The following is a 57,385-nucleotide window of genomic DNA, read 5'->3' as shown; positions in this document are numbered from 1 at the left end:
GACGAACGCAACACGCCACGGGTGCTGCGCAACGGTATCGAAAGCGGCGCATATGACGAAAAAATGGCCAATATCTGCGCCGCGCTGGGGCAACTCGACATTCCAATGACGATCCGCTGGGCGCAGGAGATGGACGACAAGAGCGGCCAGTTTATCTGGGCCGGGTGGGAGCCGCAGGCCTATATTTCCGCCTATCGCCGGATGAATGATGTCTGCCGCCAAAGTGTTCCGGATGCTAAATACATGTGGTCGCCACTGGGGCTTGAGAACATGGCCGACTACTACCCCGGAGATGACTTTGTCGATGTGGTGGGGCTTTCGGTGTTCAGCTATCAGCCATGGGAAGGGGCAGTGCTGGGCGGTGCGCAGAGCTTTGAGGACATATTTGGACCGCGCTACGAGCGTGCAATTCAATTCGGCAAACCCGTGATGGTGGCCGAACTGGGCTTTGTGGGGGATGCGGAGCATGTCGCCCAATGGAACGCCGATGTCAGAACCAAGGGAGATCTCTACCCGGAGCTGACGGCTGTGGTCTATTTCGACCAGCAGGAGGTCTACCCTTGGCCGGATGGATTTGGCCTGCCGAACTGGCGCCAAACGGCAAACGTTCTGGAGTGATTTCGCAGCCCGCGGGCAAGGCATTTGCTGTGAGACTGCGCGAGGTCTGGTCTTCGCCAAAGATGAAGAATCACAAATACGCAGTTTTTGCGATATATTCGCGCCCGGCCTGGCCGTAGTGGCGGGTTTTTGCCTGCGCTCTACGCTGACGAAGTGTGGTTTGGTCAATCATACAAAGGCCACCGCAAGTATTGCCGGTAACAAACTGGCAGTTCACAAGAAAATAAACCGCCGCCTCTGAAATATGGGCGCGCGTGTTTTGTTTTCGCTTCCCCAAACTCTCTCTCACTTGACGATATGCGGCTCCGGACCTGCCTTGGGGGCCGCTTGACCGTTAATTATATGTTGTCCTAAATGAGGCACAGGTAACGAGACCCGCTTAATCAAGGGTGGGCTCACAACCCGAGGAGAGCAGTTTTGGTAAGACAGGTAGCACGCCAGTGTCGGCGCGGTTTTTTGGCATTTTCAATCGGAACATCGCTTCTTGCGAGTGCAGCGCTGGGCGCACAAGCAACGGGTGTGAGCAGCCCAGAAGAGGTCGTTCTGGCATCTGGCTCAGGCAGCTATGTGTGCACACCTGCCGGGTTTGGAAAGAAATCCCGCTGCTATCGCCGCTGATCTATTCCAGCCCTGCGCACTAGACTTGAAGTCGTCTTATGCGCCGGGCCTGGGGCGCGATAGACGCGCTAATGTTGCGGCAGGCTGTTCATAGCCTCCTGCGCATATTGGGCCGCCATAGTGATCAACGCATTGGCCGCATTGCGCGGACGTGCGCAGAACAAAGGCAGCTTGGTCGGCGTGTTGTCGACCTCTATGATCTCCAGCTGGCGGTTGCTCAGTTCCCGTGCGATTGCGGCACGCGGCACCAGCGCAAGCCCTGCACCTTCGACCGCCATGCGGATCATCATGAACAGGCTGTCGCTTTGCGTAAAGCGACGGTGACGCCCCAGTCCAAAGGCGGGCCGGTGGGTGCTGCCATGGATGGGCGAGTCCCAGCTGTAGCCGATGATCGGAGAGCGCCCGAGGTCATCATCGCTGAGGCAACCCTGAAACAGCCCCGGCGCGGCAATCCAAACCATATCAAAACTTCCAAGCGGTATGTATTTCAGGCTGCTGTCCTGACTCTCGCTTGAGGCAAAGGCGATGTCGAGCTGACCGGACCCCATGTGGCGCAGCAGGGTTGCGCTTTGGTTGACTTCGATCTCGACCCGCAGGTCGGGGAACTTGCGTTCCATGCGCTCCACCAAAGGCATCAGCCATGTGGCCGCAACCGGCCCGTTGGCTCCAAGACGCAGGCGGCTGTCGCGGGCGTCGGCGCTGCGGTGAAACGACAGATCCTCCGTCAGGCGCAGCACCGTGCGAGCATATTCCAGCAGTTCTTCCCCTTGCACTGTCAGTGCGAGAGTTTGATCGCGGCTTAGCAAGGTGACACCCAGTTCTTCCTCCAGTCCGCGGATGCGCGAAGAGACCGTCGGTTGCGAAATATTCAGCACCTTTGCAGCCTTGCGAAAACTGTTGAGGCGGGTGACCCAGTAAAAGGTCCGAAGGCTGTGAATTTGCATGGCATTCTCTAAGTGATAGAATAATTCTATCGCATTGATCCGCCAATTCAAGTGGACCCGTTCATATCAGCTGGTACGTGATAGAGAAAACGAACCGGAGCTGAGATGACCTATATCCTCGACCCTATGCCGCAGGCGATTGCCCCCCAGAGCCTTGCGCGCCTTTGCGCCTTTGAGACGGTGCTGCTGGGGCATTTTCTCTATCGTGGCATGTTGGACCCGGCGATCCGTCCGGTTGCGGCGACGCCTCGGGTGGTGGGGACGGCGGTGACACTGACCTTGCCGGGGTTTGATTCCACCTTGCTGCATCACGCGGCGGGGATGCTGCGCCAAGGCGATGTACTGGTCATCGACCGCTGCGGCGATCATAAGGCCGCATGTCTGGGTGGCGGGGTCGCTATGGCGATCCGCAATTCCGGCGCGGCTGCGGTGGTGATTGATGGCTGCCACACGGATACGGAGGAATTGGCAGCGCTGGGCTTGCCAGTCTTTAGCCGTGGGGCCTCTGCGCAGACCACGCGGCTGACAGGCCAGGGTGGGGCCCTGAACCGCCCTGTGAGTGTTGGCGGCGTGCCAGTGCTGGCGGGCGATGCGATCCTTGCCGACGGGCTGGGTGTGGTGTCGCTCCATGCGGTGGAATTGCCCGAAATTCTTGCACAAGCAGAAGCGTTGCAAGCGCTCACCGACACGACCATTGCAGGCGTTGCACGTGGCGAGCGGATTGGTGATCTGTCCGGCGCAAGCGAAATGGTTGCGCGGCTCACGGCACCGGCGGGCTGAGCGGGATGGGCACCGTCGCAGATCTGGTGGATGCGGTCTATGCAGACCTCGGCCCGCAGGTGCAGGGGCTGGTCTATGATTACTCTCCGGTGCCCTTTTCCCACGAACCGGGCCGATTTGTACTGCCCGAAATTATCGAGGCGCGCGGTGCGGCAGAGGTGTTGGTGGACGACTGGTGTGGCCGGTCGCTGTATCGGGCCGACCCTGTGCAGCGGCGGGCTGCGAAAATCCTCAATCCTTTTGTCTGGAGTTACCACGCCGAGGAATGCTCGGTCATTCGCGAGGATCTGGGCCAGGGTGATGTGCGTGAGGTGCGCGAGCGGCTCTTGGACTGGACGCTGGGGCGCGGCATGACCGTACCCTTGCACCTGCCGGGGCGGGGATTTGCGACGCTGTCGGCCTTTGTCGAGGGGCGGGCAGATATGGATATGCTGGCACGTTTTGCGTTGCAGGCCTTTGAGTTGCAGGATCGGATCTCGGTCGAGCTGCGGCAGGCGCGCGGCCCGCTGACCCTGCGCGAGGCCGAATGTTTGAGCCATACCGCAGCGGGGCTATCTGCCAAACAGATCGCCCATGAACTCAACCGCTCGGAAAGCATGGTGGTCAAACATCTGCAGGCTGCGGCCTCCAAACTCGGCGCGCGCAATCGCAGCCATGCGGTCGCGATTGCCACACGTCAGGGCTGGATCGACTGAACCGCGCGCGCGGCGGCGTCACGCAGCAGGCCGACATCCGATGTGACAGTGACCAAGGCATGTCCTCGGGCAAACATGTCTTGCGCGTGTTCTCCGGGCAGTGCAGCGCCCCCCAGCAGCTTGCCAGAGGCGCGGATCGCCGTTTCCGCATCTCGCAGTGCCTGTGCCAATTCGGGCGAGGCAAGATCGCCAAAGGTGCCATAGTCGCTGGTCAGATCCAGCGGACCCAGAAAGAGCATGTCGATCCCGTCGATTGCTGCAATCTCGGGGATTGCCTCCAGCCCTGCGCGGCTTTCAATCATCACGGCAACAAGGATCGAGTCATTGGCTGTTTGCGCATGGGAACCGTCAGCGCCAAAGCGGGCAGCGCGCGAGACGGTGAACTGTGCGCCGCGACGGCCCAGCGGCGCGTAGCGCGCGGCCTCTGCAATGGCGCGGGCCTCTTTGCCAGAGCGCACATCGGCCACCATGATCCCGTCAAACCCCGCATCGAGCAGCGGCTTGATCGCCCCGGCAGAACCATCTCGGGCGCGGGCCATGACAAAGGCATCCGACATCGCGCGAATGGCGCGCAGTTCGTGCAGGGCAGATTGCATGTCTGCCGCCGCATGCTCGCGGTCGACAATCAAGAGCGGAAAGCCCGCTTGCGCCATCACCTCATCCACATCGGGATTGGCGAGGAACAGAAATGCGCCGGGCAGGCGGGTTCCGTTCAGCAGGGTCTGGCGCAGGGGTTTCATGAGGCTTCTCCGGTTTTGCATGAGGCTAACGCGGACTGGCGCAGGCGGCATCCTGCAAGATTTTGCAGCTTGTTGGCGGGGCAGCGCCTGCGGCAGTTTTGCCCGAATATCGCCTCCGGTCTGAGCATCGGGGCCAATGGAAGGAGCCGCGCCATGCATCAAACCCCGAAGGTCCAAGAAGGTTACTGCGCCTTTGGTGAGCACCAGACCTGGTACCGGGTGACGGGAGATCTGAGCAACGGCGCGCTGCCCTTGGTGGTGGCCCATGGCGGGCCGGGTTGCACCCATGATTACGTCGATGCCTATAAGGCCATTGCTGCCACAGGGCGGGCGGTGATCCATTATGATCAGCTGGGTAACGGGCGCTCGTCCCACTTGCCGGAGGCCCCGGCAGAGTTCTGGACCGTGGATCTGTTTCTTGATGAACTCGACACCTTGCTGGCGCATCTGGGGATTGCTGATGGCTATTGCCTCTTGGGGCAAAGCTGGGGTGGCATGCTGGCAGCAGAACATGCGGTGCGTCGACCTAAGGGTTTGAAAGCTCTGGTGATTGCAAATTCACCGAGTTCTTTTCCCACTTGGGTCGAAGAGGCGCTGCGCCTGCGTCGTGCGTTGCCGGGCGGGGTGCACGAGACCTTGCTCAAGCACGAAGCGAAGGATGACTTCGACCACCCCGAATACCAAGCCGCGAGCGATATCTTTTATCGCAACCATGTCTGCCGCCTTGATCCCTGGCCGCCAGAGGTGGTGGCGACCTTTGATGCGGTGGCCGCTGATCCCACCGTCTATCACACCATGAATGGGCCGACGGAGTTTCACGTCATCGGCACTCTGAAGGATTGGACCATCGAGGACCGCCTGCACCGAATTGAGGTGCCGACGCTGGTGTTAACCGGCCGCTTTGATGAGGCCACGCCGCGCGCTGCTGAGGCCTACTCCACCCGTATCCCCGGAGCGCAATGGCTGATCCTCGGTCAGTCCAGCCATATGCCACATGTGGAGGAGCATGCGCTCTGTATGCAGGTGGTGTCGTCTTTCTTGGACCGGAGCACAAAATGACCCGTTTTGCCGCAATTCAGATGTGTTCGACAGCGGATGTTGCTGCGAACAATGCCGCGATCGAGGCCCTTGTGCGCGAGGCCGCAGGGCAGGGCGCGCGCGTGATCAGCCTGCCGGAGGCCGCCAACATCCTGCTGCGCGACCAGATGGAGTATCCCGCGCGCTGCCTCCCAGAAGTTGAGGACAGCACGCTTGCGCTCTGTCAGGCGCTGGCGCAGGAACTGGGTGTCTGGCTCCACACCGGATCATTGTTGCTGCGCGCCGAAGAAGGCAGCCGCATCTGGAACCGCGGCCATATGATTTCACCCGCAGGGGCGATCACCGCGCGCTATGACAAGCTGCATACATTCGACGTGGCGCTGGGCGGGGCGGGCGATTTCATCGAGAGCCGCGCGGTGGCACCGGGGCAGCGCGGTGCCATCACCTGCGAGGCGGACGGGCTGAAGCTGGGCCTGTCGATCTGTTATGATCTGCGGTTTTCCTATCTCTTTCGAGCACTGGCCAGCGCGGGCGCTTCGGTCCTGATGATCCCTGCCTCCTTTTCACCGATCACCGGCCCCTTGCACTGGGAGCCGCTGCTGAAAGCCCGCGCCATCGAGACCGGGTCTTATGTGGTGGCGGCGGCGCAATCTGGCACCCGTGATGGGCTGCGCACCCATGGTCAGTCGCGGATCATCTCCCCCATGGGCGAGGTGCTGGCCGCCGCAGGGGATGAGCCGGGCGTGATCTGCGCCGAGGTTGATTTGGCCGATGTCACCGAGACCCGCCGCCGCCTGCCAGTGCTTGCACAGACCCGCGAGATCGGCGAGGTGAGCCATGAGGCGTGAAGTGCCCAAATTTTGCGTTGGTTTCTCGGGCCTTGGCACCGGACTTACCCCCTTATTTCGATCACGAGGTCTCGTATGACATCTGATGCTGCATCAAAGGCGCTGGCGACGTGTCAGCTGACCGACAGCCCTTGGCGCTACGCGTTTCAGGTGGCCGAGGCCCCGGATGCGCCGCTGATCATCGCGGCGCATGGAAGTGATCGCGACATCCGGGGCTTGCTCGACGGGTTGGCGCTAGAGGGGCAGGTGTCGGTTCTTGCGCCTTTGTTCCCGGCAGAGATCGACGGCGAAAATACTGGCGATGACTACAAATTCCTGACCGGAAGTGGTGCGGATTATCTGGTTCTGATGGACCGCATTCTTGCGGATGCGCTGACGCGACTGAATGGCAGGCCCCGCCAGATCTGGCTGTTCGGGTTTTCGGGTGGGGCGCAATTCGCGCAACGCTACGCGCTGTTTCGCGCGGCTCAACTGGACGGGCTCATCCTTGCAGCGCCCGGTGGGGTGACGCTCTTGCGCGCGGATGTGGACTGGTGGCCAGGTCTGCGTGGTGCTGCGCGGGCCGTGGGGGCAGAGGTGGATGTCGAGGCGCTCCAAACACTGCGCACGGCAATCCTTGTCGGTGCGGAAGATCGCGCCGCTGGCATGGTCTCGCGCGCGCAGGGCACAAAATTCGGGGCACGTGACGCAGGCCTTGCCGGAGATACCCGTATCGACAAGGCGCGCGCGCTGCGCGACAGCCTGAGCGCCCATGACGCGCCCGTGACTTACACAGAACTTCCCGGTGTGGGGCATAAGCTTGCCCCCTGCACTGAGGCCGCCGCAGTGATCCTGCGCGATTGGCTGACCCAAGAACAAGCAAGCACTCTTCCAACATCCGACAGGAGACACAGATGACAGGTTTCTGGATCACTGGCACGGCAGCCCTGTTTGCTGCAGGTGTGGCGCAGGCGCAGTCCATTCCCGAGGGCTACCCCGCCGATTATGCAGAACTGATCAGCGCAGCCGAGACTGAGGGCTCTCTGCTGATCTATACCAATCTTTCCAACACCAACCTCGGCCCCGTCGTCGAAGCCTTTGCACAGGCCTATCCCAACATCACCGTGGAATCGATCGAGATGGGCCCCTCCGAGGCCTTCTCGCGCTATGAGGCCGAGGTCGGCACCGGTGTTGAAAGCGCCGATCTGATCATCGCCAATTCGATCCCCGACTGGATTCGCGCGGTTGAGGAAGGCGTCATCGCCGATTATGCCTCGCCCGAGCGGGCGAACCTGCCGGAATGGTCCTATCCCGAGCCGGGGCTTTATACATTCTCTGCCGATCCGATGGTGACGATCTATAACAAAATCACCGTGCCCGAAGAGCTGCAGGTCAGCTCTATGGAGGAGTACTTCGCCAATATCACCGCGCATCCTTCGGTTTTTGAGGGCAAAGTAGGCACCTATGATGGGCGCTACGCCTTTGGTGGTTCCATAGGCTATGCCTTCACTCAGCATCACGGCGATGCGGCGTGGAACTGGTTTGCCGCGGCCGGGCCATTGACCCGTCCGGGTGGCGGTGCCGGTGGCATGATCGAGCGCACGTTGACGGGCGAGTTGTCCTCGTCGTTCTTTGTCTCCGGCCCGGTGGTCTTTGGTAAGATGAAAGACGGGCTGGAAGCCGTCCTGGGCTGGACCTTCCCCTCTGATGGCACGCCAGTGTTCCTGCGTGGCATGGGCATCACCGAGAGCGCGCCGAATGCAGCGGCGGCACGGGTGTTCCTTGATTTTGTGCTCTCCGAGCCGGGCCAGCAGGCCGTAAGCGCCGGTAGCCTCACGGCCTATCGTCCGGGTGTCGCACCCGAGGACGAGGATGCCTATGCGCTGGATGACGTGATCAAGGCCATCGGTGGTGCTGAAAACCTCATCCTGATCGATTACGACCCGGACATGGTCGCAGGTTTCAAGGCCTTCAACGCCCGCTGGGGCGAAGCCTTCAACATGTAATCTCTCCGGGGCCGATGGGCATAGATGCAATCGGCCCCGTCTGAAAGGACCTCTCCCCCATGGCATTTCTGTCTCGGACCGGCCCCCACCATGGCACGGCCTCCCCGCCGCCATTTGACCGGGCGCGGCTTATTCAATGGCTGATCTTTCTGGTCACGGCCTCGCTGATGCTGGCCCCTGCGCTGCCTATCCTGTTGCAGGTGGTCGTTGATCGCCCCCTCTATGCGGATGACTGGCAGTTCACCCTTGGCAATATTGCGCAGATCTTTCAGTCAGAGCGCATTGGCCGCATTGCACTGACCACCGGGCTGTTTGCGCTCTTTAGTGTGATCATCGCCGAGGTGCTGGGTATCGCCGCCGCGCTGCTGATCGGACGGACGGACATGCCGGGCCGCAAGGTCATGGGCGATGTCTTGATGTGGCCGCTCTATCTGTCGCACCTTATCTTTGCGCTGGGCTGGGTGATCATCTACGGCCCCTCAGGATTTGTGACGCAGTTGATCGCCCAAAGCACCGGAGAAGCGCCGTGGAACCTCTATTCCATTGCGGGCATGTCGGTGGTGGCCGGGATCAGTCAGGCTCCGCTGGCCTATCTCTATTGTCTTTACGGTGCGGTGCGATCCGTGGATTCCACACTGGAAAGTGCCGCGCGCACCACGGGCGCTGGCCCACTGCAAGTGCTGCGCAAGGTGACGCTGCCGCTGATGATCCCATCGATCATTACCTCCACGGCGCTCAATCTGGTGATTGCGGTGGAAACCCTGTCGATCCCGCTGTTTCTGGCCCGACCGGCGCGGATCGATACCCTGTCGACCTTTCTCTATGCCGAGGGCATCGCGGCCTCCAATCCCAATCACGGGCTGGTTGCGGCCTCATCGCTTCTGTTGATGACGCTGGTTGGCTCCACGCTGATGCTGCAACGCATGCTGCTGCGCCATGGCCACCGCTATGAGACCGTCAAGGGCAAGGGCTCGCGCCCGATGGTGCTGGGACTGGGCAAGTTGCGCTGGCCACTGGCGATCCTGTTCGCAACGGTGCTGATAACCACTGTGGTTGTGCCGATTGCGGGCATCATCTTGCGGGCCTTCACGTCCTTCCTGTCGCCACTGGTGCCGGTGTCTAAGGTGCTGACGCTCAACAATTTTGATAAGCTCTTTGCAGATGAGGCCAACATTCGCGCGATCTGGAACACGGTCGAAATCGCGCTGCTGTCTGCGGGGTTGGGCACGTTGTTGGCGGTGGCGGTTGCGCTGGTGATCCAGCGATCCGATTTTCGCTTTGCTGGCACGCTGGAGGCATTGGCCTATTCGCCGCGTGTGGTGCCGGGCATGATCACCGGTCTTGGCGTGTTCTATGCTGCGGTGATCCTGCCGCCGATGGGCTGGCTTCGCGGTAATATCGGGATCATCGTGGTGGCCTATGTGATGGCAACCCTGCCGCTGGCGATGGGGGTGATCCAGCCTGCGATTGTGCAGATCGGGCGGGATCTCGACCGGGCGGCGCGCACGGTGGGGGCGGATTGGAGCGATGCCATGCGCCTCATTCTGCTGCCGCTGCTGAAACCGGCGCTGTTGGGCAGTTTCATTCTGCTTTTCGTGTTCCACCTCAAATCCTACATCATTGCCATCTTCCTGATGGCACCGGGGCTGGAGGTCATGGGCGTTTCGATGCTGTCGCTCTGGACCAATGGTGACGTGGGCGTGCTTGCGGCCTTTGCCACCTTCCAGATCGTGCTGGTCGCCACGCTGCTGCTCCTCGCCCGCTTCCTCTTCAAGGTTAAGATCTATGACTGAACTTGTTCTCTGTGATGTGTCTCGCCGTTACGGCGCGGCGCTGGCCATCGACTCGCTGAATCTCACGGTGTCTGAAGGCGAATTCCTGACATTGCTTGGTCCCTCGGGCTGCGGCAAATCCACCACGCTGGCCTCCATCGCTGGGCTGGACCAGCCGACCGGCGGGCGGATCACCTTTGGTGATCGGGTGCTGGTGGATGCGGATACAGGCGCCTATCTGCCACCCGAAGCGCGCGGGTTTGGCGTGGTGTTCCAGAGCTACGCGCTCTGGCCGCATATGACGGTGGAAAACAACGTCGCCATGTCGCTCAAATTACGCAAGGTCCCAAGTGCCGAGCGCAAAAAGCGGGTGGCCGAGGCACTGGATCTGGTGGAGCTGGGCGGCCTGGCGAAACGCTACCCGGGCGAGCTTTCTGGGGGCCAGCAGCAACGGGTCGCACTGGCGCGCGCGATTGTCTTCCGCCCGCCGCTCCTTCTGCTGGATGAGCCACTGTCCAACCTTGATGCGCAGTTGCGCCAGCAGGCGCGGGTCTGGCTCAAGGATATTCAGCGCGAGCTGGGTTTGACCACGATCTACGTGACCCATGATCAGGACGAGGCGCTGGCCATGTCGGATCGCATTGTGGTGATGCGCGGTGGCAGGGTGATCCAGCTTGGCACCCCCAAAGATATCTACCGCGACCCGCAGCATCCTTTTGCTGCGAGCTTTATCGGCAATGCGAACCTGCTGGAGGTGTCTGGCGGCGCGGTGGCAGAGCCGGGAGCCTGCACTGTTGCGCTGGCCGATGGGCAGCCGATCCATGGCCGTGCGCCGGTGGGCGGGCTGGTCTCGGGCAAGCAGTTGCTGGCGGTGCGCCCCCATCTGATCCGCCACGAGGCCTGCGCGGATGCGTCGGAAATCACCGTCGAGTTTGGCGCTGAGAGCTATCTTGGCGATCATTTTGAACAGGACGTGCATGTAGCCGGGATCACCCTGCGCCTGAGCGTAGAAGAGCCACAGCCGCGCGGCACCGGGCGCATCTGGATTCGTCAGCAGGACGCGGTGGTGTTTTGTGCGGATAGCTAAGCTGGGTGGTTGAGACCTGAAAGAAATCTGCCCGCGGTGCTTTAAACACGGCGGGCAGTTTCATTTTCAAGCTATTGCTTGGGCGGCGGCGAGGCCAGAACCGGGGCAAGGCTGTCGACAAAAACATCCATGAAATCACGCACAACCCGTGGCACGCTGACGGCACTGGGGAAAAGGATCGACAACCGGTGGTGAATTTTGGGCTCGAACGGCTTGATAATAATGCCAGAATCTCGAAACCCTTCGGCATCAAGCGCGCTCACCACAGACGCGCCGACACCTTCGCGCACCATCAGGCAGGCAGATGTGAACTGCCGCACCTCCACAAGGCTGTTCATCTCGGTCTCATATTCAGCAAAGGCGCGCGAAAGGCGGCGATAAAAGCCACTGTCGCGCCGTGTGTGGATGAGTTTCTCTTCGGCGAGATCACGCGGAGTAATGACGGGCTTGTGCGCAAGCGGATGCCCTTTGGGCAGAATGCAGGCGGAACGCACAAAGAGATCAATGCTCTCGGTTGCCGGATGACCGGCGAAATCATCGGTGATGCCGCAGTCGTACTGCTCGCCAATGATCCATTCCAGAATGCGCTCGGGGCGATCCGGCTCCAGCGCCACGGTGACGCCGGGGCGTTCTTTTAAAAATCGTGCAAGGATCTGTGGCAGGTGCGAAGTGGCAAAGCCGGGCAGGCAGGCAATCCGCATGTGTCCGCCGGTGCGTTCCTTGAGATCGCGGCGCAGATCTTCGAGGTGATCCAGACCCGCTAGGATGCGGCGCACCTCGGTCAACAAGTGCCGAGAATCGCTTGTGGGTTCCAAAATTCCGCGACGGCGCTGGAACAATTCGAGGTCCATCGAGGCGGAAAAATCAGAAATCAACCGGCTGACTGCGGGCTGTGAAATCCCCAGCATCTCTGCCGCTTTGGTGATGCTTCCGGTCTCCGCGACTGCTTTGAAAGCCTGAAGTTGGCGTAATTTGAACTGCACTCTTGCATCCTTATTGCGGTTGATGGTCGAGGGGTGATGAGCTGTTTATAATATTGTGTTATGACATTGTTGTGAAACTTTCACTTGAATTATGTTTCTTCCTGTCAAATGCTGCCCGCGAATGACCTGAGGAGGATAAAACGATGGGTGTTTCAAAAATCGCATTGACCTGCGCCTTGGCAACGGGCCTGACCGCCGGTGCCGCTTGGGCCGAGACTGAAATTCAGTGGTGGCACGCCATGGGCGGTGCCAATGGCGAGCGCGTGGACAAGATCGCAGCCGACTTCAACGCCAGCCAGTCCGACTACAAGATCGTGCCCACCTATAAGGGCAACTACACCGAAACCATGACCGCTGCCGTGGCGGCCTTCCGCGCCGGTGAGCAGCCGCATCTGGTGCAGGTGTTCGAGGTCGGCACCGCCACCATGATGGCCGCCAAGGGTGCGATCTACCCGGTCGAGCAGATGATGGCCGACGCGGGCGAGCCGTTTGACAAATCCGACTATCTGCCGGCGGTGATCTCCTACTACCAGACCCCCGAGGGTGAGCTGTTGTCGATGCCCTTCAACAGCTCTACCCCGGTGATGTGGTACAACGCCGATGCGCTGGAGGCTGCGGGCGTCGACGTTCCCGAAACATGGGATGACGTCAAAACCGCCGCACAGGCGCTGGTCGACAACGGCATGGAATGCGGCCTGTCCTTTGGCTGGCAGTCCTGGGTGATGATCGAGAACTTCTCCGCGTGGCACAACATGGAGATGGGCACCAAGGAAAACGGCTTTGCTGGGTTTGACACTGAATTTGTGTTCAACAACGACAAGGTTGAGGCCCGTCTGGACGACATCGCCTCCATGAGCGAGGGCAACCTGTTCAAATACGGTGGCCGTCGCGGCGACAGCCTGCCGCTGTTCACCAATGGCGAATGCGGCATGTGGATGAACTCTTCGGCTTATTACGGCTCCATGGTGGAACAGGCGAAGTTCAAGTTCGGCCAGACCATGCTGCCGCTCGACACCTCCGTCGCGGATGCGCCGCAGAACTCCATCATCGGTGGTGCGACTCTCTGGGCGCTGGCTGGTCACGAAGCTGAGGAATACAAAGGTCTGGCGAAATTCATGACCTACCTGTCCTCGCCCGAGGTGCAGGCCTGGTGGCATCAGGAGACCGGCTATGTTCCGATCACCACTGCTGCCTATGAGCTGAGCAAGGAACAGGGTTTTTATGACAAAAACCCCGGCACCGACACTGCGATCAAACAGCTGAGCCTCAACACGCCGACGCCGAACTCCCGCGGCATTCGTTTTGGCAACTTCGTGCAGGTGCGCGACGTCATCAACGAAGAGCTCGAAGCGCTCTGGGCTGGTGACAAGACCGCTGCCGAGGCGCTTGATACTGCGGTGGAACGCGGCAACGCACTTCTGCGCAAGTTCGAACGCTCCGTGAAGTAATCGCCCACGACTCTCCCCGGTCTTGCAGTGATGCAGGGCCGGGGAGGGCCGATTTTTATCCTTTTCCAGAAAGGACCCCGAGGCGCCTATGCTGAAACGCGTCCATTTCCCCGCATCCCTGTTGCCCTACCTGCTGGTCGCGCCGCAAATCGCGATCACTTTGGTGTTTTTCATCTGGCCCGCCAGTCAGGCGGTCTATCAGTCGTTCCTGATCGAGGACGCCTTTGGTCTGTCGACCGAATTCGTCTGGTTCGAGAACTTCGAGCTATTGTTCGAGGACGACATCTATCTGGCCACCTTTGGCCGCACGATTTTCTTTTCCGCTGCCGTGGCGATCCTGTCGATGTCGATGGCGCTGATCCTTGCGGGCTTTGCCGACCGGGTCGTGCGCGGGGCGACGGCCTATCGCACACTCCTGATCTGGCCCTACGCGGTGGCGCCGGTTCTGGCGGGTGCGCTGTGGGTATTCATGTTCAACCCGACGCTGGGGATCTTTCCCTATATCCTCGATTTTGTCGGCGTGGACTGGAACCACTACCTGAACGGCAATCAGGCGATGGCGCTGGTGGTCTTTGCCTCCGCATGGAAGCAGATCGCCTATAACTTCCTGTTCTATCTTGCCGCGATGCAGTCGATCCCGCGCTCGGTGATCGAGGCCGCCGCCATTGATGGCGCAGGCCCGATCCGCCGGTTCAAGGATTTCATCTTCCCACTGGTGTCGCCGACCACGTTCTTCCTGCTGGTCATCAACGCGGTCTATGCGTTTTTCGAGACCTTCGGCATCATCCACGCGGTGACGCAGGGCGGGCCTGCAAACTCCACCACCATCCTCGTCTACAAGGTGTTCAACGACGGCTTTGTTGGCCTTGATCTGGGGGGCTCTGCCGCGCAGTCGGTGATCCTGATGGTGCTGGTCATTGCCATGACCGTGGTTCAGTTCCGCTTTGTCGAGAGAAGGGTGCAGTACTGATGGTTGAAAATCGACCCATCCTGAACATCGTCAGCCACATCGTCCTGATCCTCGGCATTGCCATCGTGGCGCTGCCGATCTGGATCACCTTTGTGGCCGCCACCCATGATGCAGTGCGCATGACTCAAGCGCCGATCCCGCTCTTGCCGGGCAGGCATTTCTGGGAGAACTTCCAGCAAACGCTCTGGGGCTCCGGCCTGTCGGGCACCGAGATTGCCCCGGTCTGGCGGATGCTTCTGAACTCTCTGGCGATGGCGATGATGATCTCGCTGGGCAAGATCGCGATATCACTGATCTCGGCCTTTGCCATCGTCTATTTCAAGTTCCCGTTCCGCATGGGGTTCTTCTGGCTGATCTTCATCACCCTGATGCTGCCGGTCGAGGTGCGCATCCTGCCCACGTTTGAGGTGGTCGCGGATCTTGGCATGCTCAACAGCTATTGGGGGCTGTCGGTGCCGCTGATCGCCTCGGCCACCGCGACCTTCATGTTCCGGCAGGTGTTCCTGACCATCCCGGACGAGATGCTCGAAAGCGCAAGGATCGACGGGGCAGGGCCGATGCGGTTCTTCTGGGACATTGTGATCCCGCTCAGCCGCACCAATATCGCGGCGCTGTTTGTGATCCTGTTCATCTACGGCTGGAACCAGTACCTCTGGCCGCTGCTGATCACCACCGACACCGACATGACCACCATTGTCATGAGCATCAAACAGATGCTGGAGGCGGCAGAGCAATCCCCGCAATGGAACATCATCATGATGACGGCCCTTCTGGCGATGATCCCGCCGGTCTTTGTCGTCATCGCAATGCAGAAGCTCTTTGTTCAGGGCCTCACCGAGACAGATAAATAGGCATCCCACATGGCAAGCATTACCCTCAAGGATCTGGTGAAATCCTACGGTGACACCGAGGTCCTGCATCACATCGACGGCGCGATCAACGATGGCGAGTTTGTCGTCATCGTCGGCCCGTCGGGCTGCGGTAAATCCACCCTCCTGCGGATGATCGCGGGGCTGGAGACCGTGACCTCCGGCGACATTCAGATCGGCGACCGGGTGGTCAATAACCTGGAACCCGCCAACCGCGACATCGCGATGGTGTTTCAGAACTACGCGCTTTATCCGCATATGTCGGTGCGTGAAAACATGGGCTACGGCCTGAAGATCCGCGGCAACAGCAAGGTCGACATCAACCGCCGCGTTGAAGAAGCCGCGGCAATCCTCGAAATCGGGCCCTACCTTGATCGCAAGCCCCGGCAACTGTCGGGCGGGCAACGGCAGCGGGTCGCCATGGGGCGCGCCATCGTGCGCGATCCGCAGGTGTTCCTGTTTGACGAACCCTTGTCGAACCTCGACGCCAAGCTGCGGGTGCAGATGCGTCTGGAGATCCGCAAGCTGCAACAGCGCCTTGGCGTGACCTCGATCTACGTGACCCACGATCAGGTGGAGGCGATGACGTTGGGCGACCGGCTGATGGTGCTGAATGGCGGCTATGTCGAGCAGTTCGGCACGCCGATTGAACTTTATGACCGCCCCGCCACGCTCTTTGTTGCGGGCTTCATCGGCTCTCCGTCGATGAATTTCCTGCCTGCCGAGGTCGCCTCGGGCATGGTGACGCTGGCCAATGGCGCGCGCCTTGCGGGTGGGGGCACCGCTTCGGGCGGGGTGACGCTGGGCCTGCGTCCGGAACACCTGATCGCCGATGAGACGGGTCCCATCGAGATCAATGTGCAGCTTTGCGAACAACTGGGTGCGATCACATTGCTGCATGGCCATCTGAGCGGCACTGATGTGGAATGTGTGGCCAGCATGCCCGGTCACGTATCCGCAGCGCCCGGAACGCTGATGCGCTTTGCCATTGCGCCAGAACATCTGCATATGTTCGACACGCAGACCGGTAAACGAGTGGACGCATGAGTCATTTTCCCCAAATCGACGCCTATCGTGGCGAAGCCGGGCTGATCCGAGTGATCGGCCATCGTGGCGCCCGTGGTGTCATGCCTGAAAACACGCTGGAGGGCTTTCGCTTCACCTTCGATATCGGCGTCGACGCGCTGGAGTTCGATGTGGTGCTGTCCTCGGACGGCGTGCCGGTGATCACCCACAATCACGCGCTGTCGCCAGCGGCGGTGCGCGATGCCGGGGGCGCTTGGATCGCACAGGACGACATTCAGGTCGCGGATCTGCCCTTGAGCGAGTTGCGCCGCCTCGATGTGGGCGGGCTCGACAGCCGGTCCACCTATGGGCGGCGGTTCCCTGATCAGGCGTTTTTGAGCGGGGTCCGTATCCCCACGCTTGCTGATCTCTGCGCGCTGGTGAAAGAGCCGCAATATGAACATGTTGCTCTGCTGCTGGAGCTCAAGACCGATCTGAGCGATCCGAATATTGCCGCCATCCGCGTGCAGCAGGTCTCGGCGGTGGTGGAGGTCGTGCGCGCCCATGGGCTGAGCGCGCGCACTGCGCTGCATAGTTTTGACTGGGCGCTTCTGGACGAATGCCGCCGTCAGGCCCCGGAGATGCCAACCTCCTATCTGTCCGAGGCCCCGCGCGGAACAGAAGGCGAGCAACCAGCAGGTGTTACCGATGTGATTGCCCTGCCTGAAGTGGTCGCCAAAGCCGGGGGTCAGATGTGGTGTCCGTGGTTTCAGGACGTCACCCCGGAGCTGCTGGCACAGGCCCGCGCGCTGTCGCTTCCGGTCACTGTCTGGACTGTCAATGAGACCGCCGATATCGAAGCGATGATTGATGCGGGTGTTGATGGGATCGTGACGGATTATCCCGGCCGGGTGCAGCGTCTCTTGCTGGAGCGCGGCCTGCGCTGGAGCGAACGTGTCCCGACACCCGCCATCGCGACATGAGAGATATGAGCACAATGATCGGCACCGACTGGGCGTTTCAACGATATGAGAGCGTGCGCGCGACACTGCCGGATGCACGTTTTGCCGCTGCGTCGCATGAGGGGCGGGATCTGGGCGATACCGTCGATGACTATGATGCCTATATTCTGGATGCCTTTGGCGTGCTGAACCGAGGCGAGACCGCCATCGACGGCGCGGTCGAACGCATGGCAGCACTGCGCGCCCTGGGCAAACGGCTGGTGGTGCTGACCAATGCCGCCAGCTACACGCGCGCAGAGGTGCTGGCCAAATATCACCGGCTTGGCTTTGATTTCACTGCATCCGAGGTGGTTTCCAGCCGCGACGTGGCCTTTGCTGGGCTGCCGAGGCTGCCCGAGGGCACTTGCTGGGCTGCGGCAGCGGCCCCGGAAGATGACTTTAGTGATGCGCCCTCGGGCGTGCAGATTGCACATCTCGCGGATAACCCGGACCTGGCTCGCACCGCCGGGGGCTTTTTGCTGCTGTCATCCGCGCGCTGGGATGCGGTCGACACAAAGGCGCTGACCGACGCGCTGCTGGAAAACCCGCGCCCGCTGGTTGTGGCCAACCCTGATTTGGTGGCCCCCCGCGAAGAGGGCCTGTCGCTGGAGCCGGGCCTCATTGCGCATGACATCACTGAACGCACCGGCGGCAAAGCCATGTTCTTTGGCAAGCCTTTCGGCAATGCCTTTGACACCGCGTTGGCGCGGCTGGCGGGCATTCCTCGCGACCGTATCGCAATGGTGGGGGATACGCTGCACACGGATGTGCTGGGTGGCGCTGCGGCGGGGATCGGATCTATTCTGATCACCGATCACGGGCTGTTCAGCGGTCATGATGTCGCGCCTTACATAGAGAAGAGCGCAATTCGGCCAAGCTGGATCGTCGCAACGACGTAATCTCGTCAAAAAACGTCGGGCGAAAGTTCGACCACACGCGAGGGCGGAACACAGGATTGACGGCATTTTTGATACAGATCGCGGGCGCGGCAGCGCTCTTGCTGTGGGCGGTGCGACTGGTGCGCACCGGTGTGGAGCGGGCGTTTGCCACGCAACTCAGACAAGGCCTGAGGCGGGCGTCGGATAACCGGCTGCTGGCGGCGATCTCGGGGCTGGTTTCGGCCATGCTGCTACAAAGCTCTACTGCCGTTGCGATGCTGGTCTCAAACTTTGCCAGCAAAGGCGCGCTGAGTGCAGCGGTAGGGGTGGCGATGCTGCTCGGTGCGGATCTGGGGTCCGCATTGGTGGCGCAGATCCTGCTGGCCCGTCCCGGTATATTGGTGCCTGCACTGCTGCTGCTGGGGGTCGCCCTGTTCTTGCGCAGCAACCAGCGCAAGCTGCGCCAGACTGGCCGCATCCTGATCGGACTTGCGCTGATCTTTGTCTCGCTTGATATGCTGCGCACGGCCACGGCACCAATTATCCAGAGCGACGGCGCAGTGGCCGTCCTTGGCTATCTCGACAGTGATCTGCTGACCGCCTTCCTGCTGGGTGCAGTCTTTGCGTGGGTGGTGCATTCCAGCGTTGCAGCCATCCTGCTGTTTGTAACCATGGTGGCGCAGGGGGCGCTGCCGCCGATGGCAGCGATGGCAATGGTTCTTGGGGCCAACCTTGGTGGCGCCATGATCGCATTTGTGCTGACTTTGGCGGCCGATGTGCGCGCCCGCCGTATCGTGAGCGCCAATCTCGCGCTGCGCGGTGGTGGCGCCTTGGCTGTGCTGCTTGCGCTCAATTTGGATGCGCTTGATCCCACATGGCTGGGGCAGGGTGCGGCGGTACAGGTGATGGGGCTGCATCTGGCCTTTAACCTTGCGTTGTGCCTGCTGGCGCTGCCGTTTGTCGGCATCATTGCCCGTATGAGCAAAGGCGTGATGCGTGATCCCAACGTTCAGTCGCTGGGGCGCGGGATGAGTGCCTTGGACCCCGCCTCCCTTGAAGACCCGCCGCGCGCACTTGGCTGCGCTGCGCGGGAACTGTTGCGGATGGGGGAGGTCATCGAGAAAATGCTGGTCGCCGCCATGGGCCTTTATGAGGTCTGGGACGACCGGGTCGCCAATGCGATCCGTGACGAGGACAAAGCGCTGCGACAGATGCATCTGGACCTCAAACTCTATTTGGCGGGGATGAACCGTCACAAGCTGGATGACAGTGCCGTCAATGGCGCGATTGAGGCGTCGCTGATGGCGGCCAACCTTGAGGCCGCCGCCGATCAGGTGGCGCGAAAAATGACCGATCTGGCCCGCAAACTGTCGCATGAGGGGATCAGCTTTTCCAAAAGCGGCAAGCAGGAGATCGACGACTTTATGGACCGCATTCAGGCCAATGTACAACTGGCGCTGACGGTGATGATGACGCGCAACCCTGATGATGCACGCGAGCTGGTTGCGGAGAAGGAAAGCATCCGCACCGCAGAGCAGAGACTACAAAGCAAACACCTGACACGCCTGCGCGAAGGCGTGAGCGAAAGCATTGAGACCAGCGCCATTCATCAGGAAACCTTGCGCATTCTGAAACAGGTCAATACCTCCTTTGCGATGGCAGGCTATCCGATCCTCGATGAATCTGGTGATTTGCTCTCAAGCCGTTTGTCCTCACAAGGGTAACAATCGGCAGCCCTTTTGATATCGGGCTGGAACGGGCGCGGACCTGCGTGGTGTGCATTCAATAAGGATTTGAAAATGAGAGATTTCCCCAAGATCTGGTTCTTGCGGCATGGTCAGACCGAATGGAACGCTGAACAGCGCGTGCAGGGGCAACTGGAATCTGATCTGACAGAATTGGGCATCGCGCATGCGCACCGGCAGGCGGATTTGATGGCGCCTATTCTGCGCGATCAGCGGCCGCCCTGTCTTGTTTCGCCGCTGCGCCGCGCCCAGCACACGGCGCGTATCGCACTTGGCGCGCAGAGCTTTGTGACTGAGCCTGCATTGGCAGAAGTCTATGCAGGCCAGTTTCAGGGGCTTACCCTTCAGGAAATCGCCGCGCGCTATCCTGAAATCGATGCCCGCGTTGACACCCACCTCGATCTGTTTTGCGCCGCGCCCGAAGGCGAGGGATTTGCCGCGCTGCACGACCGCATTCTGGGCCTCTTGCAGCGTCTGGAGGCCCCAACCGTATTGGTTGCGCATGGGCTGCTGGGGCAGGTGGTGCGCGGCTTGATATGCGGGCTGGAGCGTGACGAGATGGCGGCCCTGCCCAATGAACAGGGCTGTGTCTATGTGCTTGAAGAGGGGCGCGAAACCGTGTTGCGCTGAAGGCTGTCACATTTTCTCAAAAAACCTTGCGATGCCCTCTTGCACTTTCCCTCAGCATTCTCTAAATCCCCGCTCACCGGGTCGTTAGCTCAGTTGGTAGAGCGCTTCGTTTACACCGAAGATGTCGGGAGTTCGAGCCTCTCACGACCCACCATATCCTCAAAGCTTCAGGTCAACTTTGCGACGTGTGCGCAAAATAATTGAGCCTATAACGCGGCACGCAAGCCTACGCTTGGCGGTGTTGCGAACTCGTGCCTGAGGCCTGACGGCCAGCTTCATCAGGCTGGCAACCATCCCGGTCGTTTGTCAAAGCGGCAGCTTGAACAAGTCCTTGATAGTCAATCAAATTGGATCGCTGTAAGGCAGTTTCGAGCCGAGTTTGACAAATGCTGCGCTTTGCGCGAGGGACTGCTTCCTGATGGCAGGGAAAATCCAACGAACGCGTGTAGACAACGACTTTACGTTTGGCCAATGTCGTCCGAAATGTAGCTACCCGTATCAAGGTCGCCAACCAAGTTGCTTTAAATTAGGGCCACCTCAATATGCGATCTTTGCTATTTATCTTCGTGATGGTTGGTGCGGCGAACGCACAAATAGGAAACTCTCAGGCGACCGAGAATTTGATTTCAATTCTTAGCCGGTCAATGGATCAAGAGACGCCAGCATATTTGCAGATCGGCGACGGGCCTTGCTGGGAGACAGTTATTGAAGTGATTGATGGAGACCTGACTTTTGGCGGCGGACAAGGGCCCGCGCCACGCATTTTTGCGGATCAATCAGGTCCGATGCTCCTGCTAGACGGTGCGTCTGAGCAGGTGGGTGGCGAGAGCTACTTGGTATTGCGAGCCAGCGAAGCAACCACTGATCCGACCGGAGCAATCCTCAGGCCTGTGGCGCTGTGTCGAGATGCTGAAGGCGCGCCACGATGCACTGGAAAGATCGGAGGATTGCGGCAATTCTCGCTTCGCGCATCGTCTGATAACATATGCGAATAACGTCGGAAACTCTATCGATCTCAACTGAATTGATGACCTCAAGATCGGGACGGGTGATCGCAAGACTGTGAAAAAATTCGCAAGCCTTTCTGCGTCTGCCAACGCGGCCATTGGCGCAGTTGCAGCAAAAGCCCGGTTTTCCCGCAGCCCTTCAAACCTGTGATGTTTGTGGCTGCATCGTAAGCGAAGGTTGGCGTGTCGTAATCCTCATGCGGCGTCGGGTCGCCGATTGGCTAGCAACTGTGTTTATGCACCGGGTGTTTGATCCCAGAACATCCTGATCCAGAACCAGCGCCGCTTGCAATCTGTGCGAGATCTGCAATAAGCCCCGCCATCCGGTCGCAGCCTACCCGGACATCAAAACAAGGGCCCCAGAATGAAAACACTTGTCATCTGCTCAGGCGGACTCGATTCCGTGTCGCTTGCGCATATCACAGCCAATGAGCATCAGCTCACCCGGCTGGTCTCCTTCGACTATGGCCAACGTCACCGCAAGGAGGTCGACTTTGCCGAAGCGGCTGCCAAGCGGCTCGGCGTGCCGTTCCACCTGATCGACATGCGCGGCATCGGTGGAGCGCTGACAGGCTCCGCCTTAACCGACGATATCGACGTGCCTGACGGGCATTACGCCGAAGAAACGATGAAAATCACCGTCGTGCCAAACCGGAATGCGATCATGCTGTCGATCGGCTTTGGCATCGCTGCGGCGCAAGGTGATGCGGCCGTGGCCACCGCCGTGCATGGCGGCGATCACTTCATCTACCCGGACTGCCGTCCCGGTTTTACGCGCGCTTTCGACGCCATGCAGCAGGCGGCGTTGGAGGGGTATGCCGATGTCCGGCTGCACACGCCCTTTGTTGAACACAGCAAAGCCGAGATCGTCCGTCAGGGCGCACAGCATGGCACGCCCTTTGCCGAGACGTGGTCTTGCTACAAAGGTGGCGCGTTCCACTGCGGGCGCTGCGGCACCTGTGTGGAGCGGCGTGAGGCCTTTCATCTGGCCGGGGTCAATGACCCTACCACCTATGCTGACCCGGAGTATTGGACCACGGCGCTTGCCACGCGAGGGGAAAGCTGATGTTTCGCATTCGTAAGGAATTCCACTTTTCGGCCAGCCATCAGTTGAGCCATTTGCCGGACGACCACCAATGCGCGCGTCTGCATGGGCACAATTATATCGTGGTGGTCGAACTGGCCGCCGAAACCCTCAACACTGACGGGTTTGTGCGCGATTACCACGATCTGAAGCCACTCAAGACCTATATCGATGACACCTTCGATCACCGGCATCTGAACGATGTGCTGGAGGGCCCGTCGACGGCGGAGAACATGGCGAAACATTTCCATGACTGGTGCGCCGCGCGCTGGCCCGAGACCCGTGCCGTGCTGGTCAGCGAAACGCCAAAAACATGGGCGGAATACCGGCCATGACCCTGCGTATCGCCGAGATATTCGGCCCGACCATTCAGGGCGAGGGCGCGTTGATCGGAGAGCCCACAGTCTTTGTTCGTGCTGGCGGGTGTGATTATCGGTGCAGTTGGTGCGACAGCCTGCATGCGGTAGAGAGCCAGTATCGCCATAGCTGGGCACCGATGGAGACCGATGCTGTCTGGGCCAAGGTACACAAGCTCTCGAGCGGGCAGCCCCTGACGGTGTCGCTGTCCGGGGGCAATCCGGCCATTCAGGATTTTGGCCCGCTCATCACCAAGGGCAGGGCGGCTGGCTACCGGTTTGCCTGTGAAACCCAAGGCTCTATCGCCCGGCCGTGGTTTGCCGATCTCGACACGCTGGTCCTGTCGCCCAAGCCGCCATCAAGCGGCGAGAACGTGGATTGGGATGCCTTCGACAGCTGCCGCACCATCGGTGCTGGCGCGCGACAGCAGGTCATGAAGATCGTGATATTCGACGAGACCGACTACCAGTGGGCGCGCGAGGTCCACAGACATCACAGCGATCTTGCCCTCTATCTTCAGCCCGGCAATCCCGAGGTGGATCCCGCAACCCCGGTGGACCTGCAAACACTGGCCAACCGTCTCGGCTGGCTTACTGAAAAAGCGATGGCCGATGGCTGGTTCGCCCCCCGTATCCTGCCGCAACTGCATGTCCTGATCTGGGGCAATAAGCGCGGTGTCTGACGTGATGGAGACTTTGATGTCCGAAGATATCTACAGCAACCTCAAGCAACTCGGCGGCGAGACCCGCATCCCCGCCAGCCCCGAAGAGGCGGAACTTGAGCGCGTGCCGAATCCGCAGGCTGATGTGGCCTATAACGTGCGTTTCACCGCGCCCGAGTTCACCTCGCTCTGTCCAATGACCGGTCAGCCGGACTTTGCCCATCTGGTGATCGACTATGTTCCCGGTCCTTGGCTCGTCGAGTCGAAATCGCTCAAACTGTTCCTGACATCATTTCGCAACCACGGTGCGTTTCACGAGGATTGTACGATCTCTATCGCGCGCCGTCTGGCCGATTTCCTCGCCCCCCAATGGTTGCGGATTGGTGGCTACTGGTATCCGCGCGGGGGCATCCCGATCGATGTGTTCTGGCAGACCGGACCACTGCCGGAAGGCGTATGGATCCCCGATCAAGGCGTGCCGCCTTACCGAGGCCGCGGCTGAGGGTTGCACATTGGCCCTACGCGCAGCGGACAGACCGTACCAACGGCGGGCGCGGTTTGTGCAAGTTGCGTGGTCGGGCCTTTTGATATGAAAATGCAAACGCCGCCCTACAGAAGGGCGGCGCAGGGCAGCACGGAGCGGTCAGGTTGCGGCGCGATAGTCAAGCAGAGGCTCAAACCCGCCCCACATCATGCGCATGCCGTCAAAAGGCATTTCGGGAATGTCGGGATTGTCCTTGTCCTCATTCATCATTTTGATGGCGTTTAGATAGGTTTCCCGGTCCGGCCATGTGGTCCAACCGATGACCGGAACCTCACCGTCCTGTGCCTTGGTTGCACGGAAGAAATCGGTGCGTTGGCCTTTGGGGATGTCTGTGCCCCAGACTTCGGTAATACTAGACGCACCACCGCTGTGGAACATCTGCCAGATCGGTTCGATCATGGCCTCATACTGCGATTTATTGTCTTCGGGCACGGCGAGCAGGAAACCCTGGTAATAGCCGGTGTCGGGCGTGTCGCCGGCCGCAAAGAGCGGGGAGAAGCCGCCAAAGATCATGCGAGAGCCGTCAAAGGGCATCTCAGGCAGATCTTTCATGGCGGGGTCGTTTTCCATCTTCTGCCATGAGGCATCCGCAGTCGCCTTGTCGGGCCATTCCATCCAGGAAAACACCACCGTTTCATCGTCCTGCGCGGCTACGGCCTGATAGAAATCGGTGACTTTTCCAGTTGGCACATCGCTGCCCCAGGTCTCCACCATGCGCAAGGCGCCATAGGAGCGAAACAGCGGCCAGGCGGCCTTGGCATGTTCTCGATATTTGTCCTTGTTGGCCGTCGGAACCGCGACCAGCGCACCTGTGTAATAGCTCATGTTTTATCACCTCTCAAAAAAGAACAGGCAGGCGAATCCCTGCTTGCGAGTCTAGCGTGTCAGCGATAGTATGAAAAAACAACTGACAGTATAAAAAAATGACTAAACAGGCAAAATCCAAACGTGTGCGCTACGACGAAGGTTGCCTTGCGGCGCATGCCCTGAACCTGATTGGCGACCGCTGGGCGTTGCTTGTGGTGCGCGAATTGATGTTTACGCCCAAGCGGTTCCAGATGATCCGCGCCGGTCTGCCGGGGATCACCGCGAGCGTGCTCACCGGACGTTTGACGCAACTGGTGGAAATCGGCGTGGTGCTGCATGACAGCCGGCTTGGGGTTTATTCCCTGAGCGGGCAGGGGCGGGGCCTGCTGCCGGTGCTGGAATCCCTGTGCCGCTGGGCGCTGATGATGCCCGGACATGATCCGTCGCGGTTTATCAGCCCGTCTGCCCTGATGATCTCCATGGGGGTGAACCTGATTCAGGAGCGCGCCACGGGCTGCTGCCTGACTGCTGGCTTTGATTTCACCGATGAGGCGTTTGAGATGCGTCTGGACGGCGCGGCTCTTGAGACCCGCTTTGTGATCCCACCGCAGGCCCCGTTTGTGATCACGGGGACGGGGAACACAATGGCGGCAGCGGTCTATGGTGCAAGGCCGCTGCCGGACCTTGTGGCGGCCAATATGGTCACTGTCAGCGGTGACATGGAGGCCGCGCAGGAGTTTCTGGCGCTGTTTCAGCTCGGAAAGACTTGATCGCGGGGTATTCTCCAAGATTTTCAGTCTCTTATTCAAAACTGCCATTTTTTTCAGTGGAAAGCCCGGAAAATGGCATTTCTGCGCTTGACGCCCCCCGCGACCTGCGAATATTACACCCCAACGTTCAGCCACGGTGTTGGACGCAACAGCAAGCGGTTGTAGCTCAGTTGGTTAGAGTACCGGCCTGTCACGCCGGGGGTCGCGGGTTCGAGCCCCGTCAACCGCGCCACTGTTGCCCTGCCTGAGGGGCCTCTTAGGAGGATCAGGACCGTCCCGGAGGGAACCTGCTGGCTGAGGCCAGCAATGAAAGTGCGGTTGTAGCTCAGTTGGTTAGAGTACCGGCCTGTCACGCCGGGGGTCGCGGGTTCGAGCCCCGTCAACCGCGCCACTTTCACCCCGCCTGTGGGGCCTGTCACAAGGCATCAGGACCGTCCCGGAGGGAACTCGCTGGCCGAGGTCAGCACTGAAAATGCGCGGTTGTAGCTCAGTTGGTTAGAGTACCGGCCTGTCACGCCGGGGGTCGCGGGTTCGAGCCCCGTCAACCGCGCCACTTTCACCCTTTCACTTTAATGCTCTCAAAACATAGGCATTTGATGCCTCAACGCGCGATCACTGCGGTTTTGCCTTTTCCTGTGCGGGCGCTGGCGACACAGTGGGGATGACCCCAGCCATCCGTTCACAGATGAGAGCCAACCCATGTCTTTGCCAGAAAGCCCTCCTGAAACCCAACCCACAATCCGCGTGATTGCGATGCCGACCGACACCAACCCGGCGGGCGATATCTTTGGCGGCTGGTTGATGAGCCAGATGGACCTTGCCGCAGGCACCATTGCCGCGCGGGTGTCAAAAGGACGGGCCTCAACCGTATCGGTCGAAGAGATCCAGTTTCACCGCCCGGTTCTGGTTGGCGATGAGGTCTCGCTTTATGCGGAGATGCTAAAGATCGGGCGGACCTCGATGCGAATACGGGTCCGTGCGTGGCGGCGGGCCCGTCATCAGGAAGAGACCCAGCAGGTGACCGAAGCGATCTTTACCTTTGTGGCGCTGGACGACCACGCGCGCCCAAGACCGGTGCTGCGCGCGGAGGAATAAGAGCCGCGCTTATTTTAATGATCGTATCGTCCGATCATTAGGTCGGACAGCCCTCTCCCTAGGTCGGGGGCTGTCCTTACGGCTTAGACGGGGGCGCTGAATGCCCCCGCAACGCTTTATGCCTTGCTCAGCGCGTCCAGGACACGCGCCCAAGAGCGGATACCTTTGTGAAAGCTCTCTAGGTCATATTTCTCATTCGGAGAGTGGATCGCGTCATCCTCATTGGCAAAGCCGATCAGCATCGCGTCCATTCCGAGGATCGACTTGAAATAGCCCGCCACCGGGATGGACCCGCCCATGCCGGAGAACACCGCCTCGCGGTTCCATTCCTCGGTCAGCGCGCCACGGGCGGCCTCAAACTCGGGGCGGGTAGTGTCGATCACATAGGCGGGGGCACCATCTAGATCGAGATCCCACTTCACGGTGCAATCCGTGGGCAGGCGATCCTCGACATGTTTGCGGATCTTCTTGCGCAGTGCTGCCGGGTCCATGTCACCCACCAGACGGCAGGTGATTTTGCAATGCGCCTCGGACGGAATCACTGTCTTGGTGCCCGCGCCCTGATAGCCGCCCCAAAGACCGTTGATCTCCAGCGTTGGGCGTGCCCATTGCTGTTCCAGCACGGAATATTTCTTCTCGCCATGCGCCTCGGTGTAGCCGGCATTGGACAGGTAGTCTTTTTCGTCAAAGCCGCAGCCTTCCCACTGGCGCAGGATATCGGCGGGCACCTCATGCACTCCTTCATAGAACCCCTCCACGGCGACGGCACCGGTTTCGGGGTCGTGGAAAGAGGCGATGATGTGGGACATCTCGCGCAGCGGGTTGAGGCCGGGACCGCCGTAATGACCGGAATGCAGGTCAATCTTGGGGCCGATCAGGGTGAACTCATCCTTCATCATACCGCGCAGTTGCGACGCCACCGACGGCACCCCGCGCGCCACCATCGACGTGTCGCAGATCAGCGCAATATCCGCCGACAGCTCTTCCTTGGCGGCGTTGAGGAAGGGGATCAGCGAGGGTGAGCCGGATTCCTCTTCGCCCTCGAAGAAGAAGGTGATGCGGCAGGGCAGGGTGCCATGCACCGCTTGCCAGGCGCGGCAGGCCTCCACAAAGGTCATCAGCTGGCCCTTATCATCCGATGCACCACGGCCCCGGATCACCGTGCCATTCGTGGTCTCTTCGAGCTTCGGCTCAAAGGGCGGCGTGTTCCACAGGTTCAGCGGATCTACCGGTTGCACGTCGTAATGGCCGTAAAACAGCAGATGCGGGCCGTCGGTGTTTTCTTCGCCCACATGGCCCACCACCATGGGGTGGCCCGGTGTTTCGCGCTTTTCGGCCTTGATGCCGATGGAATTCAGATCCTTCACCAACCAGTCAGCGGCGGCGTCGCAGTCGGCCTTATAGGCGGGGTCAGTGGAAATGGAGGGAATACGCAAAAGCTCCAGCAGCCGGTCGGTGGCGGCGGAAATATCGGAATCGATCTTATCGAGAACCGGGGTAAGGGACATGGGTCGCTCCTGAAAATAGTGCCTGCCCGCACCGGGCGCGATGACACATCGACAGGGCCGGGCGGGTCTCGGGACGGAGCCTAGCAGCGCAATATGACAAGGGCCAGTCGCACGATTGTATCAAAACATCACCAGCGGTTTTCGGCGGGCGCCGGGCTTTTGCACGCAAGGCACTCACGCAAAACCCGTTGCAGAACAAAGGTTTCCTATCCGCAACACAGCCCACCCCCTGCGGCGTTTTGCGCGCAGGATGCATGGCAGCTTTGATGCTCCGCAAGCTTGCCTGAAGTTCAGAATGGTTCTAAAACCCCTGAAAGGTTTATTTGACCTGTATCAAGGATGATGGGGGCCGTGACACTCTATCACGTTGATGAGGACAAAGGTGCCGGTTAGACACCGCGACAAGGATCGCGGCGTTTGTTGCCCCAAGGGGCAGGTCGGGATCAAGACGCAGCCAGGCCGGAGTGGCACCGGCAGACAGCTATGGAGATGACGGTGGACTATACCGCACAACTCGACGCAGCGATTGAACGCCTTCACGAAGAGGGCCGCTATCGGACGTTCATTGATATCGAACGCCGCCGTGGTCAGTTCCCGCATGCGGTCTGGACCCGCCCCGATGGCAGCGAACAAGAGATCACGGTCTGGTGCGGCAATGACTACCTTGGCATGGGCCAGCATCCGGTTGTGCTGAAGGCGATGCGCGAAGCAATCGACTCCACCGGTGCAGGCTCGGGCGGGACGCGCAATATCTCCGGCACCACGGTCTATCACAAAGAACTGGAAACCGAGCTTGCCGATCTGCATGGCAAGGAGGCAGCACTTCTGTTCACCTCCGCCTATATTGCCAATGACGCGACCTTGTCGACGCTGCCCAAGCTGCTGCCGGGTCTCATCATCTATTCCGACGCGCTGAACCATGCCTCAATGATCGAGGGCGTGCGCCGCAACGGTGGCGCCAAGCGGGTCTTCCGCCACAATGACGTCGCCCATCTGCGCGAGTTGCTGGAGGCCGATGATCCCGCCGCGCCCAAGCTCATCGCCTTTGAAAGCGTCTATTCCATGGATGGCGATTTTGGCCCGATCGAGGAAATCTGCGATCTCGCCGATGAATTCAACGCGCTGACCTATATCGACGAGGTGCATGCGGTGGGGATGTATGGCCCACGGGGTGGGGGCGTGACTGAACGCGACAACCTCGCGCATCGCATCGACATCATCAACGGCACCCTCGCCAAGGCCTATGGCGTCATGGGCGGCTACATCGCCGCCTCAGAGAAAATGTGCGACGCCATTCGCTCTTATGCGCCGGGTTTCATCTTTACCACCTCGCTGGCGCCTGCGATTGCCGCAGGGGCGGCGGCGTCTGTGCGCTATCTGAAGACAGCGCAGGAGCTGCGTGACAAGCATCAAGAACAGGCGCGTTACCTGAAAACACGCCTCAAGATGATGGGCCTGCCCGTTATTGACCACGGCAGCCACATCGTGCCGGTGATTGTTGGAAACCCGGTCCACACTAAAAAGTTGTCGGACATGCTGCTGTCTGATTTTGGCATCTACGTGCAGCCGATTAACTTCCCGACCGTGCCGCGCGGCACCGAACGTCTGCGTTTTACGCCGTCTCCGGTGCATGGGCCCGGCGAAATGGACCACCTGATCCGCGCAATGGATAACCTTTGGTCGCATTGTGCGCTAAATCGCGCCGAACTGGCCGGATGAACCTAAGCTAAGTGTTCATTAAACAGAATTGTGTTATTCTTTCATCAATGAAACTGCGCTGACGAATCGGGAATCGGTTGGTACAGCGTAAATGTCGCAAAACGGCAGGACTTGATGGGACAGCAGGCATGATCGGGCGCCTAACGCAGCGCACTTTTGGACGTCGTGAAGATACCCCGGAACCGCCACGCGGTTTCGACGATTTCGAGTTGCGACTTGGCGACATGATGCGCGGTGAACGCGCAACCATGGGTAAGTCTCTGCTGGATGTACAACGCGAGCTCCGGATCAAGGCTTCTTACATCGACGCGATTGAAAACTGCGACCCGACCGTTTTCGACACGCCCGGCTTTATTGCAGGGTATGTGCGCTCCTATGCCCGCTATCTGAACATGGACCCGGAAAAGGCCTTTGCGGGCTTTTGCGCCGAAAGCGGATTTTCCGTCGCCCATGGCATGTCGTCCGAGGCATCGGTGCGCAAACCCCGTGATATGGCCGCTGCCAGCAGCAATGGTCTTGGCGGCGATGCCTTCAGCAATTCCGCCACGCCATTTGTACCGGTGACCGACAGCTTTCTCAGCCAGATTGACCCGCGCGCCATCGGATCGCTCTTGGTTCTGGCCACCGTAATCGGTGGTCTGGGCTTCGGTGGCTGGAAAATTCTGCACGAGGTGCAGCAGGTGACATTCGCCCCTGTCGAGCAAACGCCAGAAGTTCTGGCGGAGCTTGACCCACTGGCCAGCGCGACGCTTGCAGCGGCAGAACTGACCGAAGATCCCGCGACCGAGGCTTTGGACCGTCTTTATCGCCCACAGGCGCTTGATGTGCCGGTGCTGGTGGCCCGTGATGCGCCGATCTCCACTCTCGATCCGCGCGCCCACGGCAATTTCGCCGGGTTTGAGCAGCCGGGCATTGTCTTGGCTGATGCCATGGTGCCCGCAAATGAATACACCGACCTCGCGGTGCCGCAGGTTCTCGAAGACCGCGCGCCTTCGGTCGAAATGATCGCCGTGCGCCCCTCTTGGGTTCAGGTCAAAGCGGCCGATGGCTCTGTGATCTTTGAAACCATCATGGAGCCGGGACAGACCTTCGAGGTGCCGCTGACGGAGGATGCGCCACAGCTACGCACCGGCGAGAGCAGCGCGATCTATTTTGCGGTCAATGGCCAGCACTACGGCCCCGTCGGTGGGCGCGGTCAGGTCACTAAGAACGTCGACCTCTCTCCCGACGCTCTAAGCGGACGCTTTCAGATCGCCGATCTAGAGGCAGAACAGAATCAGGCGCTTGCCACTATGGTGGCCCAGTTGCGCGCCACCCAAACCAGCCCGGTCACCAACTCCGACTGATCAATACCGCGTGTATCACGCCGGGATGACCCATGGATTTGCACAACGCCCCGGACAGCCATTGCAGGCTCCGGGGCGTCGGCCTATCTAAGGGGCACGCGACACGCAGGACGAGGCAGCCATGTCCATGAATCACATCCGCCCCTGGCGGAACATCGAACGCCGCAAGAGCCGCCAGATCCATGTGGGCAATGTGCCCGTCGGAGGCGATGCGCCCATTGCGGTGCAGACGATGACCAACACATTGACCACCGATATCAAAGGCACCATCGCGCAGGTACAGGCCGCCGCAGAGGCGGGCGCTGACATCGTGCGCGTATCGGTCCCGGATGAGGCCTCAGCCCGTGCGCTCAAGGAAATCGTGCGCGAAAGCCCGGTTCCGATCGTCGCCGACATCCATTTCCACTACAAACGCGGCATTGAGGCTGCAGAGGCGGGGGCGGCCTGCCTGCGCATCAACCCCGGCAATATCGGTGATGAAAAGCGTGTGGCAGAGGTGATCAGAGCCGCCCGCGACCATAATTGTTCAATCCGCATCGGTGTGAACGCGGGCAGCTTGGAAAAACACCTGCTGGAAAAATACGGCGAACCCTGCCCAGATGCGATGGTCGAGTCTGGTCTCGACCATATTAAGATCCTGCAGGATCATGATTTTCACGAGTTCAAGATCTCGGTAAAAGCCTCTGACGTCTTCATGTCGGCTGCCGCTTATCAGATGCTTGCGGATGCCACCGATGCGCCCATTCACCTCGGCATCACCGAGGCCGGAGGGCTGATGTCCGGCACCATCAAATCCGCCATCGGCCTTGGTCAGCTTTTGTGGATGGGGATCGGCGACACCCTACGTGTAAGCCTCTCGGCAGACCCGGTCGAGGAAGTCAAAGTGGGCTTTGAAATCCTCAAATCCCTCGGGCTGCGCCACCGGGGCGTTAACATCATCTCCTGCCCCAGCTGCGCGCGTCAGGGCTTTGACGTCATCAAGACGGTTGAGGCACTGGAAGAGCGGCTCGAACACATCAAAACCCCGATGAGCCTGTCGATCATTGGCTGCGTCGTGAACGGCCCGGGCGAGGCATTGATGACCGACGTAGGCTTCACCGGCGGCGGGGCCGGCTCCGGCATGGTCTATCTGGCGGGCAAGGCCAGCCACAAAATGTCCAATGACCAGATGATCGACCACATCGTAGAAGAGGTCGAGAAAAAAGCCGCCGCGCTGGATGCGCAAGCGGCTGAGGAGATCAAAGCGGCGGGATGATGCCCTGCATCTTCTAACCCCAAATATCCCGGGGGTCCGGGGGCAGAGCCCCCGGCGGGTGGATCAACTGCGATTTTCGCGAATAGTGTCGATCATGATCTGAAGCTGATCTGCGGGCAGATAGCCCCGCAGCATCTCGTCTTCCAGAACAAAGGTCGGCGTGCCAGAGATCGACAAAGTCTGTGCCAGAGTGCGGGTGCGCTGGATCTGGTCCGTCACCTCCGGGTCATCCATCTTGGCAAGGATTGCATCCGCATCCAGTGACAGACCTTCAGCCATGCGGCGCAGCGCGACCTCATTTGGTTCCCCCTGAAAGGCAATCAACGTGTCGTGGATGTTCTTATAGGCCTCGTCACCAGCAACCATTTTGGTGGCCACCGCAAAACGCGAAGACACCATGGAGGCTTCCCCAAGGATTGGGAACTCCTTGACAACAAAGCGGATATTCTTGTCAGCCGCCAGCAATGCCTCGACTTCAGGCGCGGCCTTGCGGCAATAGCCACAGCGGTAGTCCATGAATTCGACCAAGGTGATATCACCTTCGGGATTGCCCCCCACCCAGGAATAGCCATCGTCCTGCAATTCCTGCAGGTTGGCCTTCACTAAGGCATCGTCGCGTGCCGCTTCGGCCTGTTGCTGCTGTTGTTCCAGCACATCCACCGCCTCAAGGATCACCTGCGGGTTTTCCAGAAGATAGCTGCGTACAGCCGCGCCAAAGGCCTCCTGCTCGCCGGGGGTCATATTGTCGAGGTCAAGCGCCCGCGCCGCCGGAGCGGTGAGAGAGAGCGCGCAGGCCGCCATCAGGGCCATGCGTGTCGGGGCAATCATTTTTGTTTCCTTTTCTCGTCTTGTTCAAAGGCAATCAGAACATCTTGGGCCCGGCGCCACGCCGGAGACCCTTTTGCCAGCAGGCCCGTTGCGCGTTTTGCGTGCGGGCCTGCATCTTTCAGCCGCCCTTGCAGGGCGTAACGCTCTGCGGTCACAAGGGCGGCCATACCGGTTTGTTGGGTCTGGGCGTAAGCCAGCGACATATCACGCAGCAAGGTTGCGTTGCGAAAATCGAGACCGCGCGCCTTTTCCATCGTCTTGAGTGCCGCACGCGGATTGCCTGCAGCGAGTTCTGCGCGCCCAAGGCTCGCAAGGATCAGCGGTTCATTTGGGGCCAGCTTTGCCGCGGTGCCAAACGCCGCGACGGCCGCCGCCCAGCGGCGGTTCTCATAAAGGATCTGCCCCCAAAGCTCATGATAATAGGCATCCTTGGGGCGAGAGGCCAAAAGCGCCTGCATTTCTTTTTGGGCGCGGCCAAAATTGTGCTGGCGATGCTGCGCCACAGCCAGACGCATCCGCTTCACATCCGCATAGGTCTCGGAAGAGCTGCGCCGTTTGGTCCAGCTCGGTGCACGGGTAAACGCAGAAAGCTTGCCCTGCACCCGCGCCAGCCAATAGGCGGCTTTGGGATTGGTTGCGGGGCCGTCACCGGCGCTCGCCACATAGGCCTCGGCCGCGCGCATCCGGTCACGGGTCAGCGGGTGTGACCGCATATAAGGATCTTGCGACGAGGCGCTGAGCGCCTCTTGTCCGGCAAAGATGCGGTGCAGGTCAACCATACCCTTGGGATTGATCCCGGCGGCGGTCAAGAACCCGATAGCGGAGCGGTCGGCGGAGGATTCTTCGGCGCGGGTGTGGGACAGGAAGTTGCGCAGTGCTGATGATTGCACCCCAAAGGCCACGCCTGCGCCAGCCTCACCACCACCCGAGATCGCGGCCAGCATCCCAAGCGCCGTGCCCAAGCCCGCAGCGGTGCTTGCAGACCGCATATTCTGAATGCGCCGCCCGATATGGCCATTGGCGATATGGGCGGCTTCATGGGCCAGGACCGCCTGCAACATTTCAGGCGTTTCCGCCTTTAAGATCAGCCCGTAGTTCACAAATATTGCGCGATGGTCGATCACGAAAGCATTGAAACTGCTGTCATCTACCACAAGGATCCGCACCCGTCGCGGGCTAAGACCCGCCGCGGTCAGGATGGGACGCGCCAGTTCCGTCAGGCCGTTTTCGATATCGGCGTCGCGCAGCAGCCGGATGGATTGGGCCTGTGCGGCGAATGGGGCCAGCGTCAGCGCCGCCACCAGGATCAGACCCTGCGTCTGCATATATCCCGACCGGCCTCTGACCGCGTGGGAAAGAAGTCGAAACAGGCGTGCACACGGGATTGACGCCAGAGAGAATACGCGGTCAAAACTCATGGCCGCACCATGGGAGATCAACATGCGAAACTCAAGCCGGTCCAAGGTCGATCCCTTCATTGTGATGGATGTGATGGAAGCTGCCCGTAAAGCGGAAGAGCAGGGCCGTCATATCATCCATATGGAAGTGGGCCAGCCCTCTACGGGCGCGCCAGAGGCCGCGCGGCGGGCGCTTGCCGATGCGTTGGAGCGTGACGCCATGGGCTATACCGTCGCACTTGGGCTGCCGGCGCTGCGGCAACGTATCGCACGGCTTTACGGCGAGTGGTATAATGTGGACCTGAACCCGGATCGGGTGGTGATCACCCCCGGCTCTTCGGGGGCATTCATCCTGAGTTTCACATCGCTCTTTGACAGTGGCGACCGGGTTGGCATTGGCGCGCCGGGCTATCCGTCCTATCGCCAGATCCTGAGCGCCCTTGGCATGCAGCCCGTGGACATTCAGACCGCGCCCGAGCATCGCCTGCAACCGGTGGCCGATGATATTCGCGACCAGAATCTTGCTGGATTGATGGTGGCAAGCCCCGCCAACCCCACCGGCACCATGCTCGACAAACCGGCGTTGGCGGCGCTGATGGAGGCCGCGCATTCTGAGGGTGCGAGCTTTATCTCTGACGAGATCTATCACGGCATCGAATACGAGGCTAAGGCGGTGACGGCGCTGGAAATCTCGGATGACGCCTATGTCATCAACTCCTTTTCCAAGTATTTCTCGATGACCGGCTGGCGTGTCGGCTGGATGGTGGTGCCCGAGGATCATATCCGCACCATTGAGCGGATCGCGCAAAACATGTTCATCTGCGCCCCGCACGCCAGTCAGGTCGCGGCCCTCGCCGCGATGGATTGTGACGAGGAGCTGCAAGCCAACCTTGCCGTTTACGCGAAAAACCGCGCTCTGATGCTTGAGGGGCTGCCCAAGGCGGGGTTCACCAAAATCGCACCGCCGGACGGGGCGTTTTATGTCTACGCGGATGTTTCGGACCTCACCGATGACAGTCGCAGCTTTGCCGCAGAAGTGCTTGAAAACGCAGGGGTTGCGGTGACGCCGGGATTGGATTTCGATCCCGTACGCGGTGCCACCACGCTGCGGTTTTCCTATGCGCGCTCTACCGCTGACATTGAGGAAGGCCTTGCACGGTTGAAGACCTTTATGGAGGCGCGGGCGTGATGCGACTGTTTGCGGCACGCCTTACGACTTGCCTGATCCTGACCCTGTCGATCCTGTCGCCTGCTGCGGCGCTGGCGCAGGGGTTTTCCGCATTGGCGCGGGTGCTGCCCGAACAGAGTAGTCTCGTGGACAAAGGGTCAGATGTGGAGCTGCAACTGGGCCTCAGCCAAGGGGTGCCATACCGGATTTTTGCGCTGCGCGACCCCTATCGGCTGGTGTTGGACTTTCAGGAAGTGGATTGGACCGGGCTGCAGCTAGAGGCATTTGACCGCTCCGAGACAATCGAAAGCGCGCGGTTTGGTGGCTATGTGCCCGGCTGGTCGCGGATGGTGCTGAAACTGACAGAGCCGATGCAGCTACGCACGGCCGCGATGAATATCGACGCAGAAACCAGTGCCGCAACCCTTCTGGTCAGGCTTGCGCCGACGGATGCAGAGACCTTTGCCGCCACCGCAGGTGCGCCACATGATCCACGTCTTGATCTGCCGAGTGCCGCTGAAATCACCACAAATGCGCCCCGTGATGAGGACGCGCCCTTGGTGGTGATGATCGATCCGGGTCATGGCGGCCTTGATCCCGGCGCTGAGGCCGAGGGGGGCATTGCCGAAAAAGACCTGATGCTGGCCTTTGCCTATGATCTGGGGGAGCGTCTGGTGCGTTCTGGTGCGTTTGAGGTGCTGTTGACGCGGGAGGGCGATTATTTCGTCTCGCTCGAACGCCGGATTGCCATGGCGCATCAGCAAGGCGCGGATCTGTTCATCTCGCTGCATGCAGATGCGGTCACCGAAGGCATGGCCCATGGCACTGTGGTCTACACTTTGTCAAAAGACGCCTCCGATGTGGCCTCTGCCAAGCTCGCAGAGCGCCACGACCGCGCCGATTTGCTCTCAGGCAGTGATCTGACTGACGCAGATGATGAGGTCACGGACGTGATGCTCGATCTGGCTCGCCAAGAGACCCACCCGCGCAGCACGGCCCTTGCGCGTTCGGTGATTGAGGCCCTGATGGAGCAGGGCGGACCGGTCAACCGTCGCCCGCTGCGATCCGCTGGGTTTTCGGTGCTGAAATCCGCCGACATCCCGTCCATCCTGATCGAGCTTGGGTTTATGTCCAGCCCACGCGATCTGGAGTTGCTTACTGATCCCGACTGGCAGGCAAAAACGGCGCAAAGCATTCTGAACGGTTTGCTGGCATGGCGCGAAGAAGACGCCGCCCGCCGGGCCTTGGTGCGCCAATAGCGGCGCGCCCTTCGGCCCCGGAGCAAAACGCCTTAGTGCAATAGCCCTAAGCGCCGGGCAATTTTGCCGGCCAGGCGGCGCATGGGCTGCGGCAGCTTGGCTCCGAGCTTGCGCAGGACAGAGCCGATTATCGGCTGCTGAGCAGTGGTTTGTGTCCCGGCAGGGGCGCCAGACTGCGGCGCGGGGGCGACGAAATGCGCGCCTCTGCGCACCACCACGGTCAATGCGCCGCCGGGGTAGCGGATGAAATCATTTCCTTCGGGCGTGTAGATCGCATCTGGGCGGCGCTTGGCCTTCTTTGGCGAGAAACACTTGGAAAACACGATATCACCGCCCGCCGCTTTGACCGCGACCTGCAATCCTTCGTTGGTGAAAAAAATCGTATGCGGGTCGTGACGGCTGCTCAATTTCAGGTGGCTCAGACCACCTTGTGGCACCTCGATCAGCAAATGCCCATCCGGCTTCAATGCCGCCAGCAAGACCCTGAGCGTGGCGATCAAATCGCCAACCGGCAGGTGCTCCATTGAATGCGAAGAGACCACAGCGTCAAAGTGATCTCTGGGCAAATCCTGCAGCGCGACATACTGCGTTGCGTTGATATGCGAGAGGTATTTTTCGCTGTCTTTGTCGGGTTCAAAAGCGGCAATTTCCTTGGCGTTGGACAGATATAGCAAATATCCGGGACCGCTGCCAAAATCGAGCAACCGTTCCACCGGGTTGCCCAAATCGCGCAGCAGATCCAGCTGCCGTGTCCCGCGTTTAAAATAGCGCGAGAGCTTGGGGCTTTTTTCTCGGGTGGCTTCTGAGAAATAGAGGTTGGGCTCCATCATCCGGTCGCGGCGGTTGGACCGTGAATATTCTGTCTCATAGTAGCCGTCCAGCAATGCGCCTGCGCCGGGCACGTATCCTGACCCGCAATGCGTGCAATATTCGACCACTGTTGAAGCGAACGGTTCGACCTCTGAGGGGTAGCTGCTGAAGTATGCGACACTGTTTTCTTGGCAGATCGGACAGCTCTTTTTGGGGGACAGAGGTTCGAATGGATGCACGTCAAATTCCTGAGGCTATTGGGCGGCGAGGATTTTCTACCAGCTATCTGAACCCACGAAGGGGAGGCAAGACAGAAGTTTCCCCGGACTGGACCTGTTGCTTCCGGGTCGAATTTCACACCATCCCGCCGTCGTCCTCAGGGATCTGCCCCATGGGCGGGCCTGGGCGGCGCTCACATGCTTGGCGCTGCAGCATGATGCGACGTGCCATCATCTTCCCCGCAGTTTATCGCCGATTTCGCTGGTTTTTGCCGGTTTATGCCCTCATATCCCAATCTGAGGATACAGGCGCGCTGGCATCTGCTAAGCTGCGCGCTACCTCCTAACCGGTGGTGCCTTTGGTGCCGCCATAACTCGTTTTGACCCTTGTCACCTTGCCCCCTATAAGGGGCCGCATCGTGCGAGAGAGGCCCACACTGTGATCAGATTCATTCTGTCCATCTTTGGATCCATATTCAGTACCATCACCCTTGGCATTGGGGTTATGGCCCTGTCCATCGGGGCGATTTTCTGGGTCTATGGCCGGGATTTGCCGAGCCATGAATCACTGGCGCAATACCAGCCGCCAACCATCAGCCGGATTTTCTCGGGCGAGGGGCAGCTGATTGACGAATTTGCCAAGGAACGCCGCCTGTTCACGCCCTCGGATGAAATTCCGGCGCTGGTGAAACAGGCGTTTATCTCGGCCGAAGACAAGAACTTCTATTCTCATGCTGGCTACGACGCGCGCGGCATTCTGGCCGCTGGTATCGAGGCGGTAAAATCGCGTGGTCAAAACGTCCGCGGTGCCTCCACCATTACCCAGCAGGTGATGAAAAACTTCCTGCTGTCCGGCGACCGTCGCGCGGAGCGTAAAATCAAAGAGATCATCCTCGCCACCCGGCTGGAGGAGACTCTGTCCAAGGATAAGATCCTTGAGCTGTACCTGAACGAAATTTTCCTCGGTCAGAACTCTTATGGTGTGACGGCAGCGGCGCAGACCTATTTCAATAAAACGCTTGGCGAGTTGGAACCGCATGAGGCCGCGACACTGGCGTCGATGCCCAAAGCGCCCTCCGACTACCATCCGGTGCGCGAACATGAACGCCTGCTCAATCGTCGCAACTACGTACTGCGCGAGATGAAAGAGAACGGCTATATCTCTGAAGCCGTTTATAAAGTGGAGCGCGACCAGCCGTTGCGTTCGGTACAGAACGGTGATTTCGACGCCTTCCGCACGGCACTGCCGCCGCGTGACTACTTTACCGATGAAATCCGCCGCCAATTGTCTGTCGACTTTGGTGAGGGGGAGTTCTTTACCGGTGGTTTCACCATCCGCGCCACCATCGACGAGGAAATGCAGACAGAAGCGGCCCTTGCCATGCGCAAGGGGCTGGAACAGTTCGACCGCAGCACCGGTGTCTGGCAGGGTCCGATCGCCGAGATCGACCCGGAGCTTCTGGGCGAGGAAACCAGTTGGCGCGAGGCGCTGAGCAATTCCGATGCCTCCCGCGATATTATCACCGAGGATGGCGCGTGGCTGCCAGCGGTGGTTCTGAAGGTCGAAGACAATGCGCTGACCATCGGGGTTGAAAGCGTCGAAGGCACCGGAACCATTCCGCGCTCTGACATCAAATGGATGCGCGGCAACTTCTTTGACAACTTTAAGCCGGGGGATGTGATCCACGCTATGGCGATCCGCGATGGCGACAGTGTCAAACACTGGTCCGCCCGTCAGGTTCCAGAAGTGCAGGGCGGTTTTGTCGCGATGGACGTGAACTCTGGCCGGGTTCTGGCGATGCAGGGGGGCTTTTCCTACCAGCATTCGGTCTTTAACCGCGCCACTCAGGCGCAGCGTCAGCCGGGTTCCAGCTTCAAGCCCTTCGTTTATGCGGCGGCACTTGATAGTGGCTATAGCCCCGCAACCATCGTGATCGACGCCCCCATCGAGGTGAACACACCGCAGGGGGTTTGGCGGCCCAAGAACTCCAACCATAAGTTCTATGGCCCCACACCGCTGCGCACCGGGATCGAGATGAGCCGGAACCTGATGACCATTCGTTTGGCGCAAGAGGTCGGTATGCCGGTGGTGGCGGGCTATGCTGAGCGCTTTGGTGTCTACGACAACATGGGCACCTTCCTCGCCAACTCCCTCGGTGCGGAAGAGACCACTCTTTATAAGATGGTCGCAGCCTATGCGATGTTTGCAAATGGCGGTGAGCGGGTTGAGCCGACACTGGTGGACCGCATTCAGGACCGCTTTGGCCGGACGATCTATCGCCATGATGATCGCGATTGCGTCGATTGTAGCTATACGGAGTTGGAACAGGGCATCGCGCCCAAAATCGTGACCAACCGCGAACAGGTGATGGATCCGATCACCGCGTATCAGCTGACCTCCATGCTCAAAGGTGTGGTGGATCGCGGCACGGCTTCCAGCGTTATCAATCTGCCAGTGCCCACCGCAGGCAAAACCGGGACCACCAATGACGCGCGGGATGCGTGGTTTGTGGGCTTCACATCGAACATCGTGGCAGGTTGCTATTTTGGCTATGACAACCCGCGCCCGATGCGGGGCGGTCGTGGGTACGGTGGCACGCTGTGTGGTCCGGTGTTCCAGCAGTTCATGCAGAAGGCGACCGAAAAATACGGTGGCGGCCCGTTCGAAGTGCCCCCCGGTGGCCACTTTATCAAGATCGACCGCTACACCGGCAGCCGTCTGCCCAATGAAGCTGGGGGTGCCAATGTGGTGGCGGAGTATTTCCGCGATGGCGAAGAGCCGATCTTTGGTCTCGCCTTTGATGGGGGCTTTGGTATGGGTTCCAACCTGCCGCTCTTTGAGGAGGTCACCGAATCCGGGCGTCAGGTCACCACCTCCAGCGGCGGCACCGCCGTGCTGGGCCCCAAGGCGACCTTTGGTGACGTCAGCTCTGGCGGGCTTTACTAACCATCCCCAATCGTTTTGATGCGGGCAGGCGAGAGATCCTCGCTTGCCCGCACTCTTGTAGTGGTCCCGGACGTGCGGTATCACCCACTCTCAAACAAGATTTCAAGGAATGCTCATGCGCGCCGAGATCCAGACCATCGTGGCCGATATCGAAAAATCGCTCGACCTGCTTGCCCAGCGGATGAACTGGGAGACGGCGGAATTCCGGCTTGAGGAATTCAATGCGCGTGTGGAAGATCCCAACCTCTGGGATGACCCGGCGGCGGCGCAAAAGCTGATGCGGGATCGTCAGTCTCTGGTCGACGCAATCGACACCTATAAGGGCATTCGCCAGGACCTCGACGACAGTGTCGAGCTGATTGAGCTTGGCGAGATGGAAGAGGATGACGAGGTCGTCAAGGACGCCGAGGACACCCTGAAGGCGCTGAAGGAAAAAGCCGCCCAGAAAGAGCTGGAAGCGCTTCTGGATGGCGAGACCGACCCCAATGATGCCTTTCTGGAGATCAAGGCCGGCGCCGGCGGCACCGAGGCTTGCGACTGGGCGTCGATGCTGGCGCGGATGTATGTGCGCTGGGCCGAGAGCCGGGGCTTCAGCGTTGATCTGCAGGAAGAGCAGGCGGGCGCTGAGGCGGGGATCAAATCCGCCACCTATCAGATCAAGGGCCACAACGCCTATGGCTGGCTGAAGTCCGAGAGCGGCACCCACCGGTTGGTGCGGATTTCGCCCTTTGGCAAGGGCACGCGCGAAACATCCTTTGCCGCCGTGGGCGCCTATCCGGTGATTGATGATAATATCGAGATCGAGGTGAACCCGGCCGACATCCGCATCGACACATACCGGTCGTCCGGTGCAGGTGGTCAGCACGTCAACACCACCGACTCTGCGGTGCGGATCACCCACGAACCCACGGGCATCGTGGTGACCTCATCCGAGAAATCGCAGCACCAGAACCGCGACATTGCCATGAAGGCGCTGAAATCGCGTCTCTATCAGTTGGAGCTTGATCGTCGCAACGCCGAGGTGAACGCCCTGCACGAAGCCAAGGGCGACGCGGGCTGGGGCAACCAGATCCGTTCTTATGTGATGCAGCCCTATCAGATGGTCAAAGACCTGCGCACCAACCATGAGACCGCCGACACCAAAGGGGTGCTGGATGGTGATCTGGATGGATTTATGGCCGCGACACTGGCGATGAAAGTCGCCGGCAAAAGCCGCGCCGACGCCAAGAGCGAAGACTAAGGCCATGCGGATACCTGCGCTGAAGTGTGTCATGGTCACGTGGCTGCTTCTCGGAGGTATCCTTCCCGCAGCGGCAGAAGATCGCGCCCCCACTCCGGAAACAACTGAAGAGGCGTTGCTGACTTACCTCGGTGGCGATGGCTGCGTGATCGGGCCGCATAGCGCGGGCGCTGCCATGGCGGTGGGGCTTGATGGCAACGCACTAAAGGCCCTTGGTGCACGGCTTCTGGCGGATGGATCTGCAGAGCAGCAACGCGACTGGATTCTGCTAGGCCCAGATGTCTGCACGATCCGCTTTCCCGATGTTACATCAGAGCTGACGCTGAACAGTCCCGAGTTTCAAGATACCTTGCAGAGAGACTTGTGGGTGCCTTCTCTCGAGACGATTCAACACCTTGGTGAGACGGCAGAAACGCTTAGGGAGTTTGATCTGTCGTTGCGTGATTTTGAGGAAGAAGGCATTTCGGCTGACGAGTTGCGCAAGGCCGGCATAGACCCGGATGACCTCGCCGAATATGTTGAGCGCTATCCTTGTGTCGTAGACGCCTCCGCTTTGATGAAGGAGTTGAAAGAGACACGCGGTTGGCCAGAAGAGCGCAGCTTTCGTGCGTACGCGAAGCTCATAGCTGCTGGTGTGAAGTCAGGAGAACTTGTGTTTTTTTCCAAAAGCCCCCTGCAAACGCCACCTGCCATGATGCTGACAACGCCTGTTTGTTGGTCGGACGAGGATATGGAGGCCATAGCCCATGATCGCACCATTCGGGAACAGTATTTCGATGCCTTCATCAGGCAGATCAGCGAAAAGACCTCCTGTGAAGGAGGCGCAGTTTCTGATGCAATAATTGGTGGTGCAGCGAACAAGCTTTGGGCAGAATTGGCAGATGAGAAGCCCGAAAATGCCTGGATCGGGGTTGACGTGCTTTGGGGCGCTATTGGCGCCGGATGGTTTGAAGGCGCGTCATTCTCCAACAAAGGTACGCCGCGTCCGCCGTTGTGTCGCTTCTAGGCCGCGCGTCCCATTGGGTCTCTTCAGTGTGCGTCGCCGCATTGACCTGACGGCCAACGCCCCTTGCTGGCGCGAATGGCTCCCGCCTCCGGTGCAGGCATCATAGATGCCCTTCCGGCGTTGGGCGCCCTGACGGGCGCGCTGCGGGCGCCTGTCAGGGCGCGATCAAGCCAGAAATCGACAATCGGGGATGCGTGCGAAACGGTGAGCAAAATTGCTGTGAGGAGATCCGATGCTTTTAGATGTGAACCTTTCGCTCATTCTCCTTGCGGCTTTGATCGCGGTGGCCAGTCCCGGTCCTGCGACGCTTGCCCTTGCCGGGACCTCTATGGCCTCTGGCCGGGCCTCGGGGCTTGCATTGGCTGCGGGTATCACCACCGGATCTCTGACGTGGTCGGTTGCTGCCGCAATGGGCCTTGGGGCCGTTATGCTGGCGCATGTCTGGATCTTTGAGATGGTGCGCTATTTCGGTGCCGCATATCTGATGTATCTGGCGTATAAGGCGGCGCGATCTGCGCTCTCCAACAAGGACTTGGCCACAAAGTCCTTTGCGGGCGGAAAACGCTCCCTTTATGCAAAGGGCTTGGCGCTCATCTGACCAACCCAAAGGCAATATTGTTCTTTGGGTCTTTGTTCTCTCTTGGGGTTCCGGCTGGAACCGGCGTTCAGGACTTGATAATTGTCATTGCGGCGGTTGGGGTACAGAGTGCGCTGGTGTTTCACGGATATGCGCTGCTTTTCTCATCGCAGAGCATGACAAGGATTTACCTCAAACTGCGCCGTGGTTTTGAAGGGGCATTTGCGGTTGGATTTGGTGCCGCCAGCGTCAAGATCCTGACAGCGCGCATCCAGTCGCCGTAGGTTTTCACCTGTGATGCCTCGCCTGAATGCCGCGCGCGGCTAGGGCGCGTACCAATCCTGCCAGTTTGCGGTTCCGTGCAAATTATAGATGCATCTCACAGGCATCTATTTATCAAGGGCTGCGCATCGGGCATTCTGTAGTGCGGCAGAATTTTAGGGGCTTTTCAGACCGTTATCGGCGTCCTAGGCTCTCAATCATATAGACTGAGAGGAAATTGCGATCATGCTTTGCGACAGGACAGCCACCGAGATTTTGCAGGACCTCGCGCGCGGGTCGCTGACCGCCGAGGCTTTGATGGAAGCCACACTTGCGCGGATCGCTGAGCGCAACCCGGAACTCAATGCGATTGTTGCCTTGCGCTCGGCCGAGGAGCTGATGGCAGAGGCGCACGCAGCAGATGCGGTGCCGATGGATGAGCGCGGTGTGCTTCACGGTGTGCCAATGGCAATCAAGGATCTGTCCAATGCAAAAGGTCTGGTCTGCGCGCAGGGATCGCCGATCTTTGCGGGGCAGGTGGCGCAGGACGATGATATCTTTGTGGCGCGGTTGCGCGCGGCGGGCGTGATCGTGATCGGCAAGAGCAATACGCCTGAATTCGGCCTTGGCTCGCACACCTATAATCCCGTTTACGGCGCAACTGGCAATGTGGTGGACCCAAGCCGGTCTGCGGGGGGCTCTTCTGGCGGGGCTGCGGTTGCGCTGGCTGCGGGAATGGTGCCGCTGGCGGATGGCTCTGACATGATGGGGTCCCTGCGCAATCCGGCGGGCTGGAATGAGATCTACGGCTTTCGCCCGACCTGGGGCTGGGTGCCGTCTGAACCGGTTGGCGATGTCTTTTTGCACACTCTGGCCAGCAATGGGCCGATGGCGCGCACACCTGACGATCTGGCGCTGTTGATGGATGTGATGTCTGGCGGCGATCCGCGCCTGCCAGTGCACCGCGGGGCTGAAAAAGTGTCTCCGCTCAGCAAACCTAGATCGCTGCGGTTGGGCTGGCTTGGCGATTGGGGAGGGGCCTATCCAATGGAGGAGGGCATCCTCGACACCTGCGAGGCGGCCATTGCAACGCTGGAGGGGCTGGGCCATCAGGTTGATCGTCTGGCGCCTCCCTATCCGGCTGAGAAAATCTGGCACAGCTGGATCACGCTGCGCTCCTTTGCCGTGGCGGCGGGCTTGCGCGCGTTGAAAGACCGACGCGATCAGTTGAAAGAGGCCGCTCTTTGGGAGCTTGATCGTGGGCTGGGGTTTTCGGGCCAAGAGGTGCAAGAGGCATCAGATTTGCGTGCGGGCTGGATGCGTGCGGCTGCGCGTATGTTTGACAGCTATGACGCGGTGCTGTTGCCAAGCGCGCAATGCTGGCCCTTCCCGGTGGAATGGGACTACCCGAAAGAAATCGCAGGACAGGCGATGGACACCTACCACCGCTGGATGGAGGTTGTGGTGCCTGCAAGCCTCCTTGGGCTGCCTGCGCTTGCGGTGCCAGCCGGACGTGGCGGACCGGACCAGCTTCCCATTGGTCTGCAAATCATCGGCCCCCATGGCAGCGACGCGCAGATCCTTGGACTAGGGCAGGGGTATCATCGGGCGCGCTCGGCCACATAGCCGCCACCTCACACTCAGCTCGGACAGGCCAGGCAAAAGGGAGCAAGATGACGCAAACCATAGAAACCACCGCCCCCATCACGCGCCCATTGGGCGTGCCAGAGTTGCGACGCGTCAGTTGGGCAACGTTGAAGCAGGCGCTCGGTGGGGGCTGGCGCGATTTCTGCGCCAAGCCCATCTACGGTCTGATCTTTGCCGGCTTCTACGTGCTTGCGGGCTGGTTCATGGCGTGGGTGACGCTTCGGACGCAAACCAGCTATTGGCTGGTTCTTGCGGCCATAGGCTTTCCACTGATCGGCCCCTTTGCGGCGGTGGGGCTATACGAGGTCTCTCACCGGATCGAGCAGGGGCGCAGGCTGGATGCTGGGCGGATCTTTGGCGTGATCTTTGAGCAAAGTCGCCGCCAGTTGCCATCCATCTGCGCCATTATCATCGTGGTGTTCCTGTTCTGGTTCTTCCTCGGTCATATGATCTTTGCGCTGTTTCTTGGCCATATGCCGATGGTCAATGTCTCCACCTCGTCAGAAGTGTTCCTGACCACGCAGGGGGTGATGATGCTGGGGGTGGGCACGGTGGTCGGCGCGCTCTTTGCGCTGCTGATCTATATGATCACCGTGTTGGGCCTGCCGCTGCTGCTCGATCGCGAGATCGATTTTGTAACAGCGATGATCACCAGCTTTGCCTATGTGCAGGCAAATCCGCTGCCGATGCTGACATGGGCTGTGATGATTGCCACGCTGACCTTTGTTGCGCTTTTGCCGGGGTTCTTCGGCCTGCTGATCGTACTGCCGTGGCTTGGGCATTCCAGCTGGCATCTCTACCGGCTGCTGCGGGTCGAGGAGGACGTTACTTAAACGGTGTGCCCAGCTGCAACAGGCGGCGGTGAAAGGGGATGATCTCAGGCGCGGTGGTAAAGCCACAGCCGCGCGCCGCCGCGATGGCTGTGCTGACATCATTGCCCAGATACTCATAGATCATCCGCAGCACCCGCTCGCCGCTTTCGCTTTCGCGGATGGTGCGTGCCACATAACCGGTCCAGAGGCTGTTTTCCGCCGCTGAGACCCGCGCAAGATAGTTGAACGAATAAGTCAGCGTGTTGCGGCGGCTCAGCACAAAGGCCACCCCGTCTTCATGGCAGGTCATATAGCCGCGATACTCGCGCGAGGGGCCATGGGTGGACAGCCCTTGATAGCGCATGCCGGCGCGCGGCTCATATCCGCGCACATAGGTGACACCATCAATGCGTTTCACATGTACGATGCCCAGAACGTAACTCTCGTCGCTGATAAAGCTGCGCCGGGTGAAGCGATAAAACCCGGTTGGAAATACATCCTCGGTGACGCGCATCAGGCCTGCATCGATAAAATCCTTGAGGTAGTCACTGTGCAGCGCGCTGCCTTCCGGACGGTCGAGGGTTTCCACCGGGGCCAGCAAAATCCGCGCATCGACCTCAAAAAAGTTGCAGATCCGATCCAGTACATCGGGGCGGGGAAAGCTCTCACCAGAGAGGTAGCGGTTAAACTGCGTCCGGTTGATGCCAAGGCGACGCGACAGCTCCGAAATGGACGGATACTCCCGAGCGAGACTGCGCAGATTGTCTCCGAACACTGTCCTTAATTCTGCGGGGGATCGGGAGCTTTTTAACATGTTTGTTCCGGGATAGCGGCGTGATGGTTCACAAGGGCATCATGGGGTGACGCGAGTTAGGTTCAGTTGCGGAGTTTATGACGCTGTAGCGTATCAATGCCGACACAAATTGCAATTCCCTATTCGAAACTTTGGGATGTTTGAATTCCGTCTTTTGACGCAGAATAGAGTCGGGCAAAAATGGGGTCCGCAATGATCGGGGTTGTCGTATGGGCCGATACCGCAAAGTCAAAAGCGGTCATCTGGTGTGAAGATCAAAGAGATTTAGCCTACTACATGCAGCAGGAGGAGGTCGCTGATGCGATTTCGCTGCAAAAGGGCGATCTGGTAGAATTTGAAAGCCGGTATGAAAGCGGTGTGCGCATGGCCGGCGGCGTACAAGTGGTTGAACCAAGTGCTGAACCGAGCCTTGCGGAGGTGCTGCGCGCGCGCAAACGCGGCGAACAGAACCGCAGCGAGGAGCCGGTTGATACCGCCCATCAGGGCGCAGAGGTGGCCACCCTGTCGATCCCGGAACGATGTAGTTCCCGTGTTGAGGGACGCCGCAGTACCGGTGAACGCAAAAGCGCAAAAATTCTGCCTTTCCCGGAATTGCTGCGCGCTTAACGATTACGTCTCAGGCGACCCCGGATCATAAAGCGGACACAAAAAAAAGCGCACCATTTGGTGCGCTTTTTGTATTTACACGGGCTGAAATGCGCAGCGGTTATTCACCGCGCAAAAGTGCGGCAACGCCGGTGCGGGCGATCTTGGTCAGACCCAGCGGACGCATCAGGTCGGCAAAGGCATCGATCTTGTCGGGCGTGCCGGTGATCTCAAAGATGAAACTGTTGAGCGTGGTATCCACCACTTTGGCGCGGAAGATATCCGCAAGCCGCATCGCTTCGACGCGCTTTTCACCTTCGCCGACCACTTTGACGATGGCCAGTTCGCGCTCCACAAAGGGGCCCGCCACAGTCAGGTCTGTAACCTCATGCACCGGCACGATGCGGCCGAGCTGCGCCTTGATCTGTTCGATCACCTGCGGCGTGCCGGTGGTGACCACGGTGATACGCGACAGATGCCCGGTGTGGTCGACTTCGGCCACGGTGAGGCTGTCGATGTTGTAACCACGGCCTGAAAACAGCCCGATGACGCGCGCCAGTACGCCGGGTTCGTTTTCCACCAGCACTGTGATCGTGTGCCGCTCCTGCGTGTCAGAGAAATTCGGGCGTAGGTTATAGGCGGAGTGCTTGGAAGCACCTTTTTTGATGTGTAGGGCAGACATGTCAGTCCCTTTCCTCGAAATATCGGGGCAAGGCGCTTTACGCCTTGCAAGCAAATCTCAGATGATCAGACCAGAACCGCACCGCCGGACTGGATCACGCCCTGCGTCTCGGCCGCGCCCAGCAGCATTTCGTTATGGGCTTTGCCCGAGGGGATCATCGGGAAGCAGTTTTCGTGCTTTTCCACCAGACAGTCAAAGATCACCGGCCCGTCGTATTCAAGCATCTCCATGATCGCATCATCCAGATCCTTGGGATCTTTGCAGATGATACCCTTGGCCCCAAAGGCTTCGGCGAGTTTCACAAAGTCGGGCAGCGCTTCGGACCAGCTGTGCGAGTAGCGCTCACCATGCAAAAGTTCCTGCCACTGGCGCACCATGCCAAGGCGTTCATTGTTGAGGATGAACTGTTTCACCGGCAGGCGGTACTGGGTTGCGGTGCCCATTTCCTGCATGTTCATCAGCCAAGAGGCCTCGCCTGCGACGTTGATGACCAGAGCGTCCGGGTGGGCGATCTGCGCCCCGATAGAGGCAGGCGTGCCATAGCCCATGGTGCCCAGTCCACCGGAGGTCATCCAGCGGTTTGGATCCTCAAAGCCAAGGAACTGCGCCGCCCACATCTGGTGCTGGCCGACCTCGGTGGTGATGTAGCGATCCCGACCCTTGGTCAGCGCCTCCAGACGTTCCAGCGCGTATTGCGGCTTGATGGTGGTCTCTGACATCTCGTAGGTCAGGCATTTCACCGCGCGCCACTCGTCGATCTGGCCCTGCCATTTCGCCAAAGCCTCGGTGTTGGTCTTGCGACCGCGGCTTTTCCAGACCTTCAGGATATCCTCAAGCACATGGCCCACGTCGCCGACAATCGGGATATCGACGCGGATTACCTTGTTGATCGAGGAGGGGTCGATGTCGATATGGGCCTTTACCGATTTGGGGCTGAAGGCATCGATACGGCCGGTGATCCGGTCGTCAAAGCGTGCTCCGACGTTTATCATCAGGTCGCAGTCATGCATCGCCATATTGGCCTCATAGAGACCATGCATCCCGAGCATGCCAAGCCACTGTTTGCCGGACGCCGGATAAGCGCCAAGCCCCATCAATGTCGAGGTGATCGGAAAGCCGGTGGCCTCAACCAGTTCGCGCAGCAGCTGGCTGGCGGCAGCGCCAGAGTTGATCACACCGCCGCCCGTGTAGAACACCGGGCGCTTGGCGGTCTCGATTGCGGCAACCAGTTCGGTGATCTCTTCCATATCGCCCTTCACGACGGGCTGATAATGCGAGGCCGACGGTTTTGGCGGCTGGTAGGTGCCGGTGGCAAACTGCACGTCCTTTGGCACGTCAATCAGCACTGGTCCGGGGCGGCCAGAGGTGGCAACGTGAAAGGCCTCATGGATGGTGGAAGCCAGAGTATTGGTGTCCTTCACCAGCCAGTTGTGCTTGGTGCAGGGGCGGGTGATGCCCACGGTGTCGGCCTCCTGAAAGGCATCAGAGCCGATCATGAAGGTCGGAACCTGACCTGTGAGAACCACCAGCGGGATGGAATCCAGCAGCGCGTCCGTCAGGCCGGTCACCGCATTGGTGGCACCGGGGCCTGAGGTCACAAGCACAACGCCGGGTTTGCCGGTGGAGCGCGCATAGCCTTCGGCGGCATGCACTGCGCCCTGTTCGTGACGGACCAGAATGTGGCGAATGTCATTTTGCTGATAGATTTCATCGTAAATGGGTAGTACAGCGCCTCCGGGATATCCGAATACCGTGTCCACGCCCTGTTCTTTGAGGGCTTGAACAACCATTTTTGCGCCGGTCATTTCACGTGTCATCTGCTTTGCTCCAGTTCACGACATCGTCTTTCTTCGCGTCAGTCTAACGTCAGTGTGTATCGCATAAAAAAGCCCCCGATTTTGAGGATCGGAGGCGCATGGGTTCGATTATGGTCTACCGTCACCGGCCCATGCGCGTGTGTCCTACAATTACGACTAGCTGAGCCATCGTCAGGGTCTCCATCATGCATTGACGGGGACATTATGGGGCAGGCGGCGGAGGGTCAACCGCAAAAAGGCGGTTTTTTCGCGGGTTTGTGAACTTATCTTACGTTTGAAGGTCGGTTTGCGATATTTATGGCAATATTGATACGTGATTTTGTAATGGCTTGCGCTGCGACATGTGGTTTGGAGGGCTTTGAGGAACGCCTGCGGCGCGCAGGGGGAACACCGCGCAGATGCGCGCTGCCGTTTGCGAGGCGCTGCCTCGCGCTCCGGGATATTTAAGGTTAGAAGAGGAGGCTGGGCGGAAGGCTGGCAGTGGTGCGCCGCGCCGGGCGTCAGCCCGGCGCCCGGCCCAACGGGAGCGGATCGGGCTTTGCCGATCTGGCGACGGGCGGGAGGACGCCCTCGTGCTGTTTCAGATGCCGCGGCCTGTGCCTTGGAGTACGCCATGTTCCAGCGCGTAGCGGGTGAGACCTGCGGTTGAGGAAATCCCGAGTTTGCGTTTGATGTTCTTGCGGTGGGTTTCAACCGTGCGCACCGAGATATCCAGAGTGAGGGCGACTTCCTTGTTGGATTTGCCCTGTGCGAGTTCCAGCAATATTGTCTGTTCGCGCCCCGTCAGGGCTTCGCGACTGGTATGCGATTGCGGCGACAGCGATCCTGCCGCCCCGGTGCAGAGGTATTGCGTGCCGCGCATCACCGCATCAATGGCGGTTTTGATTTCCTCGGGCTGCACGTCTTTGAGCACATATCCCACTGCGCCGTGACTGAGGGCAGTGGAGATATATTCTGGGCTATCGTGCATCGACAGGATCAGCACCCGGGTTTCAGGGCGGCGTTCAAGGATGATTTCCGTCGCACTGAGGCCGCCGACATCCGGCATATTGAGATCCATCAGAATGACGTCCGGCGCGCAGGCTTCGGCCTGTGCAATCGCCTCTCGACCGCCGGAGACTGCACCTATGACTTCGATATCGCTGTAGCTTTCCAGAATGGACTGGATGCCCTCGGCGACCATCGGGTGATCGTCTACGATCAAAACACGGGTTGGGCCGCTCATCTGTTGTCTCTCGCTTTGGTCAATCGCCAGCTTTCCTGTGTTGTGCGCCGCGCCCGCATAGATCAGGGGAGGCGGTGGGCGGCGAGTTCGTCGCCGGGCGGCAGCAGGTGGCTCAGGGGCAAGCTGGCCTCGATGACGGTACCGCTGTCGCGGCCTGCGCGAGATGACAGAATGCGGATGGTGCCGTCAAGCTGTTCCATCCGTTCCTGCATGTTGCGCAGACCAATCCCGGCATGGCTGCGGTCCTGTTCGGTGGGCAGGCCAGAGCCGTTATCGCTGATGCGCATGGTGGCGCCATTCTCATGTCCGCGCAGGTCCATGGTAACACGGGTTGCGCCAGAGTGGCGCTCGATATTGGTGAGCGCTTCTTGGGCGATCCGATAAAGCGCGATCTTGGCTTCTTGGTCGAGGCGGTTGCGAAACACCACGGTGGTGAACTCCGTCTCGATGCCAGTGCGGGCGGCGAAATCATCGGTGAGCGCCTTGAGCGCCGGGCCAAGGCCAAGGTCATCCAGCACACCAGGGCGCAGATCGCGGCTGATACGGCGCACCTCGGTGATGGCGGTGGCAAGCCCGTCGACGCCCTTGTCCAGAGGGCTGGCCGCGGCGTCAAATTCACCGCGACTGATGCGCCGTTTTACGGTCTCCAGCGCATAGCGCACCCCCACCAGCAATTGGCTGATAGAATCGTGCAATTCGCGCGCAACCCGGCCGCGCTCTTCTTCTTGAGCGTCAAAGACGCGCTGCGTGAGTTCCTTGAGCTTAGCATCGGCCAGCCTGCGCTCGCGGATGTTCAATAACATGCCGGAGGCGAACACAAAGATCAGCGCCACCAGCGTGATCGCTCCTATATATATAAAGGTGCGGCGCACCCGGTTTTCGACTTCCATGCGTGACGTGGCGATAGACGCGATCACATCGTCGATAAACACGCCTGTGCCCACTGCCCATTGCCAGTCCTGCAGGCCCACCACATAGGCGATCATCTGCGCTTCTTCGCCGGTGGAGGGTTTTTCCCACATGAAACTGTGCCAACCCGCGCCCTGACGGGCGATATCGATAAAGGTGTTGACCACCGGCACGCCATTGCCATCGGTCAGCCCCGCCCAGTTGCGGTTGATGAACTCGGTCTGACGTGGGCTCACCAGATTGGTGCCATCGTAATCATAGACAAAGAAGAACCCATCCTTGCCGTAGATCATCGCGCTCAGGATCTGGGTGACCTGCTTTTTGGCCTCCTCGTCATCCGGGGCAGCGGGGCCATAGATATGCATGAACCCGTTGCGCGCCTGAGTGACGTAATTGCGCAGCTCTGCTTTCTTGGCCTCAATCAATTGCCGCTCCAGAACCTGGATCTCGCGTTCTGCCATGGAGCGGGATTGATGCGCGACCAGCGCGGCGATGCACAGGCCCGCCACGATCAGGGGCAGGGTGGCAAGCAATGACAGCTTTTGTGCGTAGTTCGGACGAAACAGGCGCCGGATCATCTTTTGGTCCCGAATTTGGCTCTTTGGGCAGGCGTGCGGGGTGTGTTTCGAATCGTTACGGCAATGGCGCAAGGAATCAAAGCCCGGAAACCTGTGGGCTCTGTGTGAACGCCCCGAACGGGCGCGTTCAGGATGTGAATGACACCGATCCGAGTGAAAAAATCGCCGTTTCTACGTAGTACTTGGTATTCACATGTTTCACGGTCCCGTTAGGGTGTTCTCACTTCAAAGAGGCCGCGGGGGAAGGGCGATTTCGTGCACCACGGCGGTCAATACGTTTTGGGAGGAACCAACAACATGGATCGCAGATCCTTTCTGAAGACATCCGCAATCGGTGGCTCCGCTGCTGCCGCATCCGCAGCTCTGGCCGCACCGGCCTACGCACAGGGCAACCGCACCCTGACCATGGTCACCACCTGGGGCCGTGGCCTTGCTGGCGTGCACGACTCCGCGCAGCGCGTGGCCGACAGCATCACCGCCATGACCGATGGCGCTCTGACCGTTGACCTTAAGGCCGCAGGCGAACTCGTTGGCGCGTTTGAGGTTTTTGACGCCGTGACCGCAGGTCAGGCCGATATGTATCACGGTGCCGACTACTACTTCGTCGGTCAGCACCCGGCCTATGCGTTCTTTACCGCTGTGCCCTTCGGCATGACCGCGCAGGAACTGGCGAACTGGTACTATCAGGACGGCGGCATGGAGCTGCACGACGAGCTGGGTCAGATCTTTGGTCTGAAATCCTTCCTCGGCGGCAACACCGGCGCACAGGCGGGGGGGTGGTTCTCCAAAGAGATCAACAGCCCCGACGACTTCAACGGTCTGAAGTTCCGTATGCCGGGTCTCGGCGGTAAAGCACTGGGTAAACTGGGCGCTTCCGTTCAGAACATCCCGGGCTCCGAAGTGTATCAGGCGCTGTCCTCCGGTGCGATTGACGGCACCGAGTGGATCGGCCCTTGGGCGGACGAAAAAGCCGGTTTCCAGGAAATCACCAAGACCTACTACACTGCGGGCTTCCACGAGCCGGGTGCGGGTCTCTCTGTTGCGACCAACCGCGACGTCTTCGAGAGCCTGTCGCCAGCGCATCAGAAGGTGATCGAGATCGCCTCTGCCGAAGCGCACCAGTGGAACCTGAGCCAGTTCCTCGCCAACAACGGTGCAGCGCTGCAGCGTCTGCAGGCCGGTGGCGTCAAGGTCATGGAATTCCCCGATAGCGTCTGGGATGCCTTTGGTAAGGCCTCCATGGAAGTGCATCAGGAAAACATGGGCGACGATCTCTACAAGAAGATCTACGACAGCGCCATGGCGTCGATGAAGTCCTCTTCGGGTTGGATCAACACTTCCTCCGGCACCTATGTTGCACAGCGCGACCGCGTTCTGGGCTAATCCCCGGTTGTGAACTTGAAACGGATCCCCCGCGCAGGGTGCGGGGGATCTCTTTTGCACTCGCGGTCTGAAAAAGCTGCGTCGCCGGAGCTCTCCGATGACAGACGCGCCCGACCGCTTGCCTGAACTTCCGGGGGAGCCATGCAGGACGACATGAGTATTTCCTTTTTTGGCGCGATTGGCGGCTTCCTATGGTGGCTCGCCTCTAATGTTTTTGGCGCCTTTTATAATCTCGGCTATGCCGTCACCCATCCCGAGCTGTGGCTCGACTGGCTGACCTGGGCTGGCACCACCGAAGACAAAGCCTCTGTGATGCGCTTTGTCTACTACGGGGGCTCGGTCGAGTTTTTCTTTGTGATCTTCACCACGTTCCTCGTGCTGACGGGCGTCGGAATGTACTTCCGCGGCTTTATGTGGGGCATGGTGCGCACGCTTGAGGGCTTTGCCAACACCTTGGGCCGCTTCTTTGCCTGGGCCGGGCTGTTGATGGTGGTTCAGCAGATCATCATCGTGTTTATGCAGCGCGTCTTTGCCCGTCCGGACATGAGCTTTGGTCTCGGGATCGCGCTGGAAAAAGACATCTCGTGGTTCGCCGAAGAGCTGAAGCTCTATAACGCGCTCGTGGTGTGTTTCTGTGTCACCTACACCTTTGTGCAGGGCGGCCATGTGCGGGTGGACCTCGTTTATGCCGGGATTTCGCATCGTGCCAAACGCGTGGTCGATATGGTCGGCTCGCTGATCTTCATGATGCCGGTTGCGGTTTTGACGTGGATGTACGGCTGGTTCTTCCTGTGGCGTCACCTGATCGTGCCGAAACCTTCGGCGTCCGATCAGCTGGACCGTCTGGTGATGAAGGCCCGCGCGCTGCGCTGGAATGTCGAAACCATCGGCTTCTCGCCCAACGGCTTTGACGGCTATTTCCTCTTTAAGATCCTGCTGGTCGCATTTGCGGGCCTCGTGTTCCTGCATGCGGTGGCGTTCTTCTATCGCTCTTTCCTCGAGTTCATTGAGGGCGAAGAGTCAGAAGGGAAATACCTCGACAGAGATACGCTTGGCGAAGGCGAAGAAGCCTATGAAGGCGCTCATTAACTAAGGGACAGCACCCATGCTATTCGGACTTGATGGCGTCGAAATCGGCCTGATCATCGTCTTTCTCTGCCTCTTCGGGGGCATTCTCTCGGGCTTTCCGGTGGCCTTTGCCATCGGGGGTGCCGGGGTCATCTCCTTTGGGATCATCGCCGCACTGGACAGTGCCGGTCTGCTGATCCATCAGGCCATTGACACCTCCAGTCAGGCCTACCGCGATATTGTCAATTCCGGCGTGAAGCCGGATGTGATTTCCGTGTTCCGATACCCGGAGTTGCCACGGATTGGCGAACCCGTATTCCCGCAGGGCTGGGAAGTTGCGATGGACCGCAACGTCTCCTTCATTGTGAACCGGATCAACGAACGGGTTCTGGCAGGCGCTTCCATTGAGACGCTGCTGGCGGTGTTGATGTTCGTACTGATGGGCATCACGCTCGAACGCTCCAAGATCGCAAACGATCTGCTGACCACCATGGCGCGCGTCTTTGGTCCGCTTCCGGGCGGTCTGGCGGTGTCCATCGTGGTTGTGGGCGCATTTCTTGCCGCCTCCACCGGGATCGTGGGCGCGACCGTTGTGACCATGGGCCTCTTGGCCCTGCCGACCATGTTGCGCAACAACTACTCGCCGGAACTGGCGACGGGTGTGATCGCAGCGTCAGGCACCTTGGGGCAGATCATTCCGCCCTCCATCGTGATCGTGCTTCTGGGCACGCTTGCCGGTGATCTCTATTCCACCGCGCAGGAAAACCGCGCACAGGAAGCGGGCTGTTCCGATGCGCTGACCTATCTGGGTGAGCCTGCGGTGGTTTCCGTTGGCACGCTGTTTCAGGCGGCTTTGCTGCCGGGCATCATGCTTGCCCTTCTCTATGCGCTTTATGCCTTTGGTTACGCGCTGCTGAACCCGGAAAAAGCACCTGCGGTGCAGATGGGTGCGGCCAATGAGGAGCCGATCACCCGAGGCGAGAGCCTGACATGGTTCCTCGGCGTTCCGGCAGCTTTGATAGTCGGCACCGTGCTTCTGAGCAGCGTGAACTTGGTGGGCAGCCAGAACATCACCGTATCGGCCTTTTCCGACGCGGGGCAGACTGCAAGCCTGCGCACCAATGTGGGGCCAGACTGTCAGGCGGCGATGATCGACCTGCATGGTCAGTCCGCATGGGATGCGGCTGTGGCCGAACAAGCCGAAATCGACGCCGCGGGTGGCGTAGAAGAGGCGCATAAGCTCTCGGAAGAAGAGCTGGCCACTGCGCTGGCACAGAAGATCGACAATGCCGCACCTATCGGTACCGGGATTGCGACGATCATCGTGCTCTTGGGTCTGACGCTGGC

50 protein-coding genes, 4 tRNA genes and 1 pseudogene (2 of these 55 cut by a window edge) are annotated in these 57,385 nt (G+C 59.9%); 42 read left to right on the top strand and 13 right to left on the bottom strand.

All coding sequences use genetic code 11. The annotated features are described in order from the left end of the window. A protein-coding gene (locus QNI81_RS08855; protein WP_065323119.1) for a glycoside hydrolase family 26 protein crosses the window boundary here: on the top strand, positions 1–618 show its 3' portion. It extends 294 nt beyond the left edge of the window; 618 of the gene's 912 nt are visible here — the last part of the coding sequence; the start codon falls outside the window, past its left edge; it ends in the stop codon at positions 616–618. Between the two features lie 686 nt (positions 619–1,304). Here QNI81_RS08855 and QNI81_RS08850 read toward each other — a convergent pair. Further along, entirely contained in the window at positions 1,305–2,180 is an 876-nt protein-coding gene (locus tag QNI81_RS08850) for a LysR family transcriptional regulator (protein WP_283966269.1), read from the bottom strand. A 105-nt stretch (positions 2,181–2,285) separates the two neighbouring features. Here QNI81_RS08850 and QNI81_RS08845 point away from each other — a divergent pair, with 105 nt between their 5' ends. Then, positions 2,286–2,960: an RraA family protein gene (locus QNI81_RS08845; protein ID WP_009178945.1), complete on the top strand. Its 675-nt coding sequence runs from the start codon at positions 2,286–2,288 to the stop codon at positions 2,958–2,960. A 5-nt stretch (positions 2,961–2,965) separates the two neighbouring features. Next, the gene (locus QNI81_RS08840; RefSeq protein WP_009179191.1) at positions 2,966–3,655 is read left to right on the top strand and encodes a helix-turn-helix transcriptional regulator; all 690 of its coding nucleotides are present in this window, start codon (positions 2,966–2,968) and stop codon (positions 3,653–3,655) included. Here the strand turns inward: QNI81_RS08840 and QNI81_RS08835 are convergent. Beyond that, the gene (locus QNI81_RS08835) at positions 3,637–4,395 is read right to left on the bottom strand and encodes an HpcH/HpaI aldolase family protein (protein WP_283966268.1); all 759 of its coding nucleotides are present in this window, start codon (positions 4,393–4,395) and stop codon (positions 3,637–3,639) included. The two genes, QNI81_RS08840 and QNI81_RS08835, sit on opposite strands and share 19 nt — an antisense overlap. Before the next feature lie 153 nt (positions 4,396–4,548). Between QNI81_RS08835 and QNI81_RS08830 the strand changes: the two genes are divergently transcribed. The 6 genes from QNI81_RS08830 (at position 4,549) to QNI81_RS08805 (ending at position 11,125) form a co-directional block, all read left to right on the top strand. Beyond that, on the top strand, positions 4,549–5,454 hold the full coding sequence (locus QNI81_RS08830; protein WP_283966267.1) for a proline iminopeptidase-family hydrolase: 906 nt from the start codon (positions 4,549–4,551) through the stop codon (positions 5,452–5,454). Beyond that, complete coding sequence (locus QNI81_RS08825; RefSeq protein WP_283966266.1) at positions 5,451–6,281, top strand: carbon-nitrogen hydrolase family protein; 831 nt, start codon at positions 5,451–5,453, stop codon at positions 6,279–6,281. The genes QNI81_RS08830 and QNI81_RS08825 overlap by 4 nt, the downstream gene beginning before the upstream one ends. 75 nt (positions 6,282–6,356) lie before the next feature. Next, positions 6,357–7,178 (top strand): alpha/beta hydrolase, encoded by an 822-nt coding sequence (locus QNI81_RS08820; protein ID WP_283966265.1) that lies wholly within the window; start codon positions 6,357–6,359, stop codon positions 7,176–7,178. Beyond that, positions 7,175–8,266 (top strand): ABC transporter substrate-binding protein, encoded by a 1,092-nt coding sequence (locus QNI81_RS08815; RefSeq protein WP_283966264.1) that lies wholly within the window; start codon positions 7,175–7,177, stop codon positions 8,264–8,266. Before QNI81_RS08820 ends, QNI81_RS08815 begins: the two co-directional genes overlap by 4 nt. A gap of 59 nt (positions 8,267–8,325) precedes the next feature. Then, entirely contained in the window at positions 8,326–10,059 is a 1,734-nt protein-coding gene (locus QNI81_RS08810; RefSeq protein ID WP_110363244.1) for an ABC transporter permease, read from the top strand. Next, a complete protein-coding gene (locus tag QNI81_RS08805) occupies positions 10,052–11,125 on the top strand; it encodes an ABC transporter ATP-binding protein (RefSeq protein WP_283966263.1) in 1,074 nt (357 codons plus the stop codon). The genes QNI81_RS08810 and QNI81_RS08805 overlap by 8 nt, the downstream gene beginning before the upstream one ends. 71 nt (positions 11,126–11,196) lie before the next feature. On the opposite strand, the gene QNI81_RS08800 is transcribed toward QNI81_RS08805, so the two are convergent. Beyond that, positions 11,197–12,108 (bottom strand): LysR substrate-binding domain-containing protein, encoded by a 912-nt coding sequence (locus QNI81_RS08800; protein ID WP_005608100.1) that lies wholly within the window; start codon positions 12,106–12,108, stop codon positions 11,197–11,199. Positions 12,109–12,251: 143 nt separating this feature from the next. Here QNI81_RS08800 and ugpB point away from each other — a divergent pair, with 143 nt between their 5' ends. From ugpB to queF, 13 genes are all read left to right on the top strand, one after another. Further along, a complete protein-coding gene (ugpB, locus tag QNI81_RS08795; RefSeq protein ID WP_009178683.1) occupies positions 12,252–13,556 on the top strand; it encodes a sn-glycerol-3-phosphate ABC transporter substrate-binding protein UgpB in 1,305 nt (434 codons plus the stop codon). Positions 13,557–13,644: 88 nt separating this feature from the next. Continuing rightward, entirely contained in the window at positions 13,645–14,526 is an 882-nt protein-coding gene (gene ugpA / locus QNI81_RS08790) for a sn-glycerol-3-phosphate ABC transporter permease UgpA (RefSeq protein WP_126137268.1), read from the top strand. After that, positions 14,526–15,377 (top strand): sn-glycerol-3-phosphate ABC transporter permease UgpE, encoded by an 852-nt coding sequence (ugpE, locus tag QNI81_RS08785; RefSeq protein ID WP_283966262.1) that lies wholly within the window; start codon positions 14,526–14,528, stop codon positions 15,375–15,377. The genes ugpA and ugpE overlap by 1 nt, the downstream gene beginning before the upstream one ends. A 9-nt stretch (positions 15,378–15,386) precedes the next feature. Beyond that, a complete protein-coding gene (locus QNI81_RS08780) occupies positions 15,387–16,442 on the top strand; it encodes a sn-glycerol-3-phosphate import ATP-binding protein UgpC (RefSeq protein WP_283966261.1) in 1,056 nt (351 codons plus the stop codon). Next, on the top strand, positions 16,439–17,383 hold the full coding sequence (locus QNI81_RS08775; RefSeq protein ID WP_283966260.1) for a glycerophosphodiester phosphodiesterase family protein: 945 nt from the start codon (positions 16,439–16,441) through the stop codon (positions 17,381–17,383). Before QNI81_RS08780 ends, QNI81_RS08775 begins: the two co-directional genes overlap by 4 nt. Before the next feature lie 14 nt (positions 17,384–17,397). Beyond that, positions 17,398–18,300 carry an HAD-IIA family hydrolase gene (locus QNI81_RS08770; protein WP_283967877.1) on the top strand — a complete coding sequence of 301 codons (903 nt, stop codon included), beginning with the start codon at positions 17,398–17,400 and terminating at the stop codon, positions 18,298–18,300. A gap of 56 nt (positions 18,301–18,356) precedes the next feature. Further along, the gene (locus QNI81_RS08765; protein WP_283966259.1) at positions 18,357–20,003 is read left to right on the top strand and encodes a Na/Pi cotransporter family protein; all 1,647 of its coding nucleotides are present in this window, start codon (positions 18,357–18,359) and stop codon (positions 20,001–20,003) included. Between the two features lie 75 nt (positions 20,004–20,078). Continuing rightward, positions 20,079–20,654, top strand: a complete 576-nt coding sequence (locus QNI81_RS08760) for a histidine phosphatase family protein (protein WP_283966258.1) — start codon at positions 20,079–20,081, stop codon at positions 20,652–20,654. 78 nt (positions 20,655–20,732) lie between these two features. Then, positions 20,733–20,808 (top strand) — tRNA-Val (locus QNI81_RS08755). A gap of 1,217 nt (positions 20,809–22,025) precedes the next feature. Then, a complete protein-coding gene (gene queC / locus QNI81_RS08750; RefSeq protein WP_126137261.1) occupies positions 22,026–22,727 on the top strand; it encodes a 7-cyano-7-deazaguanine synthase QueC in 702 nt (233 codons plus the stop codon). Further along, positions 22,727–23,080 carry a 6-carboxytetrahydropterin synthase QueD gene (gene queD, locus QNI81_RS08745; RefSeq protein WP_168576636.1) on the top strand — a complete coding sequence of 118 codons (354 nt, stop codon included), beginning with the start codon at positions 22,727–22,729 and terminating at the stop codon, positions 23,078–23,080. Before queC ends, queD begins: the two co-directional genes overlap by 1 nt. Next, positions 23,077–23,784, top strand: a complete 708-nt coding sequence (gene queE, locus QNI81_RS08740) for a 7-carboxy-7-deazaguanine synthase QueE (protein WP_283966257.1) — start codon at positions 23,077–23,079, stop codon at positions 23,782–23,784. The genes queD and queE overlap by 4 nt, the downstream gene beginning before the upstream one ends. A 16-nt stretch (positions 23,785–23,800) precedes the next feature. Next, complete coding sequence (queF, locus tag QNI81_RS08735) at positions 23,801–24,265, top strand: preQ(1) synthase (RefSeq protein WP_283966256.1); 465 nt, start codon at positions 23,801–23,803, stop codon at positions 24,263–24,265. 141 nt (positions 24,266–24,406) lie between these two features. Here the strand turns inward: queF and QNI81_RS08730 are convergent, their stop codons facing one another. Continuing rightward, entirely contained in the window at positions 24,407–25,132 is a 726-nt protein-coding gene (locus QNI81_RS08730; protein WP_283966255.1) for a DUF1428 domain-containing protein, read from the bottom strand. A gap of 98 nt (positions 25,133–25,230) precedes the next feature. Between QNI81_RS08730 and QNI81_RS08725 the strand changes: the two genes are divergently transcribed. The 5 genes from QNI81_RS08725 (at position 25,231) to QNI81_RS08705 (ending at position 26,979) form a co-directional block, all read left to right on the top strand. Then, the gene (locus QNI81_RS08725) at positions 25,231–25,884 is read left to right on the top strand and encodes a winged helix-turn-helix transcriptional regulator (RefSeq protein WP_283966254.1); all 654 of its coding nucleotides are present in this window, start codon (positions 25,231–25,233) and stop codon (positions 25,882–25,884) included. Positions 25,885–26,039: 155 nt separating this feature from the next. After that, positions 26,040–26,116: transfer RNA gene (locus QNI81_RS08720), tRNA-Asp, on the top strand. An 82-nt stretch (positions 26,117–26,198) separates the two neighbouring features. Continuing rightward, positions 26,199–26,275 (top strand) — tRNA-Asp (locus tag QNI81_RS08715). Between the two features lie 85 nt (positions 26,276–26,360). After that, positions 26,361–26,437: transfer RNA gene (locus QNI81_RS08710), tRNA-Asp, on the top strand. A 146-nt stretch (positions 26,438–26,583) separates the two neighbouring features. Continuing rightward, positions 26,584–26,979 carry an acyl-CoA thioesterase gene (locus QNI81_RS08705; protein WP_005622856.1) on the top strand — a complete coding sequence of 132 codons (396 nt, stop codon included), beginning with the start codon at positions 26,584–26,586 and terminating at the stop codon, positions 26,977–26,979. A 116-nt stretch (positions 26,980–27,095) separates the two neighbouring features. Here QNI81_RS08705 and QNI81_RS08700 read toward each other — a convergent pair whose 3' ends face one another. Further along, the gene (locus QNI81_RS08700) at positions 27,096–28,487 is read right to left on the bottom strand and encodes a dipeptidase (protein WP_126137257.1); all 1,392 of its coding nucleotides are present in this window, start codon (positions 28,485–28,487) and stop codon (positions 27,096–27,098) included. A gap of 495 nt (positions 28,488–28,982) precedes the next feature. On the opposite strand from QNI81_RS08700, the gene hemA reads away from it, so the two are divergent. The 3 genes from hemA to ispG all read left to right on the top strand — a co-directional run bounded on the left by hemA (position 28,983) and on the right by ispG (position 32,807). Continuing rightward, the gene (gene hemA / locus QNI81_RS08695) at positions 28,983–30,206 is read left to right on the top strand and encodes a 5-aminolevulinate synthase (protein WP_005622852.1); all 1,224 of its coding nucleotides are present in this window, start codon (positions 28,983–28,985) and stop codon (positions 30,204–30,206) included. Positions 30,207–30,334: 128 nt separating this feature from the next. Then, positions 30,335–31,552, top strand: a complete 1,218-nt coding sequence (locus tag QNI81_RS08690) for a helix-turn-helix domain-containing protein (RefSeq protein WP_065330071.1) — start codon at positions 30,335–30,337, stop codon at positions 31,550–31,552. A gap of 121 nt (positions 31,553–31,673) precedes the next feature. After that, positions 31,674–32,807: a flavodoxin-dependent (E)-4-hydroxy-3-methylbut-2-enyl-diphosphate synthase gene (gene ispG / locus QNI81_RS08685; protein ID WP_283966253.1), complete on the top strand. Its 1,134-nt coding sequence runs from the start codon at positions 31,674–31,676 to the stop codon at positions 32,805–32,807. A 63-nt stretch (positions 32,808–32,870) separates the two neighbouring features. Here ispG and QNI81_RS08680 read toward each other — a convergent pair whose 3' ends face one another. Continuing rightward, positions 32,871–33,635: a DsbA family protein gene (locus tag QNI81_RS08680; RefSeq protein WP_009179115.1), complete on the bottom strand. Its 765-nt coding sequence runs from the start codon at positions 33,633–33,635 to the stop codon at positions 32,871–32,873. Next, positions 33,632–35,077, bottom strand: a complete 1,446-nt coding sequence (locus tag QNI81_RS08675) for a M48 family metalloprotease (RefSeq protein ID WP_283966252.1) — start codon at positions 35,075–35,077, stop codon at positions 33,632–33,634. The genes QNI81_RS08680 and QNI81_RS08675 overlap by 4 nt, the downstream gene beginning before the upstream one ends. On the opposite strand from QNI81_RS08675, the gene QNI81_RS08670 reads away from it, so the two are divergent. Together QNI81_RS08670 and QNI81_RS08665 are read left to right on the top strand one after the other, a co-directional pair. Further along, on the top strand, positions 35,076–36,221 hold the full coding sequence (locus QNI81_RS08670; protein ID WP_283966251.1) for a pyridoxal phosphate-dependent aminotransferase: 1,146 nt from the start codon (positions 35,076–35,078) through the stop codon (positions 36,219–36,221). The genes QNI81_RS08675 and QNI81_RS08670 overlap by 2 nt on opposite strands. Continuing rightward, complete coding sequence (locus QNI81_RS08665; RefSeq protein WP_263643624.1) at positions 36,221–37,459, top strand: N-acetylmuramoyl-L-alanine amidase; 1,239 nt, start codon at positions 36,221–36,223, stop codon at positions 37,457–37,459. Before QNI81_RS08670 ends, QNI81_RS08665 begins: the two co-directional genes overlap by 1 nt. A 32-nt stretch (positions 37,460–37,491) precedes the next feature. Here QNI81_RS08665 and QNI81_RS08660 read toward each other — a convergent pair whose 3' ends face one another. After that, entirely contained in the window at positions 37,492–38,361 is an 870-nt protein-coding gene (locus QNI81_RS08660; RefSeq protein WP_283966250.1) for a class I SAM-dependent methyltransferase, read from the bottom strand. Positions 38,362–38,926: 565 nt separating this feature from the next. On the opposite strand from QNI81_RS08660, the gene QNI81_RS08655 reads away from it, so the two are divergent. The 6 genes and pseudogenes from QNI81_RS08655 to QNI81_RS08630 all read left to right on the top strand — a co-directional run bounded on the left by QNI81_RS08655 (position 38,927) and on the right by QNI81_RS08630 (position 46,998). Further along, the gene (locus QNI81_RS08655; protein ID WP_065326569.1) at positions 38,927–41,434 is read left to right on the top strand and encodes a penicillin-binding protein 1A; all 2,508 of its coding nucleotides are present in this window, start codon (positions 38,927–38,929) and stop codon (positions 41,432–41,434) included. Positions 41,435–41,549: 115 nt separating this feature from the next. Further along, entirely contained in the window at positions 41,550–42,674 is a 1,125-nt protein-coding gene (gene prfB, locus QNI81_RS08650; RefSeq protein ID WP_283966249.1) for a peptide chain release factor 2, read from the top strand. A gap of 4 nt (positions 42,675–42,678) precedes the next feature. Further along, positions 42,679–43,680 (top strand): hypothetical protein, encoded by a 1,002-nt coding sequence (locus tag QNI81_RS08645; RefSeq protein WP_283966248.1) that lies wholly within the window; start codon positions 42,679–42,681, stop codon positions 43,678–43,680. A 232-nt stretch (positions 43,681–43,912) separates the two neighbouring features. Then, positions 43,913–44,541 (top strand): annotated as a pseudogene (locus QNI81_RS14775) (LysE family translocator). A gap of 223 nt (positions 44,542–44,764) precedes the next feature. Then, positions 44,765–46,144, top strand: coding sequence for an amidase (locus tag QNI81_RS08635; protein ID WP_283966247.1), 1,380 nt, complete (start codon positions 44,765–44,767; stop codon positions 46,142–46,144). Between the two features lie 47 nt (positions 46,145–46,191). Further along, positions 46,192–46,998, top strand: coding sequence for a DUF2189 domain-containing protein (locus QNI81_RS08630; protein ID WP_126137247.1), 807 nt, complete (start codon positions 46,192–46,194; stop codon positions 46,996–46,998). Here the strand turns inward: QNI81_RS08630 and QNI81_RS08625 are convergent. Further along, complete coding sequence (locus tag QNI81_RS08625) at positions 46,991–47,752, bottom strand: helix-turn-helix domain-containing protein (RefSeq protein WP_005610130.1); 762 nt, start codon at positions 47,750–47,752, stop codon at positions 46,991–46,993. The genes QNI81_RS08630 and QNI81_RS08625 overlap by 8 nt on opposite strands. A gap of 315 nt (positions 47,753–48,067) precedes the next feature. Between QNI81_RS08625 and QNI81_RS08620 the strand changes: the two genes are divergently transcribed. Further along, complete coding sequence (locus QNI81_RS08620) at positions 48,068–48,397, top strand: hypothetical protein (RefSeq protein WP_009178798.1); 330 nt, start codon at positions 48,068–48,070, stop codon at positions 48,395–48,397. 100 nt (positions 48,398–48,497) lie between these two features. On the opposite strand, the gene ilvN is transcribed toward QNI81_RS08620, so the two are convergent. From ilvN to QNI81_RS08600, 4 genes are all read right to left on the bottom strand, one after another. Next, entirely contained in the window at positions 48,498–49,058 is a 561-nt protein-coding gene (ilvN, locus tag QNI81_RS08615) for an acetolactate synthase small subunit (protein WP_005610137.1), read from the bottom strand. Positions 49,059–49,123: 65 nt separating this feature from the next. Beyond that, complete coding sequence (locus QNI81_RS08610; protein ID WP_283966246.1) at positions 49,124–50,875, bottom strand: acetolactate synthase 3 large subunit; 1,752 nt, start codon at positions 50,873–50,875, stop codon at positions 49,124–49,126. A 580-nt stretch (positions 50,876–51,455) separates the two neighbouring features. Beyond that, positions 51,456–52,100, bottom strand: a complete 645-nt coding sequence (locus QNI81_RS08605; RefSeq protein WP_065326573.1) for a response regulator transcription factor — start codon at positions 52,098–52,100, stop codon at positions 51,456–51,458. 62 nt (positions 52,101–52,162) lie between these two features. Further along, a complete protein-coding gene (locus tag QNI81_RS08600; protein WP_009178997.1) occupies positions 52,163–53,587 on the bottom strand; it encodes a cache domain-containing protein in 1,425 nt (474 codons plus the stop codon). 297 nt (positions 53,588–53,884) lie between these two features. Here QNI81_RS08600 and QNI81_RS08595 point away from each other — a divergent pair, with 297 nt between their 5' ends. The 3 genes from QNI81_RS08595 to QNI81_RS08585 form a co-directional block, all read left to right on the top strand. Beyond that, complete coding sequence (locus QNI81_RS08595; protein WP_009179192.1) at positions 53,885–54,970, top strand: TRAP transporter substrate-binding protein; 1,086 nt, start codon at positions 53,885–53,887, stop codon at positions 54,968–54,970. Positions 54,971–55,111: 141 nt separating this feature from the next. Continuing rightward, on the top strand, positions 55,112–56,059 hold the full coding sequence (locus tag QNI81_RS08590; RefSeq protein WP_283966245.1) for a TRAP transporter small permease subunit: 948 nt from the start codon (positions 55,112–55,114) through the stop codon (positions 56,057–56,059). Positions 56,060–56,075: 16 nt separating this feature from the next. Further along, on the top strand, positions 56,076–57,385 hold the 5' portion of the coding sequence (locus QNI81_RS08585) for a TRAP transporter large permease (RefSeq protein ID WP_283966244.1). The gene runs 1,045 nt beyond the window's last position; 1,310 of the gene's 2,355 nt are visible here — the first part of the coding sequence; it begins with the start codon at positions 56,076–56,078; its stop codon lies beyond the right edge, outside the window.

It is taken from the genome of Tritonibacter sp. AK171, from assembly GCF_030127025.1.
Taxonomy (GTDB): domain Bacteria; phylum Pseudomonadota; class Alphaproteobacteria; order Rhodobacterales; family Rhodobacteraceae; genus Epibacterium; species Epibacterium mobile.
The sequence above is the reverse complement of the archived record's forward strand: the minus strand, read 5'-3'. Positions and strand labels throughout refer to the sequence as shown.

What these genes read in the sequence shown, in the direction of transcription:
- QNI81_RS08850 (WP_283966269.1), bottom strand. Translation starts at nt 2,180, where the DNA reads ATGCAAATTCACAGCCTTCGGACCTTTTACTGGGTCACCCGCCTCAAC.
- QNI81_RS08845 (WP_009178945.1), top strand. Translation starts at nt 2,286, where the DNA reads ATGACCTATATCCTCGACCCTATGCCGCAGGCGATTGCCCCCCAGAGC.
- QNI81_RS08840 (WP_009179191.1), top strand. Translation starts at nt 2,966, where the DNA reads ATGGGCACCGTCGCAGATCTGGTGGATGCGGTCTATGCAGACCTCGGC.
- QNI81_RS08835 (WP_283966268.1), bottom strand. Translation starts at nt 4,395, where the DNA reads ATGAAACCCCTGCGCCAGACCCTGCTGAACGGAACCCGCCTGCCCGGC.
- QNI81_RS08830 (WP_283966267.1), top strand. Translation starts at nt 4,549, where the DNA reads ATGCATCAAACCCCGAAGGTCCAAGAAGGTTACTGCGCCTTTGGTGAG.
- QNI81_RS08825 (WP_283966266.1), top strand. Translation starts at nt 5,451, where the DNA reads ATGACCCGTTTTGCCGCAATTCAGATGTGTTCGACAGCGGATGTTGCT.
- QNI81_RS08820 (WP_283966265.1), top strand. Translation starts at nt 6,357, where the DNA reads ATGACATCTGATGCTGCATCAAAGGCGCTGGCGACGTGTCAGCTGACC.
- QNI81_RS08815 (WP_283966264.1), top strand. Translation starts at nt 7,175, where the DNA reads ATGACAGGTTTCTGGATCACTGGCACGGCAGCCCTGTTTGCTGCAGGT.
- QNI81_RS08810 (WP_110363244.1), top strand. Translation starts at nt 8,326, where the DNA reads ATGGCATTTCTGTCTCGGACCGGCCCCCACCATGGCACGGCCTCCCCG.
- QNI81_RS08805 (WP_283966263.1), top strand. Translation starts at nt 10,052, where the DNA reads ATGACTGAACTTGTTCTCTGTGATGTGTCTCGCCGTTACGGCGCGGCG.
- ugpB (WP_009178683.1), top strand. Translation starts at nt 12,252, where the DNA reads ATGGGTGTTTCAAAAATCGCATTGACCTGCGCCTTGGCAACGGGCCTG.
- ugpA (WP_126137268.1), top strand. Translation starts at nt 13,645, where the DNA reads ATGCTGAAACGCGTCCATTTCCCCGCATCCCTGTTGCCCTACCTGCTG.
- ugpE (WP_283966262.1), top strand. Translation starts at nt 14,526, where the DNA reads ATGGTTGAAAATCGACCCATCCTGAACATCGTCAGCCACATCGTCCTG.
- QNI81_RS08780 (WP_283966261.1), top strand. Translation starts at nt 15,387, where the DNA reads ATGGCAAGCATTACCCTCAAGGATCTGGTGAAATCCTACGGTGACACC.
- QNI81_RS08775 (WP_283966260.1), top strand. Translation starts at nt 16,439, where the DNA reads ATGAGTCATTTTCCCCAAATCGACGCCTATCGTGGCGAAGCCGGGCTG.
- QNI81_RS08770 (WP_283967877.1), top strand. Translation starts at nt 17,398, where the DNA reads ATGATCGGCACCGACTGGGCGTTTCAACGATATGAGAGCGTGCGCGCG.
- QNI81_RS08760 (WP_283966258.1), top strand. Translation starts at nt 20,079, where the DNA reads ATGAGAGATTTCCCCAAGATCTGGTTCTTGCGGCATGGTCAGACCGAA.
- queC (WP_126137261.1), top strand. Translation starts at nt 22,026, where the DNA reads ATGAAAACACTTGTCATCTGCTCAGGCGGACTCGATTCCGTGTCGCTT.
- queD (WP_168576636.1), top strand. Translation starts at nt 22,727, where the DNA reads ATGTTTCGCATTCGTAAGGAATTCCACTTTTCGGCCAGCCATCAGTTG.
- queE (WP_283966257.1), top strand. Translation starts at nt 23,077, where the DNA reads ATGACCCTGCGTATCGCCGAGATATTCGGCCCGACCATTCAGGGCGAG.
- queF (WP_283966256.1), top strand. Translation starts at nt 23,801, where the DNA reads ATGTCCGAAGATATCTACAGCAACCTCAAGCAACTCGGCGGCGAGACC.
- QNI81_RS08730 (WP_283966255.1), bottom strand. Translation starts at nt 25,132, where the DNA reads ATGAGCTATTACACAGGTGCGCTGGTCGCGGTTCCGACGGCCAACAAG.
- QNI81_RS08725 (WP_283966254.1), top strand. Translation starts at nt 25,231, where the DNA reads ATGACTAAACAGGCAAAATCCAAACGTGTGCGCTACGACGAAGGTTGC.
- QNI81_RS08705 (WP_005622856.1), top strand. Translation starts at nt 26,584, where the DNA reads ATGTCTTTGCCAGAAAGCCCTCCTGAAACCCAACCCACAATCCGCGTG.
- QNI81_RS08700 (WP_126137257.1), bottom strand. Translation starts at nt 28,487, where the DNA reads ATGTCCCTTACCCCGGTTCTCGATAAGATCGATTCCGATATTTCCGCC.
- QNI81_RS08690 (WP_065330071.1), top strand. Translation starts at nt 30,335, where the DNA reads ATGATCGGGCGCCTAACGCAGCGCACTTTTGGACGTCGTGAAGATACC.
- ispG (WP_283966253.1), top strand. Translation starts at nt 31,674, where the DNA reads ATGTCCATGAATCACATCCGCCCCTGGCGGAACATCGAACGCCGCAAG.
- QNI81_RS08680 (WP_009179115.1), bottom strand. Translation starts at nt 33,635, where the DNA reads ATGATTGCCCCGACACGCATGGCCCTGATGGCGGCCTGCGCGCTCTCT.
- QNI81_RS08670 (WP_283966251.1), top strand. Translation starts at nt 35,076, where the DNA reads ATGCGAAACTCAAGCCGGTCCAAGGTCGATCCCTTCATTGTGATGGAT.
- QNI81_RS08675 (WP_283966252.1), bottom strand. Translation starts at nt 35,077, where the DNA reads ATGTTGATCTCCCATGGTGCGGCCATGAGTTTTGACCGCGTATTCTCT.
- QNI81_RS08665 (WP_263643624.1), top strand. Translation starts at nt 36,221, where the DNA reads ATGCGACTGTTTGCGGCACGCCTTACGACTTGCCTGATCCTGACCCTG.
- prfB (WP_283966249.1), top strand. Translation starts at nt 41,550, where the DNA reads ATGCGCGCCGAGATCCAGACCATCGTGGCCGATATCGAAAAATCGCTC.
- QNI81_RS08645 (WP_283966248.1), top strand. Translation starts at nt 42,679, where the DNA reads ATGCGGATACCTGCGCTGAAGTGTGTCATGGTCACGTGGCTGCTTCTC.
- QNI81_RS08635 (WP_283966247.1), top strand. Translation starts at nt 44,765, where the DNA reads ATGCTTTGCGACAGGACAGCCACCGAGATTTTGCAGGACCTCGCGCGC.
- QNI81_RS08630 (WP_126137247.1), top strand. Translation starts at nt 46,192, where the DNA reads ATGACGCAAACCATAGAAACCACCGCCCCCATCACGCGCCCATTGGGC.
- QNI81_RS08620 (WP_009178798.1), top strand. Translation starts at nt 48,068, where the DNA reads ATGCAGCAGGAGGAGGTCGCTGATGCGATTTCGCTGCAAAAGGGCGAT.
- ilvN (WP_005610137.1), bottom strand. Translation starts at nt 49,058, where the DNA reads ATGTCTGCCCTACACATCAAAAAAGGTGCTTCCAAGCACTCCGCCTAT.
- QNI81_RS08610 (WP_283966246.1), bottom strand. Translation starts at nt 50,875, where the DNA reads ATGACACGTGAAATGACCGGCGCAAAAATGGTTGTTCAAGCCCTCAAA.
- QNI81_RS08605 (WP_065326573.1), bottom strand. Translation starts at nt 52,100, where the DNA reads ATGAGCGGCCCAACCCGTGTTTTGATCGTAGACGATCACCCGATGGTC.
- QNI81_RS08600 (WP_009178997.1), bottom strand. Translation starts at nt 53,587, where the DNA reads ATGATCCGGCGCCTGTTTCGTCCGAACTACGCACAAAAGCTGTCATTG.
- QNI81_RS08595 (WP_009179192.1), top strand. Translation starts at nt 53,885, where the DNA reads ATGGATCGCAGATCCTTTCTGAAGACATCCGCAATCGGTGGCTCCGCT.
- QNI81_RS08590 (WP_283966245.1), top strand. Translation starts at nt 55,112, where the DNA reads ATGCAGGACGACATGAGTATTTCCTTTTTTGGCGCGATTGGCGGCTTC.